At 61.5% G+C, this 56143-nt stretch carries 53 protein-coding genes and 7 pseudogenes (1 of these 60 cut by a window edge); 21 read left to right on the top strand and 39 right to left on the bottom strand.

The window, feature by feature from the left end:
* Nucleotides 1-22 carry the start of an HU family DNA-binding protein gene (locus tag DOL89_RS21545; protein WP_119681448.1) on the bottom strand. Its footprint begins 254 nt before the window's first position, so only the first 22 of its 276 coding nucleotides appear in the window; it begins with the start codon at nt 20-22; the stop codon falls past the left edge of the window.
* 377 nt (nt 23-399) lie between these two features.
* Between DOL89_RS21545 and DOL89_RS21540 the strand changes: the two are divergent.
* Nucleotides 400-1059: pseudogene (locus DOL89_RS21540) on the top strand (SDR family oxidoreductase); the annotation flags it as partial.
* A gap of 46 nt (nt 1060-1105) precedes the next feature.
* Here DOL89_RS21540 and DOL89_RS21535 read toward each other — a convergent pair.
* On the bottom strand, nt 1106-2023 hold the full coding sequence (locus tag DOL89_RS21535; protein WP_119681446.1) for a LysR family transcriptional regulator: 918 nt from the start codon (nt 2021-2023) through the stop codon (nt 1106-1108).
* 117 nt (nt 2024-2140) lie between these two features.
* On the opposite strand from DOL89_RS21535, the gene DOL89_RS21530 reads away from it, so the two are divergent.
* The 5 genes and pseudogenes from DOL89_RS21530 to DOL89_RS21515 form a co-directional block, all read left to right on the top strand.
* Nucleotides 2141-2881 carry an SDR family oxidoreductase gene (locus DOL89_RS21530; RefSeq protein WP_119681445.1) on the top strand — a complete coding sequence of 247 codons (741 nt, stop codon included), beginning with the start codon at nt 2141-2143 and terminating at the stop codon, nt 2879-2881.
* A gap of 11 nt (nt 2882-2892) precedes the next feature.
* Complete coding sequence (locus DOL89_RS21525; RefSeq protein ID WP_119681444.1) at nt 2893-3795, top strand: SDR family oxidoreductase; 903 nt, start codon at nt 2893-2895, stop codon at nt 3793-3795.
* Nucleotides 3796-3952: 157 nt separating this feature from the next.
* On the top strand, nt 3953-4852 hold the full coding sequence (locus tag DOL89_RS21520) for an alpha/beta hydrolase (RefSeq protein ID WP_404813520.1): 900 nt from the start codon (nt 3953-3955) through the stop codon (nt 4850-4852).
* Between the two features lie 155 nt (nt 4853-5007).
* Nucleotides 5008-5187, top strand: a complete 180-nt coding sequence (locus DOL89_RS26085) for a hypothetical protein (RefSeq protein WP_162937759.1) — start codon at nt 5008-5010, stop codon at nt 5185-5187.
* A 44-nt stretch (nt 5188-5231) separates the two neighbouring features.
* Nucleotides 5232-5675: pseudogene (locus DOL89_RS21515) on the top strand (integrase core domain-containing protein); the annotation flags it as partial.
* Between the two features lie 61 nt (nt 5676-5736).
* Here DOL89_RS21515 and DOL89_RS21510 read toward each other — a convergent pair.
* Genes DOL89_RS21510 through DOL89_RS25140 form a run of 3 tightly spaced genes read right to left on the bottom strand, consistent with a single transcriptional unit; the run spans nt 5737 to nt 7235 of the window.
* Nucleotides 5737-6651 (bottom strand): YsnF/AvaK domain-containing protein, encoded by a 915-nt coding sequence (locus tag DOL89_RS21510; protein WP_119681443.1) that lies wholly within the window; start codon nt 6649-6651, stop codon nt 5737-5739.
* Nucleotides 6652-6655: 4 nt separating this feature from the next.
* Nucleotides 6656-7054, bottom strand: coding sequence for a YsnF/AvaK domain-containing protein (locus DOL89_RS21505; RefSeq protein WP_119681254.1), 399 nt, complete (start codon nt 7052-7054; stop codon nt 6656-6658).
* Between the two features lie 13 nt (nt 7055-7067).
* Nucleotides 7068-7235: a hypothetical protein gene (locus tag DOL89_RS25140; protein WP_162937745.1), complete on the bottom strand. Its 168-nt coding sequence runs from the start codon at nt 7233-7235 to the stop codon at nt 7068-7070.
* 262 nt (nt 7236-7497) lie between these two features.
* Here DOL89_RS25140 and DOL89_RS21500 point away from each other — a divergent pair, with 262 nt between their 5' ends.
* Complete coding sequence (locus tag DOL89_RS21500; RefSeq protein WP_119681442.1) at nt 7498-8415, top strand: hypothetical protein; 918 nt, start codon at nt 7498-7500, stop codon at nt 8413-8415.
* A 517-nt stretch (nt 8416-8932) separates the two neighbouring features.
* Nucleotides 8933-10144, top strand: coding sequence for an NO-inducible flavohemoprotein (gene hmpA, locus DOL89_RS21495; protein WP_119681441.1), 1212 nt, complete (start codon nt 8933-8935; stop codon nt 10142-10144).
* Nucleotides 10145-10265: 121 nt separating this feature from the next.
* Here hmpA and DOL89_RS21490 read toward each other — a convergent pair whose 3' ends face one another.
* The 3 genes and pseudogenes from DOL89_RS21490 to DOL89_RS21480 form a co-directional block, all read right to left on the bottom strand.
* A complete protein-coding gene (locus tag DOL89_RS21490; RefSeq protein ID WP_119681440.1) occupies nt 10266-10607 on the bottom strand; it encodes a hypothetical protein in 342 nt (113 codons plus the stop codon).
* A gap of 422 nt (nt 10608-11029) precedes the next feature.
* A pseudogene (locus DOL89_RS21485) lies at nt 11030-11290 on the bottom strand (5-aminolevulinate synthase); the annotation flags it as partial.
* Between the two features lie 37 nt (nt 11291-11327).
* Nucleotides 11328-11990 carry a DUF4142 domain-containing protein gene (locus DOL89_RS21480; protein WP_119681439.1) on the bottom strand — a complete coding sequence of 221 codons (663 nt, stop codon included), beginning with the start codon at nt 11988-11990 and terminating at the stop codon, nt 11328-11330.
* A gap of 233 nt (nt 11991-12223) precedes the next feature.
* Here DOL89_RS21480 and napE point away from each other — a divergent pair, with 233 nt between their 5' ends.
* The 8 genes from napE (at nt 12224) to DOL89_RS21440 (ending at nt 19079) form a co-directional block, all read left to right on the top strand.
* Nucleotides 12224-12394 carry a periplasmic nitrate reductase, NapE protein gene (gene napE, locus DOL89_RS21475; RefSeq protein WP_119681739.1) on the top strand — a complete coding sequence of 57 codons (171 nt, stop codon included), beginning with the start codon at nt 12224-12226 and terminating at the stop codon, nt 12392-12394.
* Nucleotides 12395-12404: 10 nt separating this feature from the next.
* Nucleotides 12405-12914, top strand: a complete 510-nt coding sequence (gene napF / locus DOL89_RS21470; protein WP_119681438.1) for a ferredoxin-type protein NapF — start codon at nt 12405-12407, stop codon at nt 12912-12914.
* Nucleotides 12904-13203: a chaperone NapD gene (locus DOL89_RS21465; protein WP_119681437.1), complete on the top strand. Its 300-nt coding sequence runs from the start codon at nt 12904-12906 to the stop codon at nt 13201-13203. Before napF ends, DOL89_RS21465 begins: the two co-directional genes overlap by 11 nt.
* Complete coding sequence (gene napA / locus DOL89_RS21460) at nt 13169-15685, top strand: nitrate reductase catalytic subunit NapA (protein WP_119681436.1); 2517 nt, start codon at nt 13169-13171, stop codon at nt 15683-15685. Before DOL89_RS21465 ends, napA begins: the two co-directional genes overlap by 35 nt.
* Nucleotides 15686-15697: 12 nt before the next feature.
* On the top strand, nt 15698-16186 hold the full coding sequence (locus DOL89_RS21455; protein ID WP_119681435.1) for a nitrate reductase cytochrome c-type subunit: 489 nt from the start codon (nt 15698-15700) through the stop codon (nt 16184-16186).
* Nucleotides 16183-16857 (top strand): NapC/NirT family cytochrome c, encoded by a 675-nt coding sequence (locus DOL89_RS21450; RefSeq protein ID WP_119681434.1) that lies wholly within the window; start codon nt 16183-16185, stop codon nt 16855-16857. The genes DOL89_RS21455 and DOL89_RS21450 overlap by 4 nt, the downstream gene beginning before the upstream one ends.
* A gap of 14 nt (nt 16858-16871) precedes the next feature.
* The gene (locus DOL89_RS21445; protein ID WP_162937767.1) at nt 16872-18137 is read left to right on the top strand and encodes a molybdopterin molybdotransferase MoeA; all 1266 of its coding nucleotides are present in this window, start codon (nt 16872-16874) and stop codon (nt 18135-18137) included.
* Between the two features lie 423 nt (nt 18138-18560).
* Entirely contained in the window at nt 18561-19079 is a 519-nt protein-coding gene (locus tag DOL89_RS21440; RefSeq protein WP_119681432.1) for a hypothetical protein, read from the top strand.
* 445 nt (nt 19080-19524) lie between these two features.
* Here DOL89_RS21440 and DOL89_RS21435 read toward each other — a convergent pair.
* The 8 genes and pseudogenes from DOL89_RS21435 to DOL89_RS21400 all read right to left on the bottom strand — a co-directional run.
* A pseudogene (locus DOL89_RS21435) lies at nt 19525-19686 on the bottom strand (IS6 family transposase); the annotation flags it as partial.
* Between the two features lie 91 nt (nt 19687-19777).
* Nucleotides 19778-20728: an AEC family transporter gene (locus DOL89_RS21430; RefSeq protein WP_119681431.1), complete on the bottom strand. Its 951-nt coding sequence runs from the start codon at nt 20726-20728 to the stop codon at nt 19778-19780.
* A gap of 72 nt (nt 20729-20800) precedes the next feature.
* Nucleotides 20801-22753, bottom strand: a complete 1953-nt coding sequence (locus DOL89_RS21425) for a TRAP transporter permease (RefSeq protein ID WP_119681430.1) — start codon at nt 22751-22753, stop codon at nt 20801-20803.
* A gap of 104 nt (nt 22754-22857) precedes the next feature.
* On the bottom strand, nt 22858-23859 hold the full coding sequence (locus DOL89_RS21420; RefSeq protein ID WP_119681429.1) for a TAXI family TRAP transporter solute-binding subunit: 1002 nt from the start codon (nt 23857-23859) through the stop codon (nt 22858-22860).
* 561 nt (nt 23860-24420) lie between these two features.
* On the bottom strand, nt 24421-26568 hold the full coding sequence (locus DOL89_RS21415) for an acetate--CoA ligase family protein (protein ID WP_119681428.1): 2148 nt from the start codon (nt 26566-26568) through the stop codon (nt 24421-24423).
* Nucleotides 26569-26605: 37 nt separating this feature from the next.
* Entirely contained in the window at nt 26606-27886 is a 1281-nt protein-coding gene (locus DOL89_RS21410) for an acyl-CoA dehydrogenase (RefSeq protein WP_225890077.1), read from the bottom strand.
* Nucleotides 27873-29069, bottom strand: a complete 1197-nt coding sequence (locus DOL89_RS21405) for an acetyl-CoA C-acyltransferase (RefSeq protein WP_119681426.1) — start codon at nt 29067-29069, stop codon at nt 27873-27875. The genes DOL89_RS21410 and DOL89_RS21405 overlap by 14 nt, the downstream gene beginning before the upstream one ends.
* A gap of 54 nt (nt 29070-29123) precedes the next feature.
* A complete protein-coding gene (locus DOL89_RS21400) occupies nt 29124-30656 on the bottom strand; it encodes a 3-hydroxyacyl-CoA dehydrogenase (RefSeq protein ID WP_119681425.1) in 1533 nt (510 codons plus the stop codon).
* 109 nt (nt 30657-30765) lie between these two features.
* On the opposite strand from DOL89_RS21400, the gene DOL89_RS21395 reads away from it, so the two are divergent.
* On the top strand, nt 30766-31692 hold the full coding sequence (locus DOL89_RS21395) for a LysR family transcriptional regulator (RefSeq protein WP_225890076.1): 927 nt from the start codon (nt 30766-30768) through the stop codon (nt 31690-31692).
* Nucleotides 31693-31868: 176 nt separating this feature from the next.
* Nucleotides 31869-32639, top strand: a complete 771-nt coding sequence (locus DOL89_RS21390; RefSeq protein WP_119681424.1) for an enoyl-CoA hydratase-related protein — start codon at nt 31869-31871, stop codon at nt 32637-32639.
* 69 nt (nt 32640-32708) lie between these two features.
* Here DOL89_RS21390 and DOL89_RS21385 read toward each other — a convergent pair whose 3' ends face one another.
* The 17 genes from DOL89_RS21385 to DOL89_RS25135 form a co-directional block, all read right to left on the bottom strand.
* Nucleotides 32709-33422, bottom strand: coding sequence for an IS6 family transposase (locus DOL89_RS21385; RefSeq protein WP_119681423.1), 714 nt, complete (start codon nt 33420-33422; stop codon nt 32709-32711).
* Nucleotides 33423-33541: 119 nt separating this feature from the next.
* The gene (locus DOL89_RS21380; protein ID WP_119681422.1) at nt 33542-34330 is read right to left on the bottom strand and encodes a LytR/AlgR family response regulator transcription factor; all 789 of its coding nucleotides are present in this window, start codon (nt 34328-34330) and stop codon (nt 33542-33544) included.
* Nucleotides 34327-35433 (bottom strand): sensor histidine kinase, encoded by a 1107-nt coding sequence (locus DOL89_RS21375; protein WP_119681737.1) that lies wholly within the window; start codon nt 35431-35433, stop codon nt 34327-34329. The genes DOL89_RS21380 and DOL89_RS21375 overlap by 4 nt, the downstream gene beginning before the upstream one ends.
* A 16-nt stretch (nt 35434-35449) precedes the next feature.
* Complete coding sequence (locus DOL89_RS21370) at nt 35450-36193, bottom strand: DUF2306 domain-containing protein (RefSeq protein WP_162937766.1); 744 nt, start codon at nt 36191-36193, stop codon at nt 35450-35452.
* A gap of 370 nt (nt 36194-36563) precedes the next feature.
* On the bottom strand, nt 36564-37082 hold the full coding sequence (locus DOL89_RS21360) for a hypothetical protein (RefSeq protein ID WP_162937765.1): 519 nt from the start codon (nt 37080-37082) through the stop codon (nt 36564-36566).
* 262 nt (nt 37083-37344) lie between these two features.
* Entirely contained in the window at nt 37345-38277 is a 933-nt protein-coding gene (gene napH, locus DOL89_RS21355; protein WP_119681418.1) for a quinol dehydrogenase ferredoxin subunit NapH, read from the bottom strand.
* Complete coding sequence (gene napG, locus DOL89_RS21350; RefSeq protein WP_119681417.1) at nt 38274-38957, bottom strand: ferredoxin-type protein NapG; 684 nt, start codon at nt 38955-38957, stop codon at nt 38274-38276. Before napG ends, napH begins: the two co-directional genes overlap by 4 nt.
* Complete coding sequence (locus DOL89_RS21345; protein ID WP_162937764.1) at nt 38944-39267, bottom strand: cupredoxin domain-containing protein; 324 nt, start codon at nt 39265-39267, stop codon at nt 38944-38946. The genes napG and DOL89_RS21345 overlap by 14 nt, the downstream gene beginning before the upstream one ends.
* A 91-nt stretch (nt 39268-39358) precedes the next feature.
* Entirely contained in the window at nt 39359-40294 is a 936-nt protein-coding gene (locus DOL89_RS21340) for a cytochrome-c peroxidase (protein WP_225890075.1), read from the bottom strand.
* 175 nt (nt 40295-40469) lie between these two features.
* On the bottom strand, nt 40470-41603 hold the full coding sequence (locus tag DOL89_RS21335) for an AraC family transcriptional regulator (RefSeq protein WP_119681414.1): 1134 nt from the start codon (nt 41601-41603) through the stop codon (nt 40470-40472).
* Between the two features lie 57 nt (nt 41604-41660).
* Nucleotides 41661-42536: a methylamine utilization protein MauJ gene (locus tag DOL89_RS21330; RefSeq protein WP_119681413.1), complete on the bottom strand. Its 876-nt coding sequence runs from the start codon at nt 42534-42536 to the stop codon at nt 41661-41663.
* 114 nt (nt 42537-42650) lie between these two features.
* Entirely contained in the window at nt 42651-43190 is a 540-nt protein-coding gene (gene mauA / locus DOL89_RS21325) for a methylamine dehydrogenase (amicyanin) small subunit (protein WP_119681412.1), read from the bottom strand.
* A gap of 34 nt (nt 43191-43224) precedes the next feature.
* Nucleotides 43225-43860 (bottom strand): methylamine dehydrogenase accessory protein MauD, encoded by a 636-nt coding sequence (gene mauD, locus DOL89_RS21320; protein ID WP_205574739.1) that lies wholly within the window; start codon nt 43858-43860, stop codon nt 43225-43227.
* The gene (locus tag DOL89_RS21315; protein ID WP_119681411.1) at nt 43857-44435 is read right to left on the bottom strand and encodes a MauE/DoxX family redox-associated membrane protein; all 579 of its coding nucleotides are present in this window, start codon (nt 44433-44435) and stop codon (nt 43857-43859) included. Before DOL89_RS21315 ends, mauD begins: the two co-directional genes overlap by 4 nt.
* A gap of 10 nt (nt 44436-44445) precedes the next feature.
* A complete protein-coding gene (locus DOL89_RS21310; protein ID WP_119681410.1) occupies nt 44446-45708 on the bottom strand; it encodes an amine dehydrogenase large subunit in 1263 nt (420 codons plus the stop codon).
* A gap of 42 nt (nt 45709-45750) precedes the next feature.
* On the bottom strand, nt 45751-46626 hold the full coding sequence (locus DOL89_RS21305) for a methylamine utilization protein MauF (protein WP_162937762.1): 876 nt from the start codon (nt 46624-46626) through the stop codon (nt 45751-45753).
* A 127-nt stretch (nt 46627-46753) separates the two neighbouring features.
* Nucleotides 46754-47095, bottom strand: coding sequence for a c-type cytochrome (locus DOL89_RS25135; RefSeq protein WP_225890089.1), 342 nt, complete (start codon nt 47093-47095; stop codon nt 46754-46756).
* 595 nt (nt 47096-47690) lie between these two features.
* Between DOL89_RS25135 and DOL89_RS21295 the strand changes: the two are divergent.
* The 3 genes and pseudogenes from DOL89_RS21295 to DOL89_RS21285 form a co-directional block, all read left to right on the top strand.
* Nucleotides 47691-47795 (top strand): annotated as a pseudogene (locus tag DOL89_RS21295) (IS110 family transposase); the annotation flags it as partial.
* Nucleotides 47796-47911: 116 nt separating this feature from the next.
* Nucleotides 47912-49519, top strand: coding sequence for an ISL3 family transposase (locus DOL89_RS21290; RefSeq protein WP_119681407.1), 1608 nt, complete (start codon nt 47912-47914; stop codon nt 49517-49519).
* A 76-nt stretch (nt 49520-49595) separates the two neighbouring features.
* Nucleotides 49596-50435: pseudogene (locus DOL89_RS21285) on the top strand (IS481 family transposase); the annotation flags it as partial.
* 68 nt (nt 50436-50503) lie between these two features.
* Here the strand turns inward: DOL89_RS21285 and DOL89_RS21280 are convergent.
* The 6 genes and pseudogenes from DOL89_RS21280 to DOL89_RS21255 all read right to left on the bottom strand — a co-directional run.
* Nucleotides 50504-50674: pseudogene (locus DOL89_RS21280) on the bottom strand (IS6 family transposase); the annotation flags it as partial.
* A 70-nt stretch (nt 50675-50744) separates the two neighbouring features.
* Complete coding sequence (locus tag DOL89_RS21275) at nt 50745-52142, bottom strand: amidase (RefSeq protein ID WP_119681406.1); 1398 nt, start codon at nt 52140-52142, stop codon at nt 50745-50747.
* 111 nt (nt 52143-52253) lie between these two features.
* The gene (locus DOL89_RS21270) at nt 52254-52958 is read right to left on the bottom strand and encodes a cyclase family protein (protein WP_119681405.1); all 705 of its coding nucleotides are present in this window, start codon (nt 52956-52958) and stop codon (nt 52254-52256) included.
* Nucleotides 52959-53009: 51 nt separating this feature from the next.
* Nucleotides 53010-54341 (bottom strand): TRAP transporter large permease, encoded by a 1332-nt coding sequence (locus tag DOL89_RS21265; RefSeq protein WP_119681404.1) that lies wholly within the window; start codon nt 54339-54341, stop codon nt 53010-53012.
* 59 nt (nt 54342-54400) lie between these two features.
* Nucleotides 54401-54928, bottom strand: a complete 528-nt coding sequence (locus tag DOL89_RS21260) for a TRAP transporter small permease subunit (RefSeq protein WP_119681403.1) — start codon at nt 54926-54928, stop codon at nt 54401-54403.
* 73 nt (nt 54929-55001) lie between these two features.
* Entirely contained in the window at nt 55002-56069 is a 1068-nt protein-coding gene (locus tag DOL89_RS21255; RefSeq protein WP_119681402.1) for a C4-dicarboxylate TRAP transporter substrate-binding protein, read from the bottom strand.
* Nucleotides 56070-56143: the final 74 nt, after the last annotated feature.

The raw sequence follows: 56143 nt of genomic DNA, 5'->3' as shown, positions 1-56143 counted from the left end.
CAATCATTTCGATCTTGTTCATGTGGGGCTCGTTGGTGCGAATGGGGAGACAATATCGGACACGCCGTCGAGGAAACGCCAGCGAGAAGTATGTGACCGGCGTCAGGGCAGGCGGCACGCGTTCCATGCAGGCGGCGGCCTCATACTCGGGGCATGCGGACAGGCGGCCCTCGAGTGAGCATAGCGCGCCCCGCCTGGATGTGAATCGGCGTGAGGTCTTGTGCCGATCGGCGCGCCTAAGTTTCTGATTTGGCGGGGAGCTAAGGGGTCAAACTTCGGTTCGGAAATACACCGCATACTGCGCCATGGTGCTCTCCCATGCTGGTGATAGTGGTCCTGCCACTCCGGCGGAAACAGTGCCGGAGAAAAGAACCGCCTCATAGATCGCGATCACCGCATGTCGAGACCGCATTTACTCGAATGGGACGCATCGATATGGCCGTAAGCAATGCCGGCTACGGCCTGTTCGGCGCGGCCGAGGAATTGGATGATGCGCAGATCGAGCACCAGATCGCGACCAATCTGACCGGCTCCATCCAACTCATCAGGGTGGTGCTGCCGCATCTCCCCCGCCAGGCCGGCGGACGGATCGTGCAGGTCTCCCCCGAAGGTGGCCAGATCGCTTATCCGAGTTTCAGCCTCTATGACGCGACCAAGTGGGGTATCGAAGGCTTTGTCGAATCCGTCGCGCAGGAGGTAGCGAGTTACGGAGTCGACTTCATCATCATCAAACCCGGTCCGACCGGCACGAACTTCGGCGCCGGGCTTGTCTATGGCGCACCGCTAACGGCATATGACGACACGCCCGCCGGGCAGATGCGGAGAGCGCTGATAAGGGGCGAGTTCGAGGTGAAAGGCGATGCCGAGCGCACTGTGGGTGCCATGATTGTGGCGGCTGATGCATCGAACCCGCCATTCCGTCTTGCGCTCGGAAGCACAGCCTACGAATCCATATCCCTCGCCCTGGAAAAGAGGCTTGCCGCACTCCGGACGCAGCGCATACTCGGCAAACCGGACCGGTTGAGGTCGGCGGTGGAGCACTCCCAGGATGGCGCGTGAATTCGTATTGAAGGCTGCCGATCATGTGGCGTTCAAGCAGGTCAGATCAGGACACCTCCACTCGTCGCTGGTCGACTTCGCCGCCGAAATCGATGCGGCCGAGCCAATCGAGGAAGACGCGAACGCGCGGTGAGAGCTGTCTATCACGCGGGTAGAGTGTACACACGGGGGATGGGTTAGGCCGCAGGTCCGGCAAGATCTCGACCAACTGACCCGATGCAAGATCGTCGCTCAGGTGATAGCGCGGAACCTGGACGATGCCGAGCCCTAGCCGCGCCGCGCTGACCAGGGATTCCGCCGATGTCATCAGGATCGATGGCTGGATCGCGCGCTCGACTGTCCTGTCCCCGACGGTGAACTCGAAGGCCAGCGCTGCCCCCGTCCTGGAGGACAGAAAGCCGACGGCGCGATGGCGGTGCAGGTCGTCCAGGTTCGTGGGCGTGCCGTAACGTTCGAGATAATCCGGCGATGCCGCCGTAATCTCGGGCAAGGATCCAAGGCGTCTTGCGATGAGATCGCTGTCGGCAGGCTCGCCGACTCGGACGACGCAATCAACGCCCTCGCGCACGAGATCGACGAGCCGATCTCCTTCAGAGAGCGTGAGCCGGATCCCGGGATGGTGATCGAGGAAATCCGGCAATCCGGGCAGAATAAAGTGACGGGCCAGGGTGCCGTGCGCGTTCACATGCAGCTCGCCTTCCGGATTTTCGCCCCTGAACGCGGCCTCGGCCTCTTCGACATCGGCTACGATCCGGACGCATTGCCGGTACCAGGCCTCGCCGTCGAGCGTCGGCGCCACCACGCGCGTGCTGCGGTCGAGCAGGCGCACGCCGAGCTGCGCTTCCAATCGCTTGACCACGTCGGTCACCGTCGAGCGCGGTAGCTCCAGATCGGCCGCGGCCTTGGTGAAGCTGCGCGTCTCCGCCACCCGGCAGAAGACCCGCATGGCGTCAATTCTGTCCATTGTTCGAGTATCTCGGATACTGATGCCGAATGGAAAGGTATTATCCGTGAACCGTCGGTACCCAAATGTGGGATACCCCGGCAAGAACCGCCGGGTGCGAATCGGAAAGGACAAATCATGACGATCAACGATTGGAAAGTCGCTCTCGTAACCGGCGCCTCCCGCGGCATCGGGGCGGCCATTGCCAAGCGCCTCGCCGCCGACGGCTTCGCTGTCGTGGTGAACTATTCAGGCAGCGCTTCTGCCGCGGCGGAGGTCGTGTCGGAGATTGAGGCGGCTGGCGGCCGCGCCGTCGCCGCGCAGGCCGACATCTCCGACCCGAAGCAGGTGTCAAGCCTCTTCGATCGCGCCGAGAACGCCTTCGGCGTGCCGCAGGTGCTGGTCAACTCGGCCGGGATCATGCCACTTGCCCCGCTGGCGCAAAGCGACGATGAGCTCTTCGACAAGACGATTACGGTGAACCTCAAGGGCACCTTCAACACGCTGCGCGAGGCGGCGCGACGGATGCAGGATGGTGGCCGCATCATCAATCTCTCGACCTCGGTCGTGGGCGCGAAGCTGCCGACCTATGGCGTCTACACCGCGACCAAGGCGGGCGTCGAAGCCATGAGCGCCATTCTCTCGAAGGAGCTGCGCGGCCGGAACATCACCGTCAATGCCGTGGCGCCCGGGCCGACCGCGACGGCCCTGTTCCTGGACGGCAAGACCGAGGAACAAATCGAGGGCTTGAGCCACGCCAACCCGCTGGAGCGGCTCGGCCAGCCTGAGGACATCGCCGCCACCGTATCGTTCCTCGCCGGCCCGGACGGCGGCTGGATCAACGGCCAGACGCTGCGCGCCAATGGCGGCATGGTGTGAGGGAGGCGGACATGACCAAAACCATCCTCATCACCGGCGCATCGAGCGGGTTCGGCGCCATGACGGCGCGCGCACTCGCCGACGCGGGCCATACCGTCTACGGCACCATGCGCAAGACAAAGGGGCGCAACGCGCCTCGCGTCGAGGAGGCTGCGGCCTATGCCAGAGACCACCACGTAGACCTGCGCACCGCGGAGATGGACGTGGCCGACGACAACTCCGTTACTACCTGCGTTGCGGCGATCGAGACGGAGACGGGTGGCATCGACGTGCTGATCCACAATGCCGGGCACATGGGCTTCGGTCCGGCAGAGGCGTTCTCGCCCGAGGACCTGGCTCGCTATTACGACACCAACGTGCTCTCGACGCAGCGGGTCAACCGCGCCGCGCTTCCCGCCATGCGGGCGCGGGGTCACGGGCTCGTCGTCTGGGTCTCCTCCTCGTCGACGCGGGGCGGCACGCCGCCCTTCCTCGCACCTTACTTCGCGGCCAAGGCGGGCATGGACTCCCTTGCCGTCTCCTATGCCGCGGAGCTTGCGCCCTGGGGCATCGAGACTTCGATCATCGTGCCCGGCGCGTTCACTTCCGGCACGAACCACTTCGCCCACGCCGGCAAGCCGGCGAGCCCGGAGGTGGCCGCCGCGTATATGGATGGTCCACTCGCAGGGGTGGACCAGCAGGCGCTCCAGGGCCTCGCCTCGCTCGAACCCGGGGATGCGGACCCTGCGGAGGTCGCCCGAGCCATCGTGCGCGTCGTGGACACGCCGTTCGGCAAGCGGCCGTTCCGTGTGCACGTGGATCCCTCTCGTGACGGAGCGGAAGAGGTCAACGGCGTCGCCGACCGGGTTCGCGCCGAGATGCTGCGGCGCATCGGCCTGGAAAGGCTGCTCGGACCAAATCTCCCGGCCAGCTGAGTTGGAACGGGCCAGCGCGCGTCGCGCGCTGCGCCCAGCCCACCGCATCGCTTTTCAGAACGCGATGCGAGCCGACCGCTCATCACTCAAAAGGAGTCTCACAATGTCGCAAACACCAACAATTCCGGAGACAAAAACCGAGGAACAGATCCGGGGAATGATCAAGAAGCTGGCGCACGGGTTCGGATATCCCATTCGCTCCCCGCTTCTCCATAGGCCGAGCGATCATGGCCTCAGCTTCGAGAATGTGACCTTCCCTTCTGAGGACGGAGTGCCGCTCGAAGCCTGGTTTATTCCATGCGAGGGATCACGCAAACTCATCATTGCAAACCATCCGCTCTCCTTCAGCCGGACCGGACTTCCGGCGCATATGGAGCCCTGGAAGTCGACTTTCGGAGATTTCGCCGGCAACGATTTCGAGGTGAACTTTATCCCGGACTACAAGATCCTGCACGACAACGGCTACAATGTCCTGACCTACGATTTCCGAAACTTCGGGCACAGCGGCGCCGCGAACGGCGGCATGCAGAGCAATGGGCAGTATGAATGTCGCGACGTCATCGGTTCGCTGAACTATGCGAGGTCGCAATCGGACCTGAGCGACATGACGATCGGCCTGTTCAGTCGCTGCCTCGGTGCCGGCTCCAGCATGTTTGCCATGGCATGCAGCCTGAGCTACTTCGAGGACGTGCGCTGCATGGTGGGGGGGCAGCCCATATCGGTTCGGTCCATCATGGAAAGGACGCTGGAGCATTTCGGCCTGCAAGATCGAATCGATGAGTTCGAGCAGGAACAGAAACTCATCACCAGCTTCGATCTTGACGAGATGTCACCGGTGGAACCGGCCAAGAGCGTGAGCGTGCCTACCTTCCTGTTTCAGGTCCGTGATGACGTGTTGACCCGACCGAGTGACGTGCAAGCGATGTTCGACAACATTCCCGTCGCGGATAAGAAACTGCACTGGATCGAAGGCGCCACCCGCCGGTGGGGTGTGTACTGCTGGTTTCAACGCGAGCCGAAACAGAGCCTGGAGTGGTTCGAATGCCATATGAACTGACGCGGCGTATGCCGCCGCAATGGAGACGCGGGGACTGCTAGATGCCGTAATGGGCTGGGGCCAAAGGATGGCGTGCTGGGTGGCTGTCCCCCAGAGTAATGGTGTGAGGAACGGGGCCCGAGCGGGTCGGCCCCGAGCATCATCGGAGAGCAGCCATGGAGCAGTATGCCGGGATCGACGTGTCGTTGGAACTGAGCAGCGTGTGCGTGGTGGAGGCCAAGGGCCGGGTGGTCCGCGAGACCAAGGTGGCCGCCCTATGGGTCAGGTTCACCATGGAAGCGCCACAACAGCAGTGGCAGTCCGTCCAGCGATACAGCATAGTTAAGAGAGCCTGAGGGGGTTTGCGAAGCGGTACAAGATCAATCTGAAGACGGTCGCCAAGTTGCATGAGAAAGCCACTCGCCGTGTCGCCGGCGATTTCCTTCGGGCTCTTGCAGCGGCCGTTCCCTACAAGATCCACACCGTCCTCACGGACAATGGCACGCATTTCACCGAACCGTCAGGCACTGCCTGGACGCCCGAAGACATCAAGGCAATGCGTGCCGAGAAGGTGCCTTTTCGCTGCCACGCTTTCGAAGCGGCCTGTGCCGACCTCGACATTGAGCACCGCCTGACAAAACCCCACCATCCATGGACAAACGGCCAAGTCGAGCGGATGAACCGGACGATCAAGGATGCCACCGTCAAGCGCTTCCATCACGAGAGCCATGACCATCTCCGGCGGCATATGGCCGATTTCGGCACCGCCTACAACTTCGCCCGCCAAACGAAGACTTTAAGCGGTTTCACCCCCTATGAAGCCATCTGCAAAGCCTGGAATTGAACATCTAATGGTGGAACGAGTGGCGCCGAGGGCGCCACTCGTCAGGTATACGGGTCGGCCGCTACCGGTCGGTGCGGCGGCCGGCGGTGCCGCGATTGTCGTCGACCTCGACCTCGGTGTGGCGAACACTGTCGGAAATGGTCTGGGCCCGTTCCTCGACATCCTTGCGGATGACAAGCTCCTCCTTCACGCGGGCCTGCTTAGCAACTACCGCCTCCTCATCCGTCTCCGTCACCTCCACGGTGCGCTCGCGGAAGGCGTCGGCCGGAATGTCGCCGGAGGCGCCGGTGACCGCGCGACGTTCCACCGTGATGGTTTCGTCGCGCAGTCGCACCTGCTCCTCGATCGGCGTCTCGACAATATAGCTGCGCACGCGAACGCTGCCCTGTTCGACGGCGCGCTTGCCGACCGAGACATTCTCTTCGACGATGGGGATATGCTCCTCATTGCCCGTGGCGGTGCCGGCCGAGGTGCGGTCCGTATCGCGCAGGGACGCCGCCGCCCTGCTCAGGCCGGAGCCGTAACGGCTGCGCTCTTCCGTGGCGCGGGTGGCGTCATACTCTTCCGAGCTGGCGTCATAGCCGGACCAGCCGCTCTCCCGATAGGACCGCAGCCGGTCGTCGATATCCACCGGACCATGGCGCTGAACGATCTCGATCGCCGTGTCGCAATGGTTGCTGCTGACGTGGCCGACCAGCAGCACCCCGCCGCGGCGCAGTCCCTCGGCATAGGCTTCCGCATCGGCCTGGGGAACGCCCAGGCGGGTCAGCGTGCCGACGCGCTTGCCCGGGCTGTCATAGTCGTGCCCGAAGCTGCTGAACACGCCGCGGTCATTGCCGAAGTCGGCGGCGGATTGGGCATGCGCCCCGCCCATCACCTGGAAGGACCGCCGGAGCCCTGCGGAATCGAGTTCGCTCAGGACCTGGTTCGCCGTGGTCACGTCGTCGTAAAGCGCAACAATGGTCTTGTCGCTCATGGGGTCACTCCTCGCTTGGTTGGTCGCTGCGCTCCAGCATCCCGTCGCGGGTCACGCTGGCCTCTTCGGTGCGCAGAGTTGCCGAAATCTGTTCGGTGCGGCGGCTGACCCGCCGCGTGATGTGGACTTCTTCTTTGAGGATCAGCCGCTTGGTGACGACCAGCTCCTCCTCGAGCACAGGCACGATCAGGACATCGCCGTCCTGGCGGACCTCGGGGGCGGTTTCGACCACCCGGCCCACGGGAACCCGGACGATGTCGACCGTCGTGCTGTCCAGCTCCTGCTCGACGGTCTGCTCCCGGGCATGCACATGGGTCTCGACGCGGACGGTCGAGGTTTCCACAGCCTTCTTCCCGACGGAGAGTACTTCCTCGTGCAGGGGAATAGTCCGACGGGAGTCCATGCGTTTGCTCCCGTCAGAATACGAGCAGGGCGACGATGACGGCCAGGATGATGAGACCGATGACCCACCACAGGGTCTTGCTGCCGCCCGTCTCCGTCCGCTCGACCTTCACATCCGTTTTCGGGGCCGTACTGGTGCCGTCGGTGTCATAGACACCCACCTTCCTCGGCTGATCCGCCATCGGCTTTGCTCCACGTCCTGAGAAATGATGGCGGCCAACAGAATTCTAGGCGGCAAGTTCCAAGCCGCCTAATTACCGGTGAGCCAGTTACATACCCCTAGGTTGCTAAGAAGTGCCGGCAGCTATAGCTGCTTTACATGCGTCTTCATTCCGCTGCTCTGCTTTTATAAGCATCGCTGAATAAAAGGAACCTGCTCTGACAGAAAAGGTTTGTGCAGCACCGTGCAACCGGCGCGGCAACCGCCATCCAGGAGTTATTACGATGGATCGCGTGCAGACATACGATACGGGCAGCGGGCCCACCGGCGTGGCCCCGGCTACGGACGCCCGTGTCGACATTGTACCGACCGCGCGTCGCGTTTCATGGGGGGCCGTGTTTGGCGGTGTCGTCCTGGCGCTTGCGGTCAATATCCTGCTCAGCCTATTAGGCATCGGGATCGGCCTCACCACTGTTGACCCGGTACAGCCAGGTGGCTCGCCGGCGGCCAGTTCGCTCGGCATCGGCGCTGCGATCTGGTGGGTGGTGAGCATGCTCGTTGCCATGTTCGTGGGCGGATACACCGCGGCCCGGCTGGCCGGCGTGGTCCAGAGCGGCGACGGACTGCTCCACGGTCTGATCACCTGGGCGTTCGTGCTTCTGCTGACCTTTTATCTGCTGACCAGCGCTATCGGCGGCATGGTGGGAGGTGCTTTCAACACTCTGACCAGCGGATTGCAGAGCGCGGCAGGGGCCGTACCAGAGGCAACCCAGGCGGCGCAGAACAGCGGCATTACAGGCGGCCAGATCGGCCGTCAGGTGGATCAGCTGATCAGCCAAGTGGCCCCGGACGCCACGCCGGAGCAGGTGCAGCAGGCTCGCCAGCAACTGACGGACCTCGCCCCGCAACTGCTCCAGGGCGGTGAGCAGGCGCAGCAGGCGCGGCAGCAGGCAAGCCAGATCCTGGCCCAGCTCGCCGGACAGACGCCCGAGCAGATCCAGGCGCAGGTCGATCAGGCCCTGCAGCAAGCCGAAACCCAGGCCCGGCAGACGGCCGAAACCGCCGCCAATGCGGCCAGCCACGCTGCGATCTGGGGCTTTGTCGCACTGGCCTTAGGCGCTGCCGCAGCCGCCTTCGGCGGCAAGACCGGTACCCGCCAAGTACACGCCGCGCGCAGCACAACAGCAGGCGTCGGCCGCTGAGAAGGCGTTCTCCGGGAACTTCCACACCAGCGAAGCATTGGCACTGATGTGCACACCAGCCGTGCCCACGAGAGCAGCTCGTGGCCACGGCGGCAGATGGGCCAGCCTGCAACCATGTAGGCTGGCCCTTCTTCTCTTCTGCCTATCGCAGAAGACCGGCTGCCGTTTGCGCACCGCCATCATGCGAGGGAATGCCGTCCGGCACCTGTTTCTGGTGGTCTCTCAAAGCTTCGGCCGCGGCGCGCTCCGCATCAGCCTGTTCGGCCAGGCGAGGTGGCATCATAACTGCAACCTCCTGCCAGCAGAACCGCTCCAAGTACGAGAAAATGTGGTTTCATGGCTCTCGCTCCGGCTTCCTTGCCGGTCTGCTGTCGTCCTGGTAGCGGGCCGGGGAGAGAATAATGCTGATCAGATGGACTGTACAGGCGGCCAAACGATGTTTTGAAAGCTCCTGGGGAACCAGCCCCCATCGATCTGGTTGACCGCCCAGCCAGCAATCGGGAGGAGAGAGGATAGGATGAAGGAACTCAGCCCGCAGACAATTGCTGTGGTGAAGGCGACCGTGCCCGCCCTAGAGATGCACGGCCTGACCATCACCCGGCGCATGTACGAGCGCCTGTTTCGGATTGCGGACATCCGCGACCTGTTCAACCAGTCCCACCACGGCGAGACCGGTTCCCAGCCCAAGGCGCTTGCCGGGGCCGTGCTGGCCTACGCACGCAACATCGACAATCTGGGCGCCCTGGCACCTGCCGTGGAGCGCATTGCCCAGAAGCATGTTGGACTGAACATTCTGCCCGAGCACTATCCCTACGTGGCCGAGGCGCTGCTAGGGGCCATCAAAGACGTGCTCGGCGATGCTGCTAACGACGAAATATTAGCTGCCTGGGGCGAGGCCTACTGGTTCTTGGCTAACGTGCTGATCGCACGCGAAACCCGGATTTATGGCGAGCTTTCCGCGGCCCCCGGCGGCTGGTCGGGCTGGCGCGATTTTACTGTGGCCGGCAAGCAGCCAGAGAGCGATATCATTACCTCATTCACCCTGCTTCCTGCCGATGACGGACCCGTCCTGCGGCACCGGCCCGGGCAGTACCTGACCTTTTGGCTCGATGTTCCAGGACACCATCCGCTCAAGCGGAACTACTCGATCTCCTCGGGCCCAAATGGGATCAGCTATCGCATTTCGGTGAAGCGGGAGCCCAACGGCATCGCGTCCAACTGGCTGCACGACCGCATTCAGCCAGGAGACAAATTGCGTGTCGCTCCGCCTGCGGGCGAGTTCTTCCTGGACTATCCGATCGCGCGGCCCGTGGTGCTGCTGAGCGGCGGTGTGGGGCTGACGCCGATGGTCAGTATGCTGGAGGCCCTCGTCGAGCGGCGACTGGAAGTGCCGGTCTACTACATCCATGGCACCCAGGACGGCTCTACGCACGCTATGGGCCCTCTTGTACGCAGCCTAACCGCGCAAGCCCCTGGCGTAACCACCGCTGTCACCTTCTATGCGGAGCCGCGGCCAGAGGACCGCCTCTGGCAGGATTATGATCGTGCCGGGTTGATCACGGTGGAATGGTTGGCCGCCAACACGCCGGTCGGCGAGGCAGATTTCTTCCTCTGCGGCCCACGTCCGTTCCTGCGAACGTTTGTTGGAGGCCTGTCACAGGTCGGCGTGCCGTCCCACCGCATTCACTATGAGTATTTCGGTCCAGCCGATGAACTTATGGCTGCCTAATCAAGTGTAACTGGTCGGCGCTGAGGGCCAGCATGACTTGCTACGCAGGGCGATGGCATAGAGCCAGCTTGCTAATGACCTAGTTTGCGGTGTCTTGTCCAGATGCTGCCCAACTCCCATCCTACCAGTCCTGAACAATCCGGGAGGGCGCGGTGGCAGGCAAGGTGGTTGGGTGACTTTCTGATCTCCTCCATCTGCCGGTCGGAAACCCCAAGGGCGGCCAGCTTGCGCCGGGCTCCTCGCCTTCGTAGACCGGCACCATGTCCATGCCCATGGGCGACTTGCCGAGATTATCGCTCTTGTAGTCGGGGATCATGGGCTCCCACCAGTACAGGATTTTCCTGTCCTGAGAGGTGGCGGGAGAAGCAGCATCTGCCGATAGAAGTTGGCGTTCCAGAAGCACGCCTCCGCCAACACCAGCGGCGGCAATGGCCAGAATAGCCACGATGGCCTGGGGCCTCATATGCATTGTCCTCCGAACGAACAGGTCGAACGGACCCCGCCCGGTGCGCAATGCAACCCGGAACATCGGTGGTCGAGTCAGCTGGTCGTCAGATGGTCTGCGGAGGGTGCTGCGGTGGGGCCACCATATGCGGCGGCAGATGGTCTTGGACGTGCCATTCCGCATGCGCGGGCCGCATTGCCGCAAGCGTGGCAGCCTGGGGCGGCGTGATCGCACACATGGCAAAGCAGGACATGCCGTCCATCACTTGGCAAGGTGCGTAACCGTCCGCGTTGGTGTCCAATCATGGAGGCTGAGCAGCCATTTCAGGTCCGCCCAGATCGGACAAGGCGGTCATTTCACCCATGGCATCGGGCGTCGTCATGGTGGGAGAAGCCATCGCCGGGGCTGCAGCCCCAATCGCCCCTACAAGGTAGGTCAAAGATGTTCCGGGTGCCGCCGGCTCCGGCGCCGCACTTGTGCAGCGATTCGATCATCGAGCCGATGACGACCGGATTCTGGCCCATACCTAGATAGTCGTTGGAGCACCACACCGTCACGTCCCGGGCCGGCGAATCCGGTTCCGGGAAGAAGGAAGCCGTCGGAAACTCGCCAACCCGGCGCTCAAGATCGGCGAACACCCGATAGCGGCCTTCGCGGCGGAGGCCATCGATCTGGCTCTTGAAGAAGCTCTCGTAGTCCATCGGGCGTGCCCTCCCCTCGCTTGCTGCCGGCCCCGGGCTAGTTCGACGAGGATGTGGCGTTGACGCGCCCACCGGTACCATCCCCGGGTATCTCGCCCGAGGTTTCGGCCGGTTGGGATGCGTTGGGAACAGCACCTACTGGCCCATCCTCAATGGGCGCCACGGCAACACGCAATTCAAGCGCCCGCTGACGAATCTCATCCATCCTCGGCGCTTGGTTCTCGGCCAACGCCCTCACAGCAGGATCGCTGCCCTGCGCCGCCAGCTTATACAGGATGTTCGTCTGGCGCATGAGGCCTTGGACACGGTCGCGCAGGAAGCTGCTGTCGAGAGCCTGCCCGTGCAACGTTCGCAGACGCTCAAGCACCTGCCGATCCTCGTCCAAGGGAGCGGCGGGCAAGGCAATCCGCTGGCGGTCCGCCAGCTCCTTCAAGGCGCGATTGAGATTGCGCTGCTGGACAAGAACCAATTGGGCAAGCTCGCGCACCTGGGGATGTTCGGAACGCTGCGCCGCAATTTCAGCCTGCGCAATCTCACCAAGGCCGCGTTGGTAAACCTGCTGAAGAAGAATGCCATCATAGTCCGCAGATGCTTCTGCGGCCGAACTATTCATCTCGGCGAATGAAACTGGCGCGGAAATAACTAAAATTGCCAGCACACTTCCGGCCACCGCCGCGGGTGACCTCATTCTATTGCCCATCCAGAGTTCCTCACTTTTGTTCGTGCGACCCCAGGAGACTTTATGCTAGGCATAGCTTGCACAGGGCTGGCAATAGTCTTTAATAAAAATTTACATCAGGGGAACCGCATGTACCTTGGCCGGTTTCACCCTGATAACTGTCCCTCCGGTATGGCGCTGTATCCTGCAGCGCCCCTGAAGCGAGCGCGGTCATGCCAATGAACAGGCAAGCTCTAGCGGAGCCCAACGCTGCCATGGACCCGTCCTTGAACCCGCGCATGCAAAGGCGGCGCGAGTTGATGATGTTTTTCTTTCTTGCCTTTGTCATCTGGCCGTTCGTCGCCGTCGCGGTGGTTGGCGGGTACGGGTTCATGGTCTGGATGTATCAGTTGATCGCCGGTCCGCCGGGCCCGCCCCATGTTTGATGGAGGCGCAATGCAGGATGTAGATCTGTCGCGGCGCTGGTTTCTGCGGCGGGGTAAGCCGGCGGGGCCGCAGCCCGTGCGCCCCCCCTGGGCGGAGACTGAGCATTTTACCGACCTTTGCACGCGGTGCGGCGCCTGCATCGCGGCCTGTGTTGACGGCGTGCTTGTCGCTGGGGACGGCGGCTTTCCGGAAGCCGTATTCGAGACTGGCGAATGCAGCTTCTGCGGGGATTGCGCCAACGCCTGCCCCGAACCGATCTTCGTCAGCCGTGCTCTCGACCCGTGGCAGATCGTGGCCAGTATCGGCGAGGCTTGTCTTGCTGCCGGCGGCACCTACTGCCGCAGTTGCGGCGATGCGTGCCCGGAGACGGCCATTGGATTCGAGGTCACTCTTGGCGGGCGGGCCAAGGCGCAGGTCGATGGAGAGGCATGCAGCGGGTGTGGCGCCTGTGTATCGGTCTGTCCCGTCGGCGCCGTGCGTGTCGCGCCGGCAGAAGAGGGGGCTGGTCATGGCCGATGAATTTCATATCGCCAGCCTGCTGGTGCAGCGCGAACCCGCAGTGGCGGAGCAGGTGCGCTCCAATATTGCAACAATTCCTGGAGCAGAGGTGCAGATCGAGGAAGGAGCCAAGGTCATCGTTACTGTTGAAGGCAACAGTGCCGGCGCCATCGCCGAGGCCCTGACCCAGATCCAGCTTCTGTCCGGCGTGATGTCAGCTGTCATGGTCTTTCACCACGAGGAGCGCGTGAAGGACGAAGGGGGAGATACGAACCATGCAGATCAACCACCCCGGCCTATCCCGGCGTGACTTTATCAAGAGCCAGGCCGTGGCTACGGCTGCTGTGGCCGCCGGCATCAGCCTTCCGGCGTCGGCGCAGGCGCCGCTCGCGGTTGGTGAGGCTGCACAACTGAAATGGTCCAAGGCGCCATGCCGGTTCTGTGGCACCGGCTGCGGCGTCATGGTGGGGGTGCGGGACAATCAGGTCGTAGCCACCCACGGCGATATGCAGGCCGAGGTGAACCGCGGCCTGAACTGCGTGAAGGGCTATTTCCTCTCCAAAATCATGTACGGGGCCGACCGTCTGACCACCCCGTTGATGCGGATGCGGGACGGCGCCTATAGCAAGGATGGTGAGTTCCAGCCTGTTAGCTGGGAGCAGGCCTTCGACGAGATGGCGCGCCAGTGGAAGCGGGTCCTGAAGGAAAAGGGCCCCAAGGCCGTCGGCATGTTCGGCAGCGGTCAGGCCACGATCTGGGAAGGCTATGCGCAATCCAAGCTGATGCGGGCGGGGTTCCGCAGCAACAATCTCGACCCGAACGCCCGCCACTGCATGGCCTCGGCCGCCGTCGGCTTCATCCGCACCTTCGGGATGGACGAACCGATGGGCTGCTACGACGATATCGAGACCACGGATGCCTTTGTGCTCTGGGGTTCGAACATGGCGGAGATGCACCCGATCCTCTGGACCCGCGTGACGGATCGGCGGCTGTCCACGCCCCATGTCAAGGTGGCCGTGCTCTCCACCTTCGAGCACCGCACCTTTGACCTGGCCGATATCCCCATGGTGTTCCATCCGGGAACCGACCTGGCGATCCTGAACTTCGTGGCCAACCACATCATCCAGACCGGCCGGGTCAACACGGAGTTCGTGAACAGCCACACCACCTTCCATGAGGGTGTCACCGACATCGGCTATGGGCTGCGGCCGGAGCACGAACTCGAAATGAAGGCCACGCATGCCCGTGACGCCGCGGACAGCAAGCCTTGCGATTTCAATCGTTTCGCCGAGCTGGTGAAGCCCTACACGTTGGAGTATACGGCCGAACTCACCGGTGTTCCGAAGGAGCGGCTGCTGGCCCTTGCCGAGCTCTATGCCGACCCGAAGACCAAGGTGGTCTCCTTCTGGACCATGGGCTTCAACCAGCATGTCCGCGGGGTCTGGTGCAACCACCTGGTTACCAACATCCACCTCTTGACCGGCAAGATCAGCCTGCCCGGCAACGGGCCCTTCTCCTTGACGGGGCAGCCATCCGCCTGCGGCACCGCGCGCGAGGTCGGCGTTTTCGCGCACCGGCTCCCGGCCGACATGGTGGTCACCAATCCCGAGCACCGGGGCACGGCGGAAAAGATCTGGAAGCTCCCGGCGGGGCTGCTCAACGGGGAGCCCGGCTATCATGCGGTCATGCAGGACCGTATGCTGAAGGACGGCAAGCTCAACGCCTATTGGGTGATGTGCAACAACAACCTGCAGGCAGCCCCCAATACGGAGCAGGAAACCTATCCCGGTTACCGGAACCCGGCGAACTTCATCGTGGTGACCGACGCCTATCCCACGGTGACGGCCATGGCGGCGGACCTCGTGCTGCCGGCCGCGATGTGGGTGGAGAAAGAAGGCGCTTACGGCAATGCCGAGCGGCGCACCCATTTCTGGCACCAGCTCGTGCGGGCTCCCGGGGAGGCGCGCTCGGACCTCTGGCAGCTGATGGAGTTTTCCAAGCGCTTCACCACGGACGAGGTCTGGCCGGCCGAGATTCTCGACGCAAATCCGGAGTACCGGGGCAAAACCCTTTATGAGGTCGTGTTCGCCAATGGCGAAACCAACAAGTACCCTGTCTCCGACATGGAGGCGGGCTACGAGAACCATGAAGCCCAGCATTTTGGTTTCTACGTGCAGAAGGGCTTGTTCGAGGAATATGCCGAGTTCGGCCGTCACCATGGCCATGATCTGGCGCCCTTCGACACCTACCACCAGGTTCGGGGTCTCCGCTGGCCCGTCGTGGACGGAAAGGAAACGCTTTGGCGCTACCGGGAGGGCTACGACCCCTATGTGCCCAAGGGCGAGGGGGTGCGGTTCTACGGCATGTCCGACGGCAAGGCGAAGATCATCAGCTATCCCTACGAGCCGCCCGCGGAGGCACCTGATCCGGAGTTCGACCTCTGGCTTGTGACGGGCCGGGTGCTTGAGCACTGGCATTCCGGGTCGATGACCATGCGGGTGCCCGAGCTCTACAAGGCGTTTCCCATGGCAGTGATCTTCATGCATCCCGACGATGCCAAGGCACGCGGGCTGCGCCGCGGGTCCGAGGTTGAGGTGGCGTCCCGGCGTGGCTTCATCCGCACCCGTGTGGAGACACGGGGCCGGAACCGCCCGCCCAGGGGCGTGGTCTTCGTGCCCTGGTTCGATAGCGCCAGACTGATCAACAAGGTCACGCTGGATGCCACTGACCCGATCAGCAAGCAGACCGACTTCAAGAAGTGTGCCGTCAAGGTCACTCCTGTGGCGGCTTAGGGGGGACCGGCCATGCGTGTTCACACCATTCTCGCCCTGCTGACAAGCGGGGCGGTCATGACGGCCGCTGCGCTGGCGACGGCTCAGGACAGCGAGGAGATACAATCGCCGTTCCGGCCGCCGGTGAACTTCACCGATGAACCAAAGGCGCCGCCGCTGCCCAAGGAGGTCACGGACGACCGGCGCCGTACCCGGAACTATCCGGAGCAGCCACCGGTCATCCCGCACAACATTGTTGGCTATCAGGTTACCCGGAACAACAACCAGTGTCTGACCTGCCATAGTCGGCAGTTCACGGAGCAGACGCAGGCGCCGATGATCAGCATCAGCCACTACCAGACCCGGGAGGGGCAGACCCTGGGCGCCGTGGCTCCGCGGCGGTACTTCTGCACCCAATGCCATGTGCCGCAGACGGATGCCAAGCCGATCGTGGAGAACCGCTTCAAGCCGTTCGATGCTCTGATCGAACCCTCGCCGGGTGGTGGTGGAGGTCATCCATGAAAATACCGGGTTTCCTGCTCCGCCCCTGGCAAATCATCTCGAAACCGGCAACCCAGCTGAGCCTTGGCTTTCTCACCCTGGGCGGCTTCGTTGCCGGCGTTATCTTCTGGGGCGGCTTCAACACGGCGCTCGAGGTGACCAACACGGAGCAGTTCTGCACCGGTTGCCACGAGATGCGGGACAATGTGTTTGAGGAGCTGAAGACCACCATCCACTTCAGCAACCGGTCAGGGGTGCGCGCAAGCTGCCCGGATTGCCATGTCCCGCACGAGTGGACGGACAAGATCGCCCGCAAGATGCAGGCCTCCAAGGAGGTCTGGGGCAAGATCTTCGGCACGATCAACACGCGCGACAAGTTCGAAGCCAAGCGGCGCGAGTTGGCCGAGCACGAATGGGCCCGTCTCAAGGCGAACGACAGCCTGGAATGCCGGAACTGCCACAGCGCCGAGTCCATGGACATCACCAGGCAAGGTGCGCGGGCCGCGCAGGTCCATGAAGCCTTCCTGTTTACGGGCGAGCGCACCTGCATCGACTGCCATAAGGGCATTGCGCACCGCCTTCCGGACATGCAGGGGGTGCCGCCGGGGTGGAGCGAGGCCGGAACCAGCGGCGGGATGAGTGCAGCCGGCTATTTCCCCACATCCAGCCCGTCCCCGGCCTTGGCAGACTGATGTCGGGCGGGAGCATGGAAGCGCTGGATCACGGCGACGGTGCCGCACGCTCCTGCTTGGCTCTGCCAGAGGACCTGCTCGGACGGCTTGTGCCCAGCCTTGTCCCCGTTTCCGAGGTGGAACTCGCGGATCTCCGCGCCGCCCGGGGGCGGGTCCTGGCCACGGATTTGGTTGCCGCCCGGCCCGTCCCGGACTTCGCCCGATCCGCTGTTGACGGCTATGCCCTGCGGGCAGAGGATTTGGCGGGGAAGGATGCGCCGGTCCTTGTCTTGCGCGGGCGGGTTGCCGCCGGGGACAGCGGGCTAGAAGCGGCGCCCGGACCGGGCGCCGTGCGGATTTTCACCGGTGCGCCGCTGCCGCCCGGTTGCGACCGGGTGGCAATGCAGGAGGATTGCCTGGAGAGCGCCGGGCATATCGTCGTCCGGCACCTGCCGGCACCAGGCGCCAATGTCCGCCTCCCGGGCGACGACCTGGCAGCGGGGACGATGGCAGTCAGGGCTGGAACGCAGCTGGATCCGCGGCATCTCGCGGCGGCGGCAACACTGGGCCTGGCGCGGGTACCGGTCCGGCGGCGGCTGCGTGTCGCGGTGCTCTCCACCGGCTCAGAGCTGGTCGAGCCTGGCCTGCCGCTCACTCCAGGCACCATCCATAATTCCAACCGCTTTCTGATCACCGGTATATTGGAAGCGGCCGGTTTCGAGGTTCTGATCCTGCCGACGGCGGCGGACGATCCTGCCACTGTTCGTGCCGCGCTGCTCCAGGCGACGGATTGCGACGCCCTGGTGAGTTCCGGCGGCATGTCAGTTGGAGAAGAGGATCACCTGCGCCCGGCGCTAACCGATATCGGCGGACGCATCGACCAGTGGCGGCTTGCCATTAAGCCAGGAAAGCCGGTCGCAGTGGGGCGGCTACCAGGTCAAGCGCGGAACGGCGCACTGTTCTTGGGCCTGCCGGGAAACCCGAATGCGGTGCTGGTGACATTGATGATTTTGGCCCTGCCGCTGTTGCGTGTCCTCTCCGGCCAACCTTACCGGCCGCTCGGCACACGGCCCGTACGTGCGGCACACAGCTTTGTCCACAAGAAGGGACGTCGTGAGTATGTACCGGTCATGCTGAACCCTGGCCCGGACGGCATCGCCGTGGCGCGGCGGCTTGGACATGGTGGCTCGGGCCAGCAATCCGCGATGGTCGGCGCTGATGCATTGATGATCATACCAGACAAGTGCGCCGACACCGCCGCGGGGGACCTGTTCGACGCTATCACGCTCAACCTATCATGAAGGTCCAACTCCGTGGCTGGCGATCGACAGCCAAGACTGCAGGCGCGTCCCGACGATCATCAGCTATCTCTCTGAGCGTCCTTATTGAAAGCAGCTTCAAGGGCGTGAGGTGACTCACAGTCTCGGCTGCCCGCCAAGGCGGAACGTCATGGCTTCGAGCTGGCCAGGCATGTACGCGGCGGGCAGAAGCCGGCTTCCTGACCATTGCCCCAGCAGTTTCGCAGTGTGTCGTGCTGGCAGGCGGCGAGAGGACGACCAGGCACGTCGGTCCGCGCCCCGCGCCGGGGCAGGTCCCGCTCCGGCAGGGCCATGCTCACCGATGGTGGGTGCGCGAGCCCAAAGATATATGGCTGCCTTTGACCTGGATCAGCGTCCGCCTGGCACGCAGGGCCGATAATCAGCCCCGCAAGCCAGGAGGGTATCATGTCGGCACGTGCTCAGATCGGGATTGAGAACGAGGACGGAAGCGTCACCTACGTTTACTGCAACCTTGAAGGCAACCCGGCGCGCCTCGGCAAGGTGCTCGAAGAGGCCTGGAGCAATCGTACAGCCCTTGGCAAACTGCTGGCCATGGGATGCCTTGCCCGGATCGGTCCGGATCTGGGGGTGGCGCACCCGCCACTCCACCATGCCTATCCCGGTATCAGGGAATGGATGGGCCGTTATGGCGACATGTGCGAGTTCTATCATCGCGATTGGTACGATGGATGGAGCCGCCAGGATGGCCCCTGGACGGCTGACAGCATCGAGGCTTTCGCCAGCGGCATGTCCAACAAGGCTGAGATCGGGGCAAGCTATGTGCTGCGCAGGACGGGTCAATGGCACTTCATCCGCAAGGCGGCCGCTGGCGCCAGGGAATCAGTACCCGTCGACATGCTGAAACCGCTCGCACCGGCCGCCCTCAATGTGAACACCGGGCCAGCCGTGTCGGCGGGCACCTGACGGGCTTGCGGGTTTCTCATTGTTCCATTTCAGCAAATGTTCCAGGACATGCGCACTCCTATCAAGCTCATCATCAGAGACGGCGACTATGCAGCGGCGCTCCTCCTTTATGGGTTTCTGGATGTGAAAGGCGTCCTTCTCGAGTTGAGACGCCTCGCGACCAGGGGCTCCGGGTCGCTTGTCCTGGAAAGCCTTGCCGCCCGATGCCTCCAGAGCGGTCGCCGCTTCCAGCCAGCGGCGCCCTTGCTGGACGGGCAGCCACCATCCATAACGACAGTGGATGCTGAGGTGGATCCGGCATTGCCGGGCGTCATATTCGCACAGGTCTTCAGGCGGGATGAAGACGGACGCTTGATCCCAGCCTGTACGGGCACAGTTGAGGGCATATTGGAGCAGTCTGGCTTCAAGACCGTGAACCGTCAAGCTGGCCGAACTTCAGGCCCTATTGCCGTACCGTCTCGTGGCTGACATGAATGCCACGGACCGCCAGCATCTCCTCCACCATGCGTAGGCTCAGGGGAAAGCGGAAATACAGCCAGACAGCATGGTGGATGATCGCGGGCGGGAACCGATGGCCAGTATAGCTGGGCAAGGTCGATCTCATCATGGCCCGTCTAAACAGCTGCCTCAGCGCGCCGGTCACCGCCAACTTGACAATCCCATTCCGCGCTCGGAGAGCTACAGTCAGTCAGTCAGGTCTACAGTGAAAGACCAAACAGCAGAAGTACAATGGGGATCGTTACGAAGCAGAGAACAGTTTGGAAAGCCACAATACCGGCCATCAATTCTGCGTCGCCACCTAAGCGGCGCGCCAGAACATAGGAAGAGGAGGCCGTCGGCACGGCCTGAAACAGCACCGCCACAGCCGCTGTAGACGTATCGAGACCCAGCCAAAAGCAAGCCAATGCGGTTGCAAAAGGCATGATGACAAACTTAAAAAATGACGCACTGAGCGTGGACCGAAGACCGGTGCCCAGGATCTCCCAGTTCAGCGCAGCCCCGACACAGAGCAGGCCCAAAGGCAGGGAGGCATGACCCAGTGCCTTGAAGGTGCTTTCAAGACCGGGCGGTAATCCAGCAACACTGACCTGAAGAAGGATACCGGTAGTGCAGGCCACGATCAATGGGTTGGAGGCGATATCCCGCAACACTCTAAGCGTGATCGAGATGAACCCTTGTTCGGCCGTTTGCGAACGGGCCGAGCCGTAACGGGACAAAACAAGAACTGATAACACATTCACGGTTGGTACGATTGCGGCCGTGGCAACGGCAGCAAGGGCAATGGCGGGCTGGCCGTAGAGACCAACTGCAGCGGAGATCGCGACGAAGTTATTGAATCGAATGGCACCTTGAAAGACAGAGGTGAAGGCTGGACCATTCGCGGCCAAAAAGCGGTTCAGAAGAATTAAAAGAAGTGAAACAAGGATAATAGGGATCAGCAAGGCACTGACGAGACCAGAGACGGATATGCCGGTGAGATCAGCGGTAGCCAGGCCATGCAGAAACAGGGCTGGCATTAGCACAGTATAGCAGAGACGCTCGGCTTGGGGCCAGAAGGCATCGGGCAGGAAGCTGCGTCTGCGCATGGCATGGCCGAGTGCGATCAGCAGAAAGATTGGGAAGAGCGCGAAGAAGATGGGGCCGATCACGAGCGCGGCACTCCTTGTGTCCAGACGCAAAAAGGGCCGGTGCGCCGCTCAGCATACCGGCCCTCTGCTTTATCAGCCGGTTACCGGCATCTCAATGTGCCGGTTTACCATTCCGGAGCGGGACGGGTCGTGTTCGGCCTTGTTCATACCGGCGGTCTCGACACGTCGCTTCTTCATCTGGCCATACATCAGCAGGCCGAACGCCGCGAGGCCCAGCGCCAGGACTGGATATTCCCACATATGGGACTGATCCTGCCGAAGCACGACAAAGCCAAGCACGCACAGGGTGGAGGCGATGCTGAGCAGCCGCTCGCGGAGCGAGAACATGGTGAGGGCGCAGTTGAAGATCGACATGGTCAAGGTGGTGATGCCGATCGGCACGGCGATCAAGGCGAAGATGCCGTAGGTCCAGTCGGTGGGCGCTAGCACCAGAACCGGGTTGTAAACCACGAGGAAGGGAATGATGAAGCCGGCAATGGCGATGATAAAGGCCCAGATCGAGGTCTTCATATAGCTGGCGCCGGCAATACTGGCACCTGCCAAGGACGCGAGCGCCACAGGTGGTGTCACGGCGGAGACCACCGCGAAGTAGAAGGCGAAGAAATGCGCGCTGAGCGGTGTCACGCCCATCTGGATCAGAACCGGAACCACGACAATGGCCACCAGCGCATAAGCGGCACTGGTCGGGATGCCGAGACCGAGGACGAGCGACACGCACATGGTGATGAGCAGGGCGATGATCAGGCTGCCGCCCGCCAGCATTTCGACGATTCCGGCCACCTTGGTGCCCATTCCCGTCGTGATCAGGGCCTGAGCCATCATGCCGACACAAGCCAGTGCGATGCCGATCTGCGCGCCGATCACAGCACCGCGCGTCAGGCAGCGACCGAGTTCGGCAAAGGAGGGGCGGGTCTCGGAGGTGGAATAGCTGAGCGCAACGCCGACGATGATGGCCCAGAAAGCGGCGAGATTTGCCGAATACTGCATGAGCAGCATGACGACGAGCAGACCCACCGGGATCACGAACAGGGGTAAGCGCTTGGCGATCAGCTTCTTATTCACATCAATCACCGGACACTCGATCTTGGCGCGGACCGCGATCAGCTGAACGCTGAGCATGCAGCACCAGAAATAGAGCAGGGCCGGGACCAGCGAGGCAACCATGATGCTGGAGTAAGAGACGCCCAGGAAAGAGGCCATCAGAAAGGCGGCAGCTCCCATGACGGGCGGCATCAGCTGACCGCCGGTCGAGGCTGTAGCCTCGATGGCACCCGCGATATGCGGCTGGAACCCGCACTTCTTCATATAGGGGATGGTAAAGGCACCGGTGATGGCAACATTGGCCACGGCTGCCCCGGTCACAGTTCCCACCATGGCGCTCGAGACCACGGCCGTCTGGCCCGCCCCACCGCGCAAATAGCGTCCGGCAATCTTCCCTAGCTCGGTGAACAGCTCGTTTACCCTCAGGAGTTCAAGCAGGGCACCAAACACGACGAACAGGAAAACGTAATTGGCCGAGATCGACAGGAAGCTGCCATAGATCCCGGTCAGGCCGACGCTGAGATAGGAGATCACATATTCGAAGCTGAAGGGGCGGTGATAGAAGGGTTCCGGCAGGTGATGGCCCAAAAAGAAGTATCCAATAAAGATGGATACGACGATGGGCATCACGATGCCCCAAGCTTGCCGGGTGCCCTCCAAAACCACAAGGATCAGGAGAACGCCGATCAGAACATCTGATGTCTCGGGAAATCCAAGAACCATCTCCAAATGGGAGAGGTTCATTAAGATATAACCTGTCGCCACAAGACCGGCAACGAGCACAGCCGCCATGGGAATGCGCGCCGCCCAGAATTTGGCGAGATTCATGCCATTAAGAAAAATGAGCCCGATAACGAACATCAGATGGATGGTTTGATGTTCAAATGAGCCCACCATCAGGACTTGCGTGATCAGCATATGGTAACCGACAGCAGCTAGTCCGACCACAAGAACAAGCCTGTCTAAGATCTTCGTAACGTCCATCGGTAGATCTTTCGGCTAGGGCTGGCGCCGGTGAAAGCGCCTTGCCATGGTTACCCAACCGGCTTGGCGGTGCAGGGATGCACCGCCAAGCCGTAGAAGCTGGATTACTTGATCAGACCGGCTTCCTTGTAGGCACGCAGAGCACCGGGATGAAACTCCTCCGGCTTCCAGCCATAGGTTAGGGCCTCCGGCGACATCAGCTTGCCGAGGGCATGATACTTGCTGAACTTGTCGACATTCTCGATGATCAGCTTGGTGATTTCGTAGGCAGCCTCTTCCGGAAACTCATCGGACACGGTCCAGGAAATCGTGTCGGCAAAGCCTTCAAGATCCTGTCCGGTCGGCAGCGCCTTGCCCGGAATGGTGATCGGGGCCATCGGCATGCCAGCGGTGTCGGTCTTGATTACGGCCTCCTCACCCCATTCCAGGAAGTGGGCCCGCCCGCCTGCACCGGCAACGAACTCCGTGGTTTGCGGCGACAGCTCCATCTGCTGGCTGAGCGGATCGAAATAGCCGCCGACCACAGCAGCATCAACCTGGCCGTCCAGCAGGGCCGTTACGGCCTCCTGCGTGCCGAGGAACTGGATATTCACATCCTTGCCGAGCCCCCAGCCCACCCGGAGCAGCTTTTCGGGCTGTAAGGTCCAATTGATCTGGGTGGGACGGCCAAGCGCGACACGCTTGCCTTTCAGGTCGGCAACGGTCTTGATATTGGGATCGAGCGTTGCGAGGAAGTTGCTGCCGAGATTGTAATTGGCCAGCGCCTTCACAGGCGGCAGCTTCTCCTTGAAGGGAGGCTCGCCGCGCACGGCCAAGGCGCTGATGGCACGGCCGGACCCGATGATCATGGTCTTGCGCTTCTCAGGCTCCTTTTGCAGGAGCATGTGATTGAAGGCAAAGCCAGGGCTCTCGCTGTGGCTGATCCGGATCGTGGGATGATTGGCGGCAACGATCTGCTCGAGAGCGGAGCCAAGCACATAAGAGCCACTGCCGAAGGGGGCAGACATCAGGCTGTAGTTCTCAGCCTGTGCCGCCTGCAGGCCAGCGGCCTGTATGCCCAGCGTGAGCAGACCGGCGGTAATAACCGACTTCATCGTGTAGCCCATTTGGTTTCCTCCCAGATTGTTCGTTTGTGCTTATTGCTCAGCAGGTTCCGCATGCAGTCCCGCTAAATCCCATGCTTAATGTAAGAGCTTGGGCCTCTTCGCCTTATCAGTCCAATCGATATCCTTTATTCTCTCTATGTGTTAGGCAAATAATACATGTGGCGGTGCAACAAATTCAGGGCCGCCAATATCCAGAGACTTCGCTAAAACGCGGCGGCACTCTGTGAAAATGCTTTGAAAAATGGAACTGCCGCACCTGCACCAGAGATCTACCGCAGTGCAAGGTCGAGAGGGGACATTTTCTGTAGATTATCCAATCTGCCGATATCCAACCTGGAAAATCCTAGGATCATCGGCACCATCGGTGCCATCGGCCGATTCAGATGCTCAACATTGCCCGAGACCTTCACCAGCCCGGAGGCTTTACAGTTCGAATGCTGAGCGCGAGTCCTGCAGGCGGCTGTTTCCACGCGGTGGCCAGAGGCTGGAAAGCAAAAGCCCTGGCTTGCTTGCGGCTGGCCAGGGCTTTGCAGGATCGGCTGTCACCGACCTGAGGCCGGATTAGGCCGTGATGAGATGGGGCGGAGTTGATGCCGGTGGAGCAGATGCGTCGGCTGAACTTTTCAACACCACCAGCACATCCACGGAAATAGCGCCTTTGGCGGAGACCATCACCGGATTGAGGTCCAGCTCGTCGATCCGGCCTTCCAAGGCATTGCCGAGTTCCGAGACCCGGCAGACCATGTCCACCAAAGCCTTGCGGTTCACCGCCGGGCGGCCGCGCACCTCGCCGAACAGGGCGGCGCCGAGCAAACTGTCCAGCATCGAATCCGCCTCGCGAGGGGTCAGCGGGCATTTGCGGAAGGCAACGTCTTTCAGGATCTCAACCAGCACGCCGCCGAGCCCTGCCATGATCACGGTGCCGAAGATGGGATCGTCCTTCAGGCCGATCACCACTTCGACATCGCCCTTCAGCATGGGCTGAACAACAACCCCGTCCAGCCGGGCCTGCGGGCGCTTCTTGGCAACGCCGCTCATCAACGCCTCGAAGGCTTTCTGCACATCGGCTTCGGTCTTCAATCCCAAGCGGACACCGTCAACTTCGGTCTTGTGCAGGATGTCCGCAGATTCGATCTTCATGACCACCGGAAAGCCCAGCGCCTCGGCGGCTTCCACGGCTTCTGCCGCCGTCGTGGCAAGCTTCGCGGGCGCCATGGGCACGCCGGCGGATTGGAGCAGGCCGGTCGCCGCCACCGTGGGCACTGGGCCGGACAGAGCAGGAAGGCTGATTGGCGTTGGCGCATAGGCGGCGCGCTTGGCCAGGTCGGCGAGCCAGGCCCGGCGCATCTCGGCAAAACGGATCAGTCCGGCCACCGCATCAACAGCCGGTTCGGCCCCGCGCAGAACGGCGATGCCGCGCTCGTGCAAACCTTTGACGGCGGCGGGAGGGGCTACGACCCAGGCCACCACGAATGGCTTGCTAGATGAGGCCTTGATCTTGTCGAAGATGGCCAGAAGCGTGTCCACATGGGCATCCATCAGCTGCAGCCAGACAATGCCGACATGCACATTCGGATCCTCCAACATGTGGATGACGCTGTCGCTGAGCACGCTGGGTTGGGCCACGAACTGTCCGGTAACATCCACCGGGTTCGAGGTTGTTCCGAAGCCGGGAATGCAGGCCTGGATCTTGGACTGCGTGAAATCGTCGAGCCGGGGCACGTCCAGCTGCAACTCTTCGGCCCGGTCGGCCATGAGCACGCCCGCCCCGCCGGACTGGGTTGCAATGCCGATGCCGTTGCCGTCCGGCAACCCGCAGAAGGAGAGAACCTCGACGAGGTCGAGCATGTGCTCCTCATTGCGGGCCCGGAGGATACCTTTCTGAAGAACCACCCCGTCGAAGACAGCATCCTCGCCCGCCAGGGAGCCGGTATGGGAGGCGGCGGCACGGGCACCGGCACCGGTGCGACCAACCTTGGTGAGCACCAGGGGCTTGCCGAGTTCCATGGCCCGATCCGCCAGAGCGCAGAGGCCGCGCCCATCCTTCAGGCCCTCAATATAACCAGCACCGACACGGATGCGATCATCCTCAATCACCTCCGCCATGGCATCGACAAAGGTCACATCCGCTTCATTGCCGGTATTCACAAAATAGCCGAGCCCCAGACCGCGATTGCGGGCCAGCGCCGAGATCGCCGTGCCGAAGGCGCCGGACTGCGAGACGAAGGCGACGGGACCAGGAGGAACATCGCCATCCACATACTGGCTGAATGTCGCGATCACCCGCTCGAAGGCATTGAACATGCCAAGGCAATTCGGGCCGCAGAGCCGCACACCGGCTGCCTGGGCCGCCGCGCGCAGCTCAGCCTCCAGCGCGCGGCCCTCTTCGCCCATCTCGGCAAAGCCGGAGGCAAAAACCACGGCCGCCGGAACCTTTCTGCGCCCTAAAGCCCGCACGGCGTCGATCACGCCGTTGGCGGGCAGCACAATAATGGCGAGATCGACGCCGTCCGGCAGGGCATCGATGTTCGGTACGGTGGGAAGTCCGCCGATCTCCGAAACGTTGGGATTGACCGGGTAGATCTTGCCCTTATAGCCCTTATCAAGCAGGTGCTTGACCGGACGGCCGCTGACCTTGCGGAAGTCGGACGATGCACCAACAACGGCGACTGACCGGGGCTTTACGAGTGGTTGTAAATTTCTTTTCATATTGTTCCTCCCTGTTTTTATATGTGTCCGCCAATCCTTAGCGGAAAGCCTGAATTCCGGTCTGCGCACGTCCAAGCACAAGGGCGTGGATGTCGTGCGTGCCTTCAAGGGTATTCACGGTTTCGAGATTCATCACATGACGGATCACATGGAATTCATCCGAGATGCCGTTGGCGCCGTGCATGTCGCGCGCCGTCCTGGCGATCTCCAGGGCTTTGCCGGCGCAATTCCGCTTCAAGAGCGACAGCATCTCCGGTGCAGCCTGCTTGCGATCACGCAGGCGGCTGAGATGCAGGCAGCCCAAGAGGCCAAGCGTGATTTCGGTCTGCATGTCGGCCAGCTTCTTCTGGACCAGCTGGTTGGCCGCGAGCGGGCGACCGAACTGCTTGCGCTCCAGAACATAAGAGCGCGCCGCTTGCCAGCAGAATTCAGCGGCCCCCATGGACCCCCAGCAAATGCCGAAACGGGCATTGTTGAGGCAGCCGAACGGGGCGGAAAGTCCGCTGGCATAGGGCAGGCGGTTGTCATCGGGCACGAAGACATCGTCCATGACGATCTCGCCGGTCACCGATGCGCGCACCGAAAATTTCCCGTGGATCTTCGGTGTCGAGAGGCCCTGCATGCCGCGTTCCAGGATGAAGCCGCCGATTTTACCGTCATCATCCTTGGCCCACACCACCATCACATCGGCAATGGGGGAATGGGTGATCCAGATCTTGTTGCCGGTAAGGCGGTACCCGCCAGGAACCTTGCGGGCCCGGCTCTTCATGCTGCCAGGGTCGGACCCGTGGTCGGGCTCGGTCAGGCCGAAGCAGCCGAGCAGCTCGCCCGTTGCCATCTTGGCTAGATATTTGCGGCGGTGCTCCTCGCTGCCATAGGCGTAGATCGGGGTCATGGCGAGAGTGGTCTGAACGCCGCAGGCCGAGCGGAAGGCAGTATCCACCCGCTCCAGCTCGCGCATGATCAGACCATAGGAGACATAACTAATGCCGGCACAGCCATATCCGTCGATGGGGGCGCCCAAGAATCCCAACTCGCCCATTTCCCGCATGATCGCAGGATCAAAGGATTCTGTTCGGTTGGCCTCCACGATGCGGGGCATCAAGGAGGTCTGAGCATACCGCCGGGCACTGTCCCGGATCATGCGCTCATCATCATCGAGGTGATCGTCGAGACGGAAGGGATCGTCCCATTGGAAGGTTGCTCCGAGATTGGTGAAATCGGAGCGGTCCTCGGAAACCTCTCGCTCCAGTACGTTTGTGATGCTCATAATGTTTTTCTCCGGCCGGCCGCTATGGGATGGTTCAGACGCGCTCAATGACGACGGCGATCCCTTGGCCGACACCGATGCACATGGACACGAGCCCGTACCGACCGCCGCTCTGCTCCAGCTGCCGGGCCGCGGTGAGGAAGAGGCGAGGACCGGAGGCTCCAAGGGGATGACCCAGGGCGATCGAGCCGCCATTCGGATTGATACGGCTGTCGTCGAAGTCGATGTCGAGGCCGCGGAGGCACGCCAATACCTGGGCAGCGAAGGCCTCGTTGATCTCGATGACATCCATGTCCTTAACGGTCAGACCGGCGCGGTCCAGCGCCTTCTTGGAGGCCGGCACAGGCCCAAAGCCCATGATGCGCGGCTCCACACCGGCCACGGCAGAGGAGAGGATTCGCACCTTGGGGGCCTTGCCGAGCCGTTCGCCGGCTTCCCGACCGCCGACGATCAGGGCCACGGCACCATCATTGATGCCGGACGAGCTGCCGGCTGTGGTGACGCCGCCCTCGTGCAGAGGCTTTAACTTGGCGAGCGCCTCCATGGTGGTGGGACGCGGGTTCTCGTCCTTGTCTACCCGGATCGGGTCGCCGCGACGCTGCGGCACATGCACCGGCGCGATCTCGCCATCAAAGAAACCGCTGGCGGCGGCACGGGCATAATTCTCCTGGGAGCGCAGCGCAAAGCGGTCGGACTCTTCCCGCGTGATCTGATATTCGCGGGCCAGATTGTCAGCGGTTTGCGGCATGGTGTCCGAGCCGAACTGCTTTTCGATCTGCTTGTTCGGGAAGCGTGCCCCAACGCTGGAATCGAAAATCTGGATGTTGCGGCTGAAGGCGGCATCGGCCTTGCTCATGACGAACGCGGCCCGGCTCATGCTTTCCACACCGCCGCTGAGCATCAAGTCGCCTTCCCCGGCTGTAATGGCCTGGGCCGCCGTTGCGATCGCGCCGAGACCGCTGCCGCAATTGCGCTGGATCACGGTGCCGCCAATCTCGACCGGCAGGCCGGCGACGAGACTGGCATGGCGTGCAACACAGCGGCTGTCCTCGCCGGCTTGGTTGGCGCAGCCCACCACTACATCTTCGAGATGTTCGGTGGCAGCCGGATTGCGATCGATCAGCGCGCGGATGGTGGCGCCCAAGAGGTCGTCGGGGCGGATCGAGGATAGGCTGCCGGCATGCTTGCCGAAAGGAGTCCGCACACCATCATAAAGATAAGCATTGAGCATGATGTATTTCCTTTTTTAGTCGGATTTCGAGATGAAAGGTGCTTGATCTCGTAATCAGGACGGCATGGTTTCAGGGGTTTTCAGCGACAAGCCCAGCTTGGCGCGCCGCAACAGCCAAAGGCTCGGGCGGTAACGCGGGTCGCCGTAGGCGTCATAGGCGTTTTTCAGGATGCGGTAGATCTTATCGGCTCCGACCTCATCGCCAAGGCTCAGGGGACCTGCGGGATAGTTGAGCGCGAGCTTGGGCGCTTTATCGATATCGGCAGGCGAGGCAGCCCCGCTCTGCGCAATGGCGCAGCAGATATTCACAATCATAGCCACGACACGCTGTGCGATGAAACCGGGGCAGTCCCGGATCACGGTCACAGGCTGGCCGTCGGCACCGAGGGTCCAACGGGCTGCAGCCAGCATTTCAGGTGTGGTTGCCGGTGTCGGCATGATGACCCGGCGCTTTTCCATCGAGAACAAAGTCTCAACGGCAACGGTGCGGCTGGGATCAAGCTGCTGGGCCAGGGCTGCGGATGTGGCATCCTCCCCGACCGGGGTGACCAGGCAGAGAGCCCGCTCACTCGGCCTGTCGCCACCTTCAATCTCAACACCGGCCTGTTCAAGCAGGCGAACCACGGCGCGACGGCCTTCAGCTTCAGCCGGGCTTATCCAGACACTTGCCGGCTTCACAACCGGTGCATCCGGTTCAGATACGGCCACCGGCTTGTCGTCGGCATAAGCATAGAAGCCGGTGCCGGTTTTGCGACCGAGCACGCCGGCGGCCGTGCGCTGAGCCATCATCAAGGAAGGCCGGAAGCGGGGCTCGAAAAAGAACTGCTGGTGGATCAGTTCGGTAGCGGGATGCGTCACATCCAGGCCGGTGAGATCCATCAGTTCGAACGGCCCCATGCGGAAGCCGACGAGATCGCGCATGACGCGGTCAATGTCATGCGTCGAAGCGATGTTTTCATCGACGATGTGGGCAGATTCGATGGTGTAGCCGCGCCCGATCTGATTGACGAGGAAACCCGGCGCATCCTTGACCCGCACCGGCTCGCGCCCCATGCGTCTGCCGACCTCCATCAAAGATTCGCCCACATGCGCTGCAGTACGGATGCCGTCGATCACCTCGACGAGCCGCATCAGCGGTACCGGATTGAAGAAATGGAAACCGGCGATGCGTTCCGGCCTGCAGGCCTGGGCGGCAATGGCGGTCACGGATAGAGACGAGGTATTGCTGGCGAGAATGCAATCCTCCCGCACCAAGGCTTCGAGATCGGAAAACACGGCACGTTTCACATCCAGGTTCTCGATCACCGCCTCGACCACAAGATCGCAGGGCTGCATGGCCTCCAGGGTTTGCGCCGGCTCGATGTGCGCCATCGCGCTGTCGAAGGCCGCCTGGGTCATCCTGCCCTTTTCAACGCTACGAGACAGCAAGCCGGAAATGAAGTCGCGAGCCTGCTCGGCAACGCCTGGCTTGGCATCGAACAGGATCGTGCGATATCCGCCGGTAGCGGCAACCTGCGCAATGCCGCGTCCCATGGAGCCGGCACCGACAACACCAACAGTGCGGATGGTAGTGGCGTCCGTTGTCATGTTTACCTCCCTTTTCGATTTTCCGCCCTGTCAGGTCGAACTAGCCTGAAAGACCCGAAATCGCGAATTTCCTAAAAACGTAAAGGGTGGCATCATATAAGTCCAATTGATGTCCATTATCCTGTTTATAACAAAGATGAATGTTAGAACCCTCGACTTGAACCTGCTGGTGGTTTTCGAAGCGGTCTATACCGAAGGCAATCTCACGCGTGCGGCGGATCGCTTGAACATGAGCCAGCCTGCGGTAAGCAACGCCTTGGCCCGGCTCAGGGCTGCTTTGGACGATCCGCTCTTTGCCCGCACGGCACGCGGAATGACGCCGACGCCGCGGGCACGCCAAATGATCCAGGAGGTGCGCCAAGCGCTCGACCTGATCACAAGTGCTGTATGCACCAACTCGGCGATGTTTAATTTCGCGCAGTCCGGACGGGTGTTCTCGATCGCCGCCGAAGATTACGGGGAGGCGGTGATCACGCCGCGCCTGATGGACTGGCTAACGGGGGTGGCTCCGTCCTTGAAGGCGAACATCGTCAATAAGCAGAACGCTAATCTGCTGCAGGAGATGCGGGACGGCAGCATTGATCTCCTGATCGATTATTTCAAGGTTCGGGCGGAGGGATTTACCAATCAATGCATCATCGTGGATGAGTTGGTCTCCATGGTGCGGGTCGAGCATCCCACCATCCACGATGTGCTGACCCTGGAGCAGTTCATCGCCATGCCGCACGTGGTTCTAGCGCAGAAATCCCCGATTGTGGATCGTGAGCTTGCGAAACGGGGGCTGGAACGGAACTGCGCCCTGCAGGTCCCGCACTTCATCTCTATGCCGCTGATCGTCAAAAGCACGGACTTCATATGCACGCTGCCGCGCCGCATGGCCATGCTGTATATGGAATATTTCCCCGTTAAAGTATTAAGAGCGCCCATCGAGTTCCCAAAAATTCCGATCTATGCGATCTGGAACGACAATATGGAGCGCGATCCCGGCCACCAGTGGCTCCGAGAGTCTTTGGCAGAGATGTGCCAGCGCCTCTGACCTCCATCATATATGTGAATAACGCGTATTCTCAAGATCCATTGGATCAATAAGCCAATCCTATCTTAGCCTAGCAGGAACGAACGCCTTAGGACGAAGCAGGCTTTAGAAAAACCAGGCCGGAATAGGGCTTGCCGGGACCAGTCTGGGCCTCAAAAACAGGCTAAGGAGGAAAAATGTCGCTTGTTATTTGTGAGGAACTACCGAACGGGGTGCGCCTGTTGCGCCTCAACCGTCCGGAGGCGAGGAACGCCTTGAACACCGCCCTGCGGCAAGCCATTGCAGAGCAGTTCCAGCAGTTGAACCAAGACGATGCGGTTCGCTGTATTGTAATCGCGGGTGATGAAAAGGCCTTTGCCGCCGGTGCCGATCTCAAAGAGATCGTGGACGACACGCCGATTGACATCATGGCGCGGAAGGTACGGCAGTTCTGGAACACGATCGAATGCTGTCCGGTGCCGATTATTGCCGCAGTTCGGGGCGTAGCGCTCGGCGGCGGATGTGAGCTTGCGTTACAAGCGGACATTATCGTTGCCGGAGAAACAGCTCGGTTCGCCCAGCCGGAGGTTCGTGTTGGCGTTATGCCTGGTGGTGGCGGCACCCAACGCCTGATCCGGGCGATCGGTAAATACAAGGCCATGAGGATGGTGCTGACCGGCGAGCCAGTATCTGGCACGGAGGCCTATGCAATGGGCTTGGCCAGCGAGGTGGTGCCGGATGAAAAGGTCCTGGACCGCGCGCTGGAACTTGCCTTCACCATCGCCGACATGCCGCCGGTCTCGATCCGCCTCACAAAAGAGGTCACGATGGCAGGGGCCGATGCTGCCCTCAATTCGGGGCTCTTAATGGAACGCAGGCTGTTCGAGATGCTGTTTGCTTCATCCGACCAGAAAGAGGGCATGCGGGCCTTCATGGAAAAGCGCAAAGCCGATTTTAGCGGAAGCTGAGGTAGCGAGTTCGATGGGCTCCGTTAAGAAGTCTGGCGGTCGGTCTTGGGAGCCTTGATTTCGGCGCCATCAGGCGGCGACACCGAACAGGCTCGCAATGAAGGTCGCCTGTATGGGCATGCCGTTGGCGGGAACAGCCCTGACCTGGCCTTTGCGGACCATGACCATGATCTCGTAGCCAGCGATGGTCTGGCGGGCGGAATGGAAGCTTTTGAACCCGAGTCCGGGCCGGACCAGCCGCTTGATGCGCCGGTGGTCCTGTTCAACGATGGTGTTCAGGTACTTGCGTTGCCGCAGCTTGGCAAAGCGCCATAGCTCACCGGCCCTCTTCATGGTCTTGGTCGCGCTTGGGTAGGCGGCGTTCTTGTCCACCGTGATAGTGCGCGGGTTGACCGTATGCGCCTGCTTCAGCGCCTTGCGGAAGAAGCGCCGGGCAGCCGCAGCATCGCGCCTGGCGCTGAGCAGAAAGTCGATCGTCTGCCCGCGCGCATGGACGGCGCGATACAGGTACATCCACCGGCCTTTCACGCGAATGCAGGTCTCGTCCACCCGCCAGGAACCGCTGCTCATCCGGATGTATGGGCGCAAGCGCTTGTCCAGTTCGGGTGCGTAAGCCTGGATCCAGCGGTAGAGTGTCGTGTGATCGACCGGCACGCCGCGGTCGGCCAGCATACGTTCGGGATCGCGGTAGCTGATCGGGAATTGCAGGTACCAGCGCACCGCCCACAGGATCACGCCCGCCGTGAACCGCCGGCCCTTGAATGGGTCCTTCCCGTCGCGCATCACCTTGTCACCCTAGCCACCGAACCGGCCGAGGTTCTACGCGATCTCCGTCCCGCCGAAAACGATGCAACAGAGCCGGATGGCATCAGCCGCAAGACTATGAAGAATATCTGTTGGAATCACATCTGCCGGAACAGATGCAGATAGTTGCGGCTGACGGGCAGGGTATCAGCCCGACCCTTCAGGTGTATTTTGGCTGTCTCGTTGTCTCCGCGCACAACGTGGCTGACCGCATTTAGATTGATAACTGCTGACCGGTGGACTTGCTTGAAAAGATCGGGATCGAGCTGCTCCACCAGTTCTTTCAAAGGTGTTCGAATAACGGCCTCTTGAGGCCGGCCGTCCTTCTCGCGCCAGCAGACATGGGTGTACTTCTCCGCAGCCAGCAGGAAGTCCACATCATCTACGGCGATCAGGCGTATGGCCTGCCCGACTGACGCTCGCAGCCAGCGGAGGCGCGGTGTAATGTCCGGGCTGACGCGCAATTGCGCTGCAATCCGCGCCAGCAGCTGTTCGGGATCAGGCAGGGGGCGGGCAGTCTGCAATCGTTCCTTCAGTCGCTCCACTGTATCGGCCAGCCGCTTTGGCTCCACAGGTTTGACCAGATAATCGAGCGCGCCTTGCGCAAAGGCCTGCACGGCGTAAGAGTCAAATGCCGTGACGAAAACCAGATGCGCCCGCCGGCCAATGTGCTGTGCCGCCTCTACCCCCGACAGGCCGGGCATTTGCACATCCAGGAAGCAGATATCGGGCTGGTACGCTTCGTACATATCCACGGCCTGCCGACCATTGCGAGCCTCGGCAACAATGCGCAATGCGGGCCAAGCGACCGACAGGTGCCGAACCAGTGCCTCGCGCAGCAGCGGTTCATCCTCGGCGATCAAAGCCGTGGGTTTCTGCAGAGTCATGATGTCGCCGCCCGAGCGGGAAAGTGCAGGCTGGCCCGAACCCCGCCCCCTTTCCGCTCCTCCAGTTTCACGCCGGCTACCCAATCGAAGGCCAGCAATAGGCGCTGGCGCAATGTGGCCAGCCCTGTGCCCGTTTGGCCCGTGCCGCTGCGCAGCCCAAGACCACTGTCCTCAACTTGTATAAAGCAGGTGCCATCCTGGGTCTGGGTGGCGACCACAATTTCCCCACCGTCCTCGGCTGGGTCGATGCCGTGGCGCACTGCATTTTCTACCAAAGTCAACACGCTCATGGGCGGGCAGTAAAGAGAAAGGCTGTCGGGCGCGGCCTCAATGCGGAAGGTCAGGCGATCCGGCATGCGCATCTGCATGATATCTAAATAGGCCCGAACCAGCGTCAACTCATCTTCCAAGCTGGCACCGGAGCGGTCCAGGCGCGGCACGGCGGCGCGCAGATAGGCGATTAAGCTGTCCAGAACAGCCGGCGCCCGAGGCGATGTCGTTTCTACCAGAACCCGAACATTCGCCAGAGTATTGAACAGGAAATGCGGCTGCACCTGCGCTTGCAGAAGCTGGAGGCGCGCATCCAGCGCCCGGCGCTCTAACTCGCTGCGCTCCAGGGCAAAAGTCAGGGCCTGGTTCCGGGCCAATGCCTCCTTCTGTCTGACGAGTGCACCGAGTGCCACCCAGGGGCTAACCAGTATGCCAATGGCTGTGAGAAGGAACAGACCGAACAGTCGCTCCCGGTCCTGCCATAGCGGTGGACCGACATCCGGCGTGGACAGGATATAAATCGTCAACACGGCCGGTGGAATGGACAGGGCCACCGCCAGCACCTGTAGCACCCAACGGGTAATCCAGCGGGGGAGCCGCTTCGGCCATTGTTCCCAAACACCGAAAGCCAGCATGGCGAGCAGTCCAATGGACAGCAGCCGCAGCAGCAGACCGGCCCAGCCACTTTGCCAAATTGGCAGCAGGAGTAGCCAGATCAGAAGTACCGTTACGATAACGGTGCGCAGCCGCCGCCAGCCGAATAGCCGGTTCAGTCGTTGCCGCCAGTCCGGAGCCGGATCCGCTGCAGGCCATTCATTGATTTCGCTCGCCATGACCGCCATGCCGGGATCACATCCGGGGTAACCACATGCCCATCGCTGCGCCGAAGATACCACCTGCCGTCAGAAGTGCCAGCACGACCAGCAGGCAGGCCATGCCGAGCTTCGTGGCCGCGCTACCTCCATTCTGTGCACAGAAGTAAAGCTCCAAGATGGCCAATGGCAGCAAGAACTGGCCATAGGTCAAGATCAGCAACAAGGGTCCTGTGAAGCTGTCCGGATCGAACCCGACGGGCGCCTGAAAAATCAGCAGCCATAGCATCAAAGAGATACGGAAGAACCAGACGCCACTGACGGACAGGAACAGACGCAAGGCCCAGCGGCGATGCTGGTCGAAGCGGCGCCGGTAAGCATAGGCCCAGGTGAAGCTGGCGCAGACCAGAATAACGATTCCGTTAAGGCAGGAGCCGATTTGCATCACGGTGCTGCCCACCGTTCCACGCCAGATGATTAGGATAATGCCACCTGTGGCGAGGATGGTCGCGGCTACCAGATAAGTCTGCCCCACGCGGCGATGGAAGGCTGGAAACCGTCGCCGGATCGCAGGAATCATCTGGAGCATCCCACCGGCTATGATGATGAGGGCAAACAGGGCATGCAGCCCAAACATTAAGTTTCCAAACAGGTCGTCGGGCCGGTAGGCCAGGGCTGGGGAGCGGTTCCAGCTTTCTGGCCCTCCACCCAGCAGGACCCCGCCATACACGGCGGCAATGTAGACGGCAAAGATAAGTTGCCCCGTCAAGGCGACCAGCATCCACAGTCCAGCAGCACGGGCCAGCCAGCGGTCAGCGACGGCTCTGCCGGGGAGGATCGAGGGGGATATATCAGGTGCTGTATCTACCAGGGCCATATTCATCTCTCGGTGAGGGTAGCCGGACGGCCAACCCTACCGCGCTGAAGCTGCCCGGCTGTGCTCCTGCGACGGACAGCGGCAAGGCGCGATGAGCAGCAGTCAGAAAGGATGAATATACGATCGAATGGTGCGGACCACTGGCTTGAGGTCCACCTCGATTGCTAGTGACGACCTTGTGCTCATGGTGGCTGGCCTGGCGCGCCTGGAACCCGGCCTCACGCTGGACGGCATCACGCTATGGCGCGACAATCTGAGTGAGAGACGTGTTGCCTCATCCGAGAATGCTCCCATGAGCCGCACCTGTTGCCTCACGCGGATGCTCCCGGGGAGCATCCGCGTGAGCGTCTAATTTGTTGCCGCTGCCGAACACCAGTGCGTGGGCGTGCTCCATGCGCCAGATCTTGAGCCGCTGCTGCAGGGTGCGTATCTGGCCATCAGGGTAACGGCCGGGATGTTCGCTTTGCAGGCGGTCCAGGAACTCGCGGCTGGTTCGCCAGGGCTCCGCGAGAAACCAGTCGCGCAATTGGCTGTCCACCGCGGCGAATGGGTCAGGGCGTCGGCGAGCACGCTTCTGCTTGGCCTTCGGCAGGGCCGTGGGCCTAACCTCGCCACCCTGCCAAGCCGTGCGCAGGCCAGCGAGGAACGCGTCCAGCGGCGGCGGATCCTCCTTGCCTGATGGGGCTGCCGCGACCTTCTCGGCGATGGCGACCAGAGCCGCCTGCCCGGAGCGGCGCCGGCCTTGAGCTGCACGGCGCGAAGCTTGCGAGCCGGCAACGCCGGCCGGGCCCACACGTCGTCCTCGCCCTTGGTCAGCATGTGCCAGATCACCATGCTATCGCTGGGTCAGGGGCCGTCCACCCCATAACGTCAGCGGCGGAGTCGACAAAAATAGCCCGCCATGATTCCTCATGACGGGCAGTTGAGGAGAACTCTCACTGAAGCGCTTAAAAAGAGTTTCATATTTATGTATCCAGTTTTAATGCAAAAAAGTAAAATTTTACCCTACCCCTGTAGGTAAGAAATATCCTGTCGATGCCGTTATTGCTGCCCGGCTATTTCGGCTGGATTAAAGCAGTGTCGCCACTGACCTGTCTGTGCATTTTGGTCTCGCCATTGCAGCCCCCTTCATGATTTGCAATTTGAAACCGTGTAGCTAGCGAGAAGACGTCGCTCGGACACGCATCAATGCAGCCGCCGCAGGTCGTACAGTCGCGTGACAATACCAGCGGCACATTGCCCTTCAAGGCAGGGGCAATTACATGGGGTTCAGGGCAGGCGCGAAGACAGGCACCACAGTTTTCGCAACCCTGTCGGCCCCTCGCGGATATGCGGATCACGCTTTTGGCGCCCAGAAGCCCATAGAAAGCACCGACCGGGCAAAGATGTCCGCACCATCCCCGGCGCGTGATGCAAAGATCAAGCAGGAAGATTGCAGCGATCAGCGCCCAGCCGAAGCCGATGCCGAAGATGATGCCGCGTTGCAGGACCGAGACAGGGTTGACCAGTTCCCAAGCGATGGTGCCGGTCACCATGGAAGCACCCAAGGCGGCCGCCAGGATGGTGAGGCGGGCATTCCGGTTCAGCTTGCGATCCCGCGTGATGCCCAACTGCTCCCGTAGCCAGTGGGCCGTATCGGTTACGATATTGACGGGACAGACCCAGGAGCAGTACACCCGCCCCCCGACAAAGGCATAGAAGAGAACGACAACCAAAGCCCCGATCAGAGCGGCCGTGGCCATCACATGCCCTGCCATTGCGGACTGCAGCAGAATAAAGGGGTCACTCAGGGGAACGCTGTCGAGGACGCGGCTTGAGGCAAAATTTCCCTGGACGAACCAGAGGCCCAGCCAGGGGCCGATGGCGAAAAGCAGCAGCAGCGAAATCTGGGATGTCCGCCGCAGAAGCCAGTATTTATGAGCCTTCAGCCAGCCTTTGGAGCGTATGGCGCCGCGCCTCGGCTCTCCCGCGAGATCGATGAGTTTCATATTCGGCGCCCTGCCCGGTTAACGCCGATCGAGCCGCGCGCGATGTCGACAGGGTAGACCCGGATCGCGGCTTCGGCGAGTACGCATTGTTCCTCGCACCTTCCACATCCCGTGCAGTGATCAGAATGCACTGTCGGGATCAGTCTCGGCTTACCGTTGATGACGTGCTTTTCAAGCGTAATGGCCTCGTCCCGGATCGGGCAGACACGGTGACAGACGCTGCAATGCATGCCGCGATAATTCAGGCAGTTCTCATGGTCACTGAGAACGGCTGTTCCCATTGTGGCCTCTTTGATGGATGGAATTTCCGCATCCAGGGCGCCGGTGGGGCAAGCCCGGGCGCAAGGCACGTCCGGGCACATGAAGCAAGGCACGTCCCGGGCAACGAAAAAGGGTGTGCCCAAGGCCACATCGTCTCCGAATTCCGCCAGCTTCAGTGTGTCATAGGGACAGGCGCGGACGCAGAGGCCGCAGCGCACGCAGGCGGACTGGAAATCCTCCTCCGCAATCGCACCTGGCGGCCTCAGCGCCTGAACCGGCTGAGAGCCTGCGGATTCCGCATAAAGGCTGAGCGCAAAGCCAGCAGCACAGACGCCGCCCGCCGACTTTGCAGCGCCGGCGATGAAGTCCCGGCGGCTCACAGTTCCTTTAGCGCGTGGCTTGGGATTATGGTTGCCCATCAGTCAAGTCCCTCGTTCCGTCCTGGACATGCACGTCCATTCTGATGGAAGGGTGAATCCAGCAGCGGACTTGAAGGTCCCCTGGGGTGTCGAGGGCAACGGATTTGGTCTGGCCGGGCAGTTGCGTGCCCATATTGAATTTGTGGCCAGTCGTATCCGAAAAGAGGCTATGGAAAACCTCATCCTCATTGACGATGACGAGCTTACTTCCGGCATCCACTGTGATCCGGTCGGGCAGCTCACGTTCCTGGATCGAGATGACGACGTCTCGTGCAAAGGTCCAGGCTGGCGCACCGATGGCAACGATCATCAGAGTGGTTGCAGCACCTACCCATATTGCTCGCATCATAACCTCCGCAAAACATCCCAAGATCATTCTCGATGACCGCACCGGTCCTGGCCTAGTGGGGCAGTTCGGGCGCCCTCAATTCGGACAAGGGGGCCGTCAGGGTTTGCAGAAAGGCAATCAAGTCCGCCCGCTCGCTGGCGTCCAACTGGATGCGCTGGAACTCGGGCGAGAGGCTGGGGCGCGGCTCCGTTCCATTCACATAGTGGTCAATGGCCGCGCCAAGGCTGACCAGCGATCCGTCATGCATCAGATGCTGACGCCGGGAGACATCGCGCAGGCCTGGCGTTTTGAAGGCGTGCTGCAGCACCTCTATTTCGGGCGGGACAAAGGCTCCCCGTCCGAGATCCCCCCGGGAAATGCCGATATCGTGAAAGCTGTCATCGGTGAAGCGCCAGCCGCTATGGCATTTTGCGCAGCGGGCCTTGGTGTTAAACAAAATGAAGCCGCGCTTGGCCTCATCCGATATTGCAGTCTTCTCACCAGCTATCCAGCGGTCGAAGGGTGCCTCGTCCGATACGATGGTGCGGACAAAGGTGGCCAGAGCCGCCAAAATCCGGTCCGTTGTGATGGCGGGGTCGCCATAGGCGGCCTCGAACAAGGGCGCGTATCCGGGAATACTGTCCAGGACCTCAGGCAGCTGCGCCGGATCCATATTCATCTCCTCTGGCGCTGCGATCGGCAATGCAGCTTGGGTTTCCAGATCTTCTGCGCGTCCATCCCACATGAAAGCGGACGCCCAGGCCAGATTCGCCACCGGCGGAGAGCGTCGCCTGCCGATTGCTCCCTCATGGCCAACGGCCTTGGCGAATTCATCCTGCCATCCCAATGCGGGATCGTGGCAGCGGCTGCAGGAAACCGTTCCGGACGCCGACAGGCGCGGATCAAAGAACAGAACCTTTCCAAGCGCCGCTTTCTCAGGGCTCAACGGATTGTCCCGCCGGGATGGAATCGCGTCCGGTCTTTTGAATTTTGCTTTCAACTCCGCCAAGCTACCGGTTGCCTCCTGCGGCTGGGCCGCTGCCCCACCAAATGTGTGAGCAGCAAGGCCGGCCAGGAAAAGGCACATCATCCATTTCCGCACGTCATGTCCCCCTTCATACCTTTGGGTTCATGGCCAGGACACCGGGGGAAATACGGTGTCTGCCGGCCCGTACTCATCCGGGTCAGGATTTCGCCAGAGACAGCAGGATGCCGGCCCGCAACATGCGTGGCGAGGCATTGAACCACCCGCGGCAGGCACGGCTGAACGCGCTTGCTTCCGTGAAGCCGAGCAGCATGGACACCTCATTCATGGAAAGATACTGCAAGCCCAGATACCTGCTCGCCAGACGCTTGCGCAGGTCGTTCACGAAGGCTGTGTAGGTCAGGCCCTTATAGTCGAGCCCATGCCGGAACTTCGCAACGGCAATACCAGTGCCTGTTGCAATTTCCTCCAGCTTAGGGACCCCCTGGGGCAGGCGGCTCATCAGTTCGGATGTGAGAATATCCAGTACATCCACAGCACCGACGGTATCGAAGGTACCAAGCAGTTTCTGGCGCGCCGTCACCATTCGCATGAGATCCGCACCGGGCATCGGCGCATCGAGGCCATGGTCGCGGAACACAAGCGCGTTGGTTCGCTGCTCGAAGTACACCGGAGCCCGGAATGCAGCCTCATGCTCTTTCGAGGCCTCGGGGTGCGGGTGCTCGAACTGGACCTCCTCAAGCCGCCAGTTTGATCCGATGGTCCGCCAGAACAGATTGGCAAAAATGCCCATGGTCAGTTCGGCATCCTGGCGGCGTTCGAGGATGCGGCCGTCCAGGATTTTGTATTCAAGACGCAACAGGCCGTCCTCGCGCACCAGCCGCACGGTACTGGCCTGTTGGAAATACAAATAGAACTCAACTAAGTTGGTCATTGCCGCCCGGACGGTCGGGGCCGACATGATGGTTTCGCCAATCGGCCCCAGCCGGATTGGGTCGAACTGGTGTCCGAACCATAAGCCGTAATTGCTGTGCCGGGTACGTCGGGCGGCCTCTTCAAACAGGGCGCAGAAGGAGTTTAGTTCGAGCATGATTGACGGGTTGTCCAAGAGCTGCACCGGCACGCCAACTCTGTCGACGATGTTCTCGGGGTCTTCGCCAAAGCTTTTGGTGAAGGATTTGAACCCATCTGTGGCCGTGCCCAGGATCCTGCTGCCGGGCTGGAGTGCCTGGCGACGGTTCCCGGACGGAAACTGGCCGGGACGCCGATCCAGAACAGAAGGTCGGCTCACGTAGGCGGGTGGAGCGGACTTGGCGAGGATGATTTCACTCATGATGACCTCCGGTATTAGCCCCTCCACTGCCGATGCTGGTCCGTTGACTCATGCCCTCTAAACAACTTCCTCCATATCATAATAATCTGATGAACGTGACTGACGCCAAAGCGCAAAATCGCCACTGAGTATTTGGTGCGCCGCACAATCAGCCAGATTTGCCAGCCCGCTCAGTTGGAAAAGCCAGCTGTAGGTTCCGATGTCCGTGTCAAGTGCCTCCCCCGCCAGCATGCCTAGCAGGCGGGTGCGCACAGGCTGTAATGTCTGGATCAGAACATGAAGATCCTGTCCCTCCAGGTCGGCATGGCGGCTCCAGGCTCCGGAGAGGACCAGCATTTCCCGGCTCACGCGAAAGCCGGAGCAGTTATCAAACATGTTATGGGTGCAGCTGCCCGTTGGCAGAGATTTCAGATGGCGCTGCCCTGCTGCAAAGCTGTCCAGAATCCGCATTGCGCAGAGCAGGCGCTGGATTGGGCTGGAGGCATTGCGGGCCTGCCGGTAGAGGGCAGCCAGGGCGCGATGTTCTGCCGTGAGGCCATCGCCGATATCCGCTGTGGCATCAATCGTGCTAGGGCGGAACGGAACGGCACGCCATTTTGCCTGATGAACCATGTCGGCCACGCGCAGGCCGGCGATTTCCATCCCGCGACCATGGGTAACGCACCATCGGCCAAGCAGATCGGCCACCGCGTCATAGACCAGCTCGACGGCAGCTTCGGCACTAGCAGCTTGGCTTCGGCAGATCAGCTCTCCCAGGCGCCCGTTTGCGCCATTCGCCGCGGCAATCTGGATTTCTGCTCCACCTGGGGCGGCGATACTGAATTCAGCCTCCAGCAGGAGGTCGATGTCCCAAGCGCGGGTCAGCGGGTTCAGCAGGTAAACAGCCACCAGGAATTCGCGCTCCGCGCGATCCTCCCGCGAGGCGCGCACCATGTCTGGCGAAGAGTCCCCGCGAAGCGGTGGTATCGCATTATGTGGAATCCACATGATGGATGATCCCGATTGGAGGGAAAGGAGGCGCCCGCCGGTAAACGGGCGCCAGTAACCTCACGCGGCTTTCCCAACGATCGGGGAAATCGTGCAGTGATAGGTCATCCCCTCGGCACCAAAGCACCAGATGATGTCGTTGCTGAATTCGGGCCGATAGATCGGCAGCTCGCCTTGGGTGTTGAAGCAGCCGCAACGCCCGCAGAATGACTTGCCGCAACAATCCCGATAGGCAATCAGGTAGGTTACCTTGTCCTCGGGATTGAAGCAGCTTGCCACCCAAGAGCTTGGGGAAAGGGATGTTCCTGGCGGGCATTGTGTCATCGTTCCGCCGCAGCAGTCGCAGACGTTGCCGTCCAGCGAGCAGTGCCGCCAGTAATCGCAAGCCTGGGCGTCGGTTGCCTGTGGCTGCCAGCCGCCGTCCGGCATGGTGGCGTGCGCCTGTTTCATTCCGCGCCGGTCCACCGGCAGCAGGGGCAGCACCGTGGCTCCACCCACGATGACTCCAATCCTGCCGAGGAAGCCCCTTCGTGAAGTGCGTTGCGCCACATGTCGGGTCACGCCCTCGACCAGCGCGTCGAACCGTGTTTTGAACAGCATTCCCATACCTCCCTTATCTTGGTTTTATCCGTGGTCAGTGGAGAAGCTGAGCCTCTGGCTCGACCTTCGGCGTCGGCATCTGGCCGGTGCTGCGCAGGAAAGCCTGAATGGAGGCATGGCCGGTCCTGCGGGATTCAACCAGGCTCTCCAGATGCTCGCGGGTGTTGACCAGGCCTTTCGAGCGAATGATGCCGTCCCCGTCGATAATGACGGCGTGCGGGACGCGGCCGACCTGATAGCGCATTCCGACTTCGGCCGACCGGACGTAGGGAATGCCAGTGAGATCGTGGCTTTTCAGGTAGCGCTCATGGTCTGCCGGATCTCCATCGCTGATCAGGACCAAGCGCAGCTTTTCGTCCCGAACCAGCGACTTCGCCACCGGCAGCAGCTTCTCGCACATCGGGCAGGTCGGGGAGACGAACAGCAGAAGCTGATCCATTCCGCTGGCCTGCACACCGCCGATGGAGACGGCCCGCTCATTCTGGTCCTTTAGCGTGAAGGCGGGGGCGGCATCCCCAACATCGGGACCCTTGTCCGTCATCATGGCGCCCAACGGGGCGGAGCGCTCATGTAGCAGACCGATTTGGCGCGCCAGGCCGATGAGCAGCACGATGCTCGCCACCAGACCGATCCAGAGCAGCACATTGGAGATGATGAGAGCTTCGATCATGATGATTTGACCTCGTGATGGTGGGCATGCGCGTGCGCAGCGGCGGGGATAAGCGAGGCGGCTACACGGATCTGTGTCGCCGCGACATAGAGGAGGGCGGTCACGGCCGCTGCGAGGCTGGCCGTTATGAGGTCCAGCAGACCAGGTGCGGCCGCGGTAGCCGGCTTTGTGGCCAGGAGCAGGGCCAGACCCATCAGCCCGAGGTTCCGTGCCACCATCCACCAGCTCAGATGCTGGCCGGCCCCGGTGCGGAAGCAGCCGCAATCGATGTTCTGGCGGCCACGGACAAGATTGACGGCCACGGCCAGGCTGAAGATGGCAAGCAGCAAAAAGGCTACCCCGCCTGTCACCTGCAGAAGAGTAGGAACAAGCAAGGCTGCTGCAAGCGCGAGTTCGGCAAAGGGCAGAAGTCTGGCTGCAGGCTCGGCAACACGGGGTGGCAGAATCCGGAAGTTACGGACGATACCGACAAATTCCTCACGCTGGCGGAGCTTTTGCGCACCCGCAACGCTGAAAACAAGGGCCAGGAGAACCTGCCCGTAGACCACGAGGGTTGGATCGTGGAGATAGGTCATGGCAGTTCCCTCACGATCCAGAAGAGGTCACGACAATATGCGGCGTGACGCCTAAATTTGGGATCGAGGACCGGCGCTGGCCGGTGCCTGTATCATAAATTTCCAGCGTGGAATGGTGGGTATCCAACGCGAAGAGGAGCGGATTTTGGTCCTGGCTGATCGCAATGGAATTCGTGCTATTCTCAAGCGGAATTTTCTTGAGGCGCTTGCCATTATTCGCATCGTAAACCCAGACTTCCTTACTGGGATTAGCGTGCGTGAACTCGCCGCCCTGCCGGACCAGCACGTAGATCTGATTGGTTGGCGTATGATAAGCGGCCACCTGCCATCCGCCGGGCCGCCAATTCTCCTGCCGCTCCTGATCCGAGAACATGGACCAGCTTTGGCCGAATTGGGGATCCTCACCGCTGAGATCAGCCGGGTAAACCGTTCCATCATAGGAGATGAAATACGCCTTGCCGGTTTTGGCCGAGAACAGCGGGTGGTCGTAGATATGCTGCTCCGGCGGATGAAAGGGTTTGCTCTCTGTGGTCTTTGTCTCGCCGTCACGGGTGAAGGCCACCTTCAGCAGGGAACCGCCCCGGCAATGCATGTAAAAGCGATCCGGCGCTGTGGGCATGACAAAATAGCAGTCTGGCACATCGACTGTCGTGATGTGCTTGTTATTCTGCAGGTCCACGATGCCGACCCCTGGGGCCGGAGAGAAACGGTAATAGAGCAGGAACTGTCCATCGGGCGTGATCTGGGACATGGCATCCATGGGCATGAGCAAGAAGCGCTCTTCCGGAATGTCGATTTCCTGCGTCACGCTGAGAGTTTTTGGGTCCCAGATCTCGATGAAGTCGTTGCGGGCACCGCGCGAGACGCGCTCGAACAGCGTATTACTCACGACGATGCGGCCATCATCTGGCATGAGATTGACGTTGACCAGCATGCCACCATCCAGCATGCCCAGGAGCTTGCCCTGTTCGCCATCGATCGCATAGATCCGGTTGATGACGTTGAAGTTATCCTGGTCGGCCACATAGACCCGGCGGGGATTGTGAGCCGGGGCTTCCAGGATCCCGGTCTCTTCTTCGGGGACAACGGTGGCTTCTTCGGTAACATGGGTCGGGATGTCCGTGCCGGACTGTTTGCCAGCCTGACTTTGTGTCTGGTTCTGGGCCGAAGCCGAGAACGGAATGGCCACGAGGCCGATCAATGCCGTGGCACAAAGGAGCGTGCCAAGCCGACTGGACTTCGGGCGTTCTGTGGCGACGTTTGCTCGACGCATCACTGTTTCCTCCCGTTGGATTTGATTTGAGCTTTTATGGCCTCAGGCCAGGGCCGCGGCGGCAAATGCCGAGCCCGCCAGGGCAAGAACAAAGCCGTCTGCCAGCACTGCCCTGGTTTCCGTGCCGGCGAGCCAGCGCTGAATCGTCCAGTCCTGGACCGGGAAAGCATTGACGATCAGGGGAAGGAACCGTCCCACGTTGAGGGCAGCGGTCAGGATCATGGCTGAAGTGAATGAGCCGCTCAGCAGCGCGCCGGCAACAGTCACATAAAGGATGGGAGTCCTTACATAGGTGAGGAAGTTCAAACCCAGGGAAAAGCCGTAGAGCAGGCCGACCATAGGAAGCGAGAATCTAGCCCGCGCATCATGCGGCACCTGGGCCCGCCGCTGGGGATAGGGCAAGCTGAAGAACTTGAGCTGATGCAGCCCGTAGCCCAGGGCCAGCAATCCGAGTGCAATGGGCACCCAGCCCGCATCCGGCGATACCGGAAGCATCAGCGCCGCCCCGCCCAGCATTGCTCCAAGGAGCAGGGCGCCTGCCGCATAGCCGAGCGCATGCATGAGGAAGGTGGGCGTCCATCCGGCGATGGAACGGGCGCTGTAGGACCCGCGCGGCCTCAGCAGGCTAAGCGAGGAATAGCCGCAGGGCGACCAAGTCGAAAGCAGCCCGCCGATAAAGGCAAGCCCTGCAAGAGCAGGAATCATTCCGCTCGACGTGTCGAGCGCGCCGGATACGGCGCCGGCGGTGGCACCGATCCCAATACCGCTCAATGCAGCCAGTGCACGCGACGTGGCACGGGATTCCGTTGGGAAAATGTCGCGATCTTCGATGCGAACCTTGGGCGCGGAACGAAGTTTGGGATCGGGCGTCGCGTCAGGCCCAATTCCATCCAGCAACTCAGTGGAGTGTAACGTCACGTAACCCTCCCTTTTTATGCTGCGACGGACATCAAGATGATGGGACGTCTATGAGCACCTCATCCTGACGGCCTCGCTGCGATGCAGGCTTCTTTAAGATCAAGCCCGGATGGCTGAGTTCTCGGCATCAGTTATGCGCTTTCAGAAAGCCAATAAGTTCTTTGCGCTGCGCCTCGCTTGACACTCCGCCGAAGAACATCCTGTTTCCAGGAATGTGCTTGCGCGGGTTTGTCAGAAAGGCGTCGAGCGATGCGTCATCCCAGGTAATCCCGGAGTCCCTCATAGCTGGGGAAAAATTGAAGCCCTCCAGGCTGCCAGCCTGACGCCCAACGACGCCATGCAGGCTCGGTCCGGCCTTGTTTTCGCCCGGCTTCAAGGAATGGCACGAGGCGCAACCGGACCATGCCTTCGGAGGTGATGGCTCCTGTGCGAAGACAGGAGATGCAGTCCAACAAGCAGTACTAAGCATCAAAATGAAAAGGGAAGAGCGCATCATTCTAGGCAGCCTTCTCCATGTCATTCGGCAGGTTGACCTTGCCTTGGAATGGACCGGCGGACTCCCGCAATCCTAGCTATTCCCACAACGATCATTTTTTTGAGCGCGGGGACCAACCCTTGCGTTCTCACACCTGATCTTCATGGAACGGTAACAGGTTTTTAACCCCTGCAAAGGTAAGGTTTTTTTTATTTAGACGGTCTCTGGTCAAATCCGTTTACCGCAGGTGGCGCGCGCCTACAGGCCCACGTCTCTGGGTCGCAAACGGATCGGGTGGGGGAGCTCGGCGGGACAGGCCTGTTGATGACCGACTTCCCGCCATCATGTAATAGGGCAATTTGCCGCGTTGTTGGCCGAACCGACAGGCGATTCCGGGCCTGCGCTGGCATCTGCTCTGGGCCTTTCAGGCGACATGTGAAACTGGGCTCTTCCGCAGATTCGGTGATGGCCCTAGATGCCGTAATGGGCTTGGGCCAAAGGATGACGTGCTGGGTGGCTGTCCCCCAGAGTGATGGTGTGAGGAACGGGGTCCACGCGGGTCGGCCCCAAGCATCATTGGAGAGCAGCCATGGAGCAGTATGCCGGGATCGACGTGTCGTTGGAACTGAGCAGCGTGTGCGTGGTGGACGCCAAGGGCCGGGTGGTGCGCGAGACCAAGGTGGCCAGCGAGCCCGGTGTGTAAATACCGGAATGGATTTGGCTCTCCCGCACTTTGTGTGGAGGCACCTGGGAATGGGCTTGTTCGGAAAGCACATAGCAGGAACAACGCCCGTATCCACATTGTGAACCGTGCCCAAACCCCTGCCGACCCTTATCCCGGCGGCGCTGAAGGCTGTGCAAATCCGGCCTGAGCCCGACCGCATCATCATCCTGACCGCATCCGTCATCACTGATCCGGCCTGCTGCCCAGGCTGCGGAGCCGTCTCCACCAGCATCCATGGCCGTTACCATCGAACCCTGGCCGATCTGCCGTGGCAGGGCCGGCCGGTCCAGCTGAAGGTGGAGGTTCGCCGTTTGGCCTGCCGCAATCAGGGCTGTCCACGTCGGACCTTTGCCGAGCCAATGCCGGACGTTGCCCGCCCCTTTGCCCGCCGGTCTGAGCGGCTGGCCGACATTCAGCAGCATCTTGGCCTCGCCTTGGGCGGTGAGGCTGGCAGCCGAATGACCAAACGCCTCTCTATCCCGGCCAGCCCAGACACGCTGATCCGCATGGTCTGCACTGCACCGCTTCCAGCACCGCCCGCGCCAAAGATCATCGGCATCGACGAGTGGGCTTGGCGCAAAGGCCGCCGCTACGGCACCATCATTGTCGATCTGGAGCGCAATCGCATCGTCGATCTCCTCCCCGACCGGAACCCGGACAGCGTAGCAAAGTGGCTGCACGAGCATCCAGCCATTCACATGGTCGCCCGCGACCGGGCCGAGGTTTATGGCAGTGGCGTCCGGCAAGGCGCTCCGGCGGCAACCCACGTTGCTGATCGCTGGCATCTGCTGCGCAATCTCGGCCATGCCCTCGAGACCGTGTTGGGCCAGAACGCTGCCGCTTTGCGCCAGGCCGCCCGGGAGACGGTTGCAACCCTCGCGCCCACCGTGCCGGCGGAGCCGGAGAAAGCGCCTTTACCGTCCGCCACCCTGACGCAACGGGCAGCGAAGCACGAAGTTCGGCAGAGCCGTCATGTGGACCTGGTCAAGCTGCAGCAGACCGGTGCCAGCATCAGCGCCATGGCGCGCACGCTCGGCATGGACCGAAAAACTGTTCGGGCTTGGCTGAACCTGGAGGAGGCGCCGTCCTGGAGCAAGCGTCGCACCGGAAGCACCTTGGATGCCCAGGCCGTCTACCTGCAGCAGCGCTGGGATGTTGGATGCCGTCGAATTTCCGTTCTCCAGCAGGAACTGGCGGCCCGCGGCTGCTCTGTTCCACGCACTACATTGCAGTCCTGGATCAAAACCCGGTTAGCGGCGGCTGGTCCGCCAAATAATCTTGCTGCTCCCCTGATCGTTGGTTGGAAACAGCCGTCTCCCAGGCGCACCGCCCGCCTGCTCCAGAGTGACGTTACTACCCTCACTGATGCTGATCGCCAGTTCGTCACGCGCCTGCAGAACTTGGCGCCAGCCCTGGCCTGCAGCGTGGATCTGGTTCGCCGGCTGGCAGCTATCCTGCGCAAGGAGACGGCCGAGGCACTTGGGTCATGGTTGGACGCAGCGACCACGACACCGTTGAAGGCGTTCGCCTCCGGATTGGCAAAGGACAGGGAAGCAGTGGAGGCAGCAATCAGTGAACCCTGGTCCACCAGTCCGGTCGAAGGGCAGATCAACAGGCTGAAGCTGATCAAGCGCACCATGTACGGCCGGGGTGGTTTCCAGTTGCTCCGCAGCCGCGTCCTCCAAGCCGTCTGATGCTCATCCCTCCACACAAATTGCGGGAGAACCAGATTTCGTTCGGCGCTTCTGGGGAGTATTCACCCGGGATCAACAGGTCGCCCCCGAGATCGAGCGTGCTGTTGTCGAACTCGCCGTCGAACAGCCGGCCTGGGGCCAGCTGCGGGTTGCCAATGCGCTCAAGCAGCAAGGCCTGTCCGTATCCCCGGCCGGTGTGCGCTGTGTCTGGCAGCGCCACGATCTGGAAACCATGAGGAAGCGCCTGAAAGCGCTGGAAGCCAAGATGGCCCAGGAGGGCGGCGTGCTCACCGAGGCGCAGCTGGCGGCCCTGGAGAAGGCCCGCCAGGACCAGGAGGCGCATGGCGAGTTCGAGAGCGAATGCCCGGGCTATTGCGTGGCCCAGGACACCTTCTATGTGGGCACGCTCAAGGGTGTGGGGCGGGTGTACCAGCAGACCGTGATCGACACCTACAGCAAGGTGGCCTTCGCCAAGCTCTATGACCGCAAGACACCGATCACCGCGGCCGAGATCCTGAATGATCGGGTGGTGCCCTTCTTTGACGAGCACGCCATCCGCATCAGCCGCATCCTCACCGACCGTGGCACGGAGTTCTGCGGCAGCCACCAGAGCCATGAGTATGAGCTCTATCTGGCGGTGGAGAACATCGACCACAGCCGCACCAAGGCCAGGAGCCCGCAGACCAATGGGATCTGCGAGCGCTTCCACAAAACCGTCCTGGACGAGTTCTATCGGATCGCGTTCCGCAAGCGCATCTACGCCAGCATCGAGCAGCTGCAGGCGGATCTGGACGCCTGGATGCGCCAGTACAATGAGGAGCGATCACACCAGGGGCGCTGGTGTTATGGCAAGACCCCAATGCAGACCTTCCTCGACACGCTTCCACTGGCAAAGGAAAAGCTCATGGCCGCATAATCTGCAATCGGACAGTCCGCCAAAACCGGACAATCCTTCACCTGTCAGATCAAGTCGTAGCTAATACACTTCAGGCCCCACTGCCGCACCGTCTCGTGGCTGACCACGATGCCGCGGGCCGCCAGCATCTCCTCCACCATCCGCAGGCTCAGCGGAAAACGGAAATAGAACCAGACCGCGTGGCTGATCACCGCGGGCGGAAACCGGTAGCCAGCGTAGCTGGGATGGGACGATCTCATCATGACCCGTCTAAACAGCTGCCGCGCCGGTCACCGCAAACTTGACCGTCCCATCACGCGTAGCTCAGGCTCACGTCAGCGCGGGCGGCAGATTGCTCGGCATCTTGGCCGAGCTCTCATAGCTTGCGGCCAAGGAGAGAATGGAAACCTCATCATAGGTCGAAGCCACGATCTGAAGGCCGACGGGAAGGCCGCTTTGGGTAAATCCGACGGGCAGGGAAGCAGCCGGGTTTCCGGTCAAATTGAACGGATAGGTGAAGGTCGCCCAGGAGACGATGTTCTTGTCCTCAAAGCCCGGCGGCACGTCGCGCCCGACCGGAACGCCGGCGACTGGAATGGTCGGCGTCAGGAGGAGATCATATTTCTCGAAGAACTGGCGGAGCCGTTCGCGGAAGGCATACCGCTCGAAGACGGTCTGATAGTAAGTGTTCATGTCCTGCGCGATCGCCGCGCGCAGCACGTCGAGCACGGCTGGATCAAGCAGGTCGGGCTGCTCACTGATGGTGTCACGCAGCCTTGTACCGACGCCGGCATAGAACTCCGCTGTCCACATTGCGATCGGATCTTCCATGACATGGTCGATTTCCTCTACCTCAAAACCGAGCGCAGCAATGGCCTCGACAGCCTGTCGCGTCAGATCAGCGACCTCTGGATCAACCCGGCCATAACCCAACGTCGGGCTCCAGGCAATGCGCATAGCCCGGCGGGTCCGGGTCGCGGAGACGAAATCAGGCTGCGGCGCTTTAATCGAGAACGGGTCGCGTGCATCGAAGCCAGCAATCGTGGTGAGGACGAGTGCCGCATCTTCCACCGTACGCGTCAGCGGACCGACATGGGCGAGCGTCGGTGTTGCCGACGTCGGAAATACCGCTACGCGCCCGAACTGTGACTTGATGCCAAATAGACCGCTCAGTGCGGCAGGAATACGGAGAGAGCCGCCGCCGTCGGTGCCGATCGCATAGGGAACGAGACCGGCCGCGACCATAGCCGCCGCGCCGGCGCTTGATCCGCCGGGCGTCATGTCGAGGTTCCAGGGATTGCGCGTGATGCCCGTCAGCGGGCTGTCACCTACGGCCTTGCAGCCGAACTCGCTGGTGGTGGATTTGCCGAGGATCACCGCGCCGACCGCCCGCAGCCTTGCGACCGACGGTGCATCCGCTACCGACGGCGTGCTGGCCGTGCTCCGGGACCCGAAGCGCTGGGGCATTCCTTCGACCGCAATCAGGTCCTTGATGGATGTTGGTATGCCGTCGAGAACCCCCAACTTCTCGCCCCGCATCAGGCGCTTCTCGGCGGCTTGTGCCTGCTTGCGGGCGCCCTCGAAGTCGGTGTGTGCGAAGGCATTGAGCTTTGGCTCGAGGCGCTCGCAGCGGCTGATCACGTCATCGAGGAGTTCGACTGGCGAAAACGCTTTTCGGGCCAGTCCAGTGCTCAGTTCGCGAATCGTTTTGAAAGCGAAATCGGACATGGCATTAACTCTCTGCGAAGAGCATTACGGCATCGCGTCGTAACGCGGACCGGAGGGCCGCTGATGCGCGAGCCGGACTGAAGAGTCCGTTTCGCGCATCAGCACTGGGGTTTATTCGTCAAGGAGAGCAATGGCACGGACCGGAGAACCGGACCCGCGCTTGAACTTCAGGGGCAGCCCGATGAACTCGAACTCGCCCTTGCCAATCAGCTCTTCGAGATTCACCAGCCACTCAAAGTGGGTCATGCCGAGGTCCCGGCAGAGACGGTGCTGGGCGAAAATGTTGTCGCTTGGCTTGTCGGTCGACGGGCCTTCCACGCCGTGCATGAGCGAGCGGCGGTCATAAAGCCAGCGGGTCGCCTCGACAGTCAGGCCAGGATTGCCCCAGACGATCTGTTTGCGGTCACCCCAGTTGCGGGCGTGGAAACCGGTGCAGAGCAGCACGATGTGCCCGTCCACCGTCACACCCGATTTCGTCTCCGCCTCGGCCATGTGCTCGGCGGTGATGTCCTCCAGATCACCAATATGGCGCAGGTCGAAGCAGACCGCCTTACCCATGAAAAGATCGAGCGGCATCTCGTCGATTGCCGCACCCTTCGGGTTGACGTGGAGGAAGGCGTCAACGTGAGTGCCCACATGGTCGAGCATGCCGATATAGTTCGTCTGGAAGGTCATTGGATCGCCCTCGACACCCAGGCCGAAGGATGCCGTGCTTTCATGCGTCAGCGCAGGCAGGTAGACCGGGCTCTGGAAGAGCTTGTGCGCCGGCATGTTGTCCTCAATGGTGAGGCTCAGATCAACGATGCGTCGTGCCATGGTAGGACCTTTCATATTGGATTTCGGGATGGGGTGTTCGGCGGTGAGACTTCACATCTGCGCCGGAAGCCAGGTTGCGATGCCGGGGAAGGCGGCGATCAGGAAAACGAGCAGGAGAAGGATGATCCAGTAGGGGATGGAGCCCATAAATATGCGCGCCAATGTTGCATCTCGGTCGCTAACGCATCCCTTCACCGTATAGACACACAGGCCGAGTGGAGGCGTTAGGAGACCCGCCTCGATCGCGACGATTCCCATGATCGCGAAGGCGAGCGGCTCATAGCCGAGGGTGACTGAAATCGGCGCGAAGATCGGGACCGTCAGCAGGATAATCGACACGGAGTCAATGAACATCCCGAGCGCGAACCAGATCAACACCATCAAGGCTAGGATCAGAAGCGGGCTGTCGCCGAGTGACAGGAAGAGCCCCTGCACGAAATCGTTGATGCCGCCAAGCGCCAGTAGCCGCGAGTACATCTGCGCGGTGATAAGCAGGAAGAGAAGCGGCGCTGAGATGCGACCCGTCTCAAGGACCGCTTCGGCCAGTCCGCGGGGCTTGACGCCTTTAACAATTGCGAGGACCAGGGCGAACAGAACGCCCACGCCCGCCGCCTCGGTCGGCGTGAAGGCGCCGAGCCAGATGCCGCCCAGCACAACTGCGATGAGTACGAGGGCACCCAATCCCCCGATGGCTTCCCGCCGCCGCTGGGCGCGGTCCTCATCGGAAGTGAGCATGTCCTCGGCGTCACCGGCAGGGCCGCCGAATACTTCGGGCCGCAGCATGGCGTAGCCGAGAATGAAGATCATGAACATCAAGGACAGCAGGATGCCGGGCAGCACGCCTGCGACGAACAAACGCCCAATTGAGATCTCCGCGATGACGCCCCAGACGATCAGGAGCACACTTGGCGGGATCAGCATTCCAAGGCAGGCGCTGCCGGCAATCGAACCCAGTGCCACGCCCTTGTCATAGCCATGGCGAACCATTTGGGGATATGCGATGCGGGCAAAGGCAGCCGCAGAGGCGATGCTGACACCTGTGACGGCACCGAACACCGCATTACCGCCGACCGTGGCGAGTGCCAGCCGGCCCGGAAGGCGCCGGAAGCTGCGATTGATGATGCTGTAGAGGTCCCCGGCCGCACCTGAGCGGGAGATGAACTCTCCCATCAGGACGAAAAGGGGGATCACGGCGAAAACGTAGTCGCGGATTGATTCATACGTTGTGTTCGCGAGAAGTGAGCTGGCGACCGTGAAGCTGCCAGTGAGATAGGCAAGCCCGACGAAACTGCACAGGCCTAGCGCGATCACCACTGGAATGCTGCAGAGGATGAGTAGGATGAGAATCGCGATGATCGCGATGGCGAATTCCGGGCCGGCCATCGGTTTTCCCTTCAGACTTGTGGTGGAGGCACCAACCGGGGGCTAGCGCGTTGCTGCGCTCAGACGGCGACCTGGGCGGTCTCGTCATTCTCGCCCGTGTCGCGCAGGATCAGCGCTCGCAGGGCAAGAAGCGCGTAGTTTGCGATCGCCAAGAGCGAGCAGCCGACGATGGTGACGCGCAGTGGCCACGTCGGCATCTGGAAGGAGGCATGGCCGATGAACTCGCCGATTTCGATGGAGCGCATCATCGGCGACCAGGATGCCCAGGCGATCAGGCCGAAAAAGAGGATGCTCAGCATGCAGGTGACCACCTCGACGGTGATCTTTCCGCCCAATCCAAGCCTGGAGAGCAGGAAGTCGGAGCGCAGCATGCTCCGAATGCGCACCGAGTAGCCCAACTGCAGGAATGCGATGATGACGATGCCGTTGGAGACAATCTCGGCGATGCCGATGATCGGCTGGTTGAAGAAAAACCGCATCGTCACATCGAGCGTGATCAGAAGCGCCACTGCCAGGAGAAGCGCCGCAGCAAAGTACTTCAAGAGCAGCGTAATGCCCTCAAAAGCTCGATCAATCGCAAGAAGCATAGCGAAGACTCCCGTTCAATCCGGCGCGACCGCCGTTACGGCAATTCCTTTCAGCTCTATCGCTCTTTGCGATTTACTTGATTTCGTAACGGTGGGCCCACTTGTGGCCGTGCTTCTCGAGCTCACTCATGTAGAAATTCATGATCTCAGCTCCGCTTGCGTGCCCACGCGAGCGCATCTCGTCGGCCATGCGCTGGGGAAATGCGCTAAGCGCAGTCGCCCAATCCTGTTTGGCCGCCGCATCGATCTCGCGCACATCCACGCCGAGTTTGCGCAGTTGCTCAAGCCCACCCGCATCGTTTCGGGCGCACACCTCCGCGGTGACGTCGGCCCATTCCGCACCGACCTCACGCAGGATTTCCTGGACCTCCGGTGGCAGCCGATCCCAGCTCTGCTTGTTGATCGTCACGGCGTTCAGATACTGCGCGCCGAAATCCGCCTTGGTGAAGAACGGGGCGACTTCGTTCAGCTTGAAGGAGTGCCACCAGCTCGAGGCGCTGATATAGCCCTCGTAGACACCGGACTGCATGGATTGGTAGGCTTCGTTGAGGTTCGAGGCCACCGCCGTCGCGCCAACGATCCAGTCGAGATTGGTGCCCGCGCCCGCAATCTTGCGTCCTTGCAGATCCGAGAACTTAGTCCAGTCGAAGGTGGTGCCGAGACCATAATTCTCCAGGCATGCGCCGCCGAGATAGACTTGGTTGAAATTTTCCTCGAACGTCGTGTGAAGTTCGGGAAACGCCTCATAAGCCGCCTTCCCCGCTGCCGTCACCTGGCGGGCATCGCCCGAACCGAAGGGCAGGAACAGCGTGAAATTCTGCGGGAAGAGGTTGGAGGGCTCGAAGATCATGCTGATAAAGCCGATATCGAGAATGCCGTCGCGTGTGGACGACAGAACCTCAGTTACTCGCGCGACTTGACCGGCATGAAGCTCCTGCAGCTTGACCTTATGGTCAGTGCGCCCCTCGATGCGGCGCTTCAGCTCCGGTGCGAACCACTTACTGGCGGTTTCCGTGTAGGCAAGCATCCCGATCGGATGACCGGACCCAAGTCTGAGATTAATCGTGTCCGCGAAGGCAACGTTGGCAGTGGATAGAGACGTCGTGGCCAGAGCTGCGACGAGTATAGACATCTTCCGCATTGCGAATGTCCCCCTGCTGCAAGCCGCGCTGGGTCATCAGAACGGCTTATGCCGACTATGGTTCTTGCTGTCGG

The organism is Indioceanicola profundi (genome assembly GCF_003568845.1).
In the GTDB taxonomy this organism is placed as follows: Bacteria; Pseudomonadota; Alphaproteobacteria; order Azospirillales; family Azospirillaceae; genus Indioceanicola; species Indioceanicola profundi.
Note: the sequence above shows the minus strand (reverse complement) of the source record. Positions and strands in the feature narration are given on the sequence as shown.

Excerpts from the sequence above, each read along its gene's own strand:
- DOL89_RS21535 (WP_119681446.1), bottom strand. The coding sequence starts at position 2,023 with ATGGACAGAATTGACGCCATGCGGGTCTTCTGCCGGGTGGCGGAGACG.
- DOL89_RS21530 (WP_119681445.1), top strand. The coding sequence starts at position 2,141 with ATGACGATCAACGATTGGAAAGTCGCTCTCGTAACCGGCGCCTCCCGC.
- DOL89_RS21525 (WP_119681444.1), top strand. The coding sequence starts at position 2,893 with ATGACCAAAACCATCCTCATCACCGGCGCATCGAGCGGGTTCGGCGCC.
- DOL89_RS21520 (WP_404813520.1), top strand. The coding sequence starts at position 3,953 with ATGATCAAGAAGCTGGCGCACGGGTTCGGATATCCCATTCGCTCCCCG.
- DOL89_RS26085 (WP_162937759.1), top strand. The coding sequence starts at position 5,008 with ATGGAGCAGTATGCCGGGATCGACGTGTCGTTGGAACTGAGCAGCGTG.
- DOL89_RS21510 (WP_119681443.1), bottom strand. The coding sequence starts at position 6,651 with ATGAGCGACAAGACCATTGTTGCGCTTTACGACGACGTGACCACGGCG.
- DOL89_RS21505 (WP_119681254.1), bottom strand. The coding sequence starts at position 7,054 with ATGGACTCCCGTCGGACTATTCCCCTGCACGAGGAAGTACTCTCCGTC.
- DOL89_RS25140 (WP_162937745.1), bottom strand. The coding sequence starts at position 7,235 with ATGGCGGATCAGCCGAGGAAGGTGGGTGTCTATGACACCGACGGCACC.
- DOL89_RS21500 (WP_119681442.1), top strand. The coding sequence starts at position 7,498 with ATGGATCGCGTGCAGACATACGATACGGGCAGCGGGCCCACCGGCGTG.
- hmpA (WP_119681441.1), top strand. The coding sequence starts at position 8,933 with ATGAAGGAACTCAGCCCGCAGACAATTGCTGTGGTGAAGGCGACCGTG.
- DOL89_RS21490 (WP_119681440.1), bottom strand. The coding sequence starts at position 10,607 with ATGAGGCCCCAGGCCATCGTGGCTATTCTGGCCATTGCCGCCGCTGGT.
- DOL89_RS21480 (WP_119681439.1), bottom strand. The coding sequence starts at position 11,990 with ATGGGCAATAGAATGAGGTCACCCGCGGCGGTGGCCGGAAGTGTGCTG.
- napE (WP_119681739.1), top strand. The coding sequence starts at position 12,224 with ATGGACCCGTCCTTGAACCCGCGCATGCAAAGGCGGCGCGAGTTGATG.
- napF (WP_119681438.1), top strand. The coding sequence starts at position 12,405 with ATGCAGGATGTAGATCTGTCGCGGCGCTGGTTTCTGCGGCGGGGTAAG.
- DOL89_RS21465 (WP_119681437.1), top strand. The coding sequence starts at position 12,904 with ATGGCCGATGAATTTCATATCGCCAGCCTGCTGGTGCAGCGCGAACCC.
- napA (WP_119681436.1), top strand. The coding sequence starts at position 13,169 with ATGCAGATCAACCACCCCGGCCTATCCCGGCGTGACTTTATCAAGAGC.
- DOL89_RS21455 (WP_119681435.1), top strand. The coding sequence starts at position 15,698 with ATGCGTGTTCACACCATTCTCGCCCTGCTGACAAGCGGGGCGGTCATG.
- DOL89_RS21450 (WP_119681434.1), top strand. The coding sequence starts at position 16,183 with ATGAAAATACCGGGTTTCCTGCTCCGCCCCTGGCAAATCATCTCGAAA.
- DOL89_RS21445 (WP_162937767.1), top strand. The coding sequence starts at position 16,872 with ATGGAAGCGCTGGATCACGGCGACGGTGCCGCACGCTCCTGCTTGGCT.
- DOL89_RS21440 (WP_119681432.1), top strand. The coding sequence starts at position 18,561 with ATGTCGGCACGTGCTCAGATCGGGATTGAGAACGAGGACGGAAGCGTC.
- DOL89_RS21425 (WP_119681430.1), bottom strand. The coding sequence starts at position 22,753 with ATGGACGTTACGAAGATCTTAGACAGGCTTGTTCTTGTGGTCGGACTA.
- DOL89_RS21420 (WP_119681429.1), bottom strand. The coding sequence starts at position 23,859 with ATGGGCTACACGATGAAGTCGGTTATTACCGCCGGTCTGCTCACGCTG.
- DOL89_RS21415 (WP_119681428.1), bottom strand. The coding sequence starts at position 26,568 with ATGAAAAGAAATTTACAACCACTCGTAAAGCCCCGGTCAGTCGCCGTT.
- DOL89_RS21405 (WP_119681426.1), bottom strand. The coding sequence starts at position 29,069 with ATGCTCAATGCTTATCTTTATGATGGTGTGCGGACTCCTTTCGGCAAG.
- DOL89_RS21400 (WP_119681425.1), bottom strand. The coding sequence starts at position 30,656 with ATGACAACGGACGCCACTACCATCCGCACTGTTGGTGTTGTCGGTGCC.
- DOL89_RS21395 (WP_225890076.1), top strand. The coding sequence starts at position 30,766 with ATGTCCATTATCCTGTTTATAACAAAGATGAATGTTAGAACCCTCGAC.
- DOL89_RS21390 (WP_119681424.1), top strand. The coding sequence starts at position 31,869 with ATGTCGCTTGTTATTTGTGAGGAACTACCGAACGGGGTGCGCCTGTTG.
- DOL89_RS21385 (WP_119681423.1), bottom strand. The coding sequence starts at position 33,422 with ATGCGCGACGGGAAGGACCCATTCAAGGGCCGGCGGTTCACGGCGGGC.
- DOL89_RS21380 (WP_119681422.1), bottom strand. The coding sequence starts at position 34,330 with ATGACTCTGCAGAAACCCACGGCTTTGATCGCCGAGGATGAACCGCTG.
- DOL89_RS21375 (WP_119681737.1), bottom strand. The coding sequence starts at position 35,433 with ATGGCGAGCGAAATCAATGAATGGCCTGCAGCGGATCCGGCTCCGGAC.
- DOL89_RS21370 (WP_162937766.1), bottom strand. The coding sequence starts at position 36,193 with ATGCTGGTCGCCTTGACGGGGCAACTTATCTTTGCCGTCTACATTGCC.
- napH (WP_119681418.1), bottom strand. The coding sequence starts at position 38,277 with ATGAAACTCATCGATCTCGCGGGAGAGCCGAGGCGCGGCGCCATACGC.
- napG (WP_119681417.1), bottom strand. The coding sequence starts at position 38,957 with ATGGGCAACCATAATCCCAAGCCACGCGCTAAAGGAACTGTGAGCCGC.
- DOL89_RS21345 (WP_162937764.1), bottom strand. The coding sequence starts at position 39,267 with ATGATCGTTGCCATCGGTGCGCCAGCCTGGACCTTTGCACGAGACGTC.
- DOL89_RS21335 (WP_119681414.1), bottom strand. The coding sequence starts at position 41,603 with ATGAGTGAAATCATCCTCGCCAAGTCCGCTCCACCCGCCTACGTGAGC.
- DOL89_RS21330 (WP_119681413.1), bottom strand. The coding sequence starts at position 42,536 with ATGGTGCGCGCCTCGCGGGAGGATCGCGCGGAGCGCGAATTCCTGGTG.
- mauA (WP_119681412.1), bottom strand. The coding sequence starts at position 43,190 with ATGCTGTTCAAAACACGGTTCGACGCGCTGGTCGAGGGCGTGACCCGA.
- mauD (WP_205574739.1), bottom strand. The coding sequence starts at position 43,860 with ATGATCGAAGCTCTCATCATCTCCAATGTGCTGCTCTGGATCGGTCTG.
- DOL89_RS21315 (WP_119681411.1), bottom strand. The coding sequence starts at position 44,435 with ATGACCTATCTCCACGATCCAACCCTCGTGGTCTACGGGCAGGTTCTC.
- DOL89_RS21310 (WP_119681410.1), bottom strand. The coding sequence starts at position 45,708 with ATGCGTCGAGCAAACGTCGCCACAGAACGCCCGAAGTCCAGTCGGCTT.
- DOL89_RS25135 (WP_225890089.1), bottom strand. The coding sequence starts at position 47,095 with ATGCTTAGTACTGCTTGTTGGACTGCATCTCCTGTCTTCGCACAGGAG.
- DOL89_RS21275 (WP_119681406.1), bottom strand. The coding sequence starts at position 52,142 with ATGTCCGATTTCGCTTTCAAAACGATTCGCGAACTGAGCACTGGACTG.
- DOL89_RS21270 (WP_119681405.1), bottom strand. The coding sequence starts at position 52,958 with ATGGCACGACGCATCGTTGATCTGAGCCTCACCATTGAGGACAACATG.
- DOL89_RS21265 (WP_119681404.1), bottom strand. The coding sequence starts at position 54,341 with ATGGCCGGCCCGGAATTCGCCATCGCGATCATCGCGATTCTCATCCTA.
- DOL89_RS21260 (WP_119681403.1), bottom strand. The coding sequence starts at position 54,928 with ATGCTTCTTGCGATTGATCGAGCTTTTGAGGGCATTACGCTGCTCTTG.
- DOL89_RS21255 (WP_119681402.1), bottom strand. The coding sequence starts at position 56,069 with ATGCGGAAGATGTCTATACTCGTCGCAGCTCTGGCCACGACGTCTCTA.